The sequence below is a fragment of the Variovorax sp. CF313 genome, from assembly GCF_000282635.1.
In the GTDB taxonomy this organism is placed as follows: domain Bacteria; phylum Pseudomonadota; class Gammaproteobacteria; order Burkholderiales; family Burkholderiaceae_C; genus Variovorax.
Genome location: NZ_AKIW01000013.1, coordinates 1 through 55,719 on the forward strand (window position 1 = coordinate 1; position 55,719 = coordinate 55,719).

At 66.6% G+C, this 55,719-nt stretch carries 52 protein-coding genes (1 of these 52 only partly in view); 23 read left to right on the forward strand and 29 right to left on the reverse strand.

The genetic code is table 11. From position 1 onward, the window contains the following. Positions 1-52 precede the first annotated feature (52 nt). The gene (locus PMI12_RS03740) at positions 53-1,192 is read right to left on the reverse strand and encodes an aromatic ring-hydroxylating oxygenase subunit alpha (RefSeq protein WP_007829282.1); all 1,140 of its coding nucleotides are present in this window, start codon (positions 1,190-1,192) and stop codon (positions 53-55) included. Positions 1,193-1,469: 277 nt separating this feature from the next. Here PMI12_RS03740 and xseB point away from each other — a divergent pair, with 277 nt between their 5' ends. The 4 genes from xseB (at position 1,470) to PMI12_RS03760 (ending at position 5,721) form a co-directional block, all read left to right on the forward strand. Then, entirely contained in the window at positions 1,470-1,736 is a 267-nt protein-coding gene (gene xseB, locus PMI12_RS03745) for an exodeoxyribonuclease VII small subunit (protein WP_007829283.1), read from the forward strand. Then, positions 1,733-2,653, forward strand: coding sequence for a polyprenyl synthetase family protein (locus PMI12_RS03750; RefSeq protein ID WP_007829284.1), 921 nt, complete (start codon positions 1,733-1,735; stop codon positions 2,651-2,653). Before xseB ends, PMI12_RS03750 begins: the two co-directional genes overlap by 4 nt. Before the next feature lie 21 nt (positions 2,654-2,674). Then, positions 2,675-4,531 carry a 1-deoxy-D-xylulose-5-phosphate synthase gene (gene dxs, locus PMI12_RS03755; RefSeq protein ID WP_007829285.1) on the forward strand — a complete coding sequence of 619 codons (1,857 nt, stop codon included), beginning with the start codon at positions 2,675-2,677 and terminating at the stop codon, positions 4,529-4,531. A gap of 110 nt (positions 4,532-4,641) precedes the next feature. Further along, positions 4,642-5,721 carry a TRAP transporter substrate-binding protein gene (locus tag PMI12_RS03760; protein WP_007829291.1) on the forward strand — a complete coding sequence of 360 codons (1,080 nt, stop codon included), beginning with the start codon at positions 4,642-4,644 and terminating at the stop codon, positions 5,719-5,721. A gap of 162 nt (positions 5,722-5,883) precedes the next feature. On the opposite strand, the gene PMI12_RS03765 is transcribed toward PMI12_RS03760, so the two are convergent. From PMI12_RS03765 to PMI12_RS03775, 3 genes are read right to left on the reverse strand one after another with little or no spacing between them, the layout of a single operon-like run. Beyond that, positions 5,884-6,363 (reverse strand): hypothetical protein, encoded by a 480-nt coding sequence (locus tag PMI12_RS03765; protein WP_007829305.1) that lies wholly within the window; start codon positions 6,361-6,363, stop codon positions 5,884-5,886. Continuing rightward, positions 6,360-7,901: a TRAP transporter large permease gene (locus PMI12_RS03770; RefSeq protein ID WP_007829307.1), complete on the reverse strand. Its 1,542-nt coding sequence runs from the start codon at positions 7,899-7,901 to the stop codon at positions 6,360-6,362. The genes PMI12_RS03765 and PMI12_RS03770 overlap by 4 nt, the downstream gene beginning before the upstream one ends. Positions 7,902-7,959: 58 nt before the next feature. After that, entirely contained in the window at positions 7,960-8,499 is a 540-nt protein-coding gene (locus PMI12_RS03775; RefSeq protein ID WP_007829308.1) for a TRAP transporter small permease subunit, read from the reverse strand. A gap of 176 nt (positions 8,500-8,675) precedes the next feature. On the opposite strand from PMI12_RS03775, the gene PMI12_RS03780 reads away from it, so the two are divergent. Next, the gene (locus PMI12_RS03780; protein ID WP_081502614.1) at positions 8,676-9,977 is read left to right on the forward strand and encodes an SUMF1/EgtB/PvdO family nonheme iron enzyme; all 1,302 of its coding nucleotides are present in this window, start codon (positions 8,676-8,678) and stop codon (positions 9,975-9,977) included. A 10-nt stretch (positions 9,978-9,987) separates the two neighbouring features. Here the strand turns inward: PMI12_RS03780 and PMI12_RS03785 are convergent, their stop codons facing one another. Both PMI12_RS03785 and PMI12_RS03790 read right to left on the reverse strand, forming a co-directional pair. After that, positions 9,988-11,427, reverse strand: coding sequence for an MFS transporter (locus PMI12_RS03785; protein WP_007829310.1), 1,440 nt, complete (start codon positions 11,425-11,427; stop codon positions 9,988-9,990). Between the two features lie 54 nt (positions 11,428-11,481). Further along, positions 11,482-12,837: an aspartate aminotransferase family protein gene (locus PMI12_RS03790; RefSeq protein WP_007829311.1), complete on the reverse strand. Its 1,356-nt coding sequence runs from the start codon at positions 12,835-12,837 to the stop codon at positions 11,482-11,484. A gap of 106 nt (positions 12,838-12,943) precedes the next feature. On the opposite strand from PMI12_RS03790, the gene PMI12_RS03795 reads away from it, so the two are divergent. Beyond that, positions 12,944-13,900 carry a LysR family transcriptional regulator gene (locus PMI12_RS03795; protein WP_007829312.1) on the forward strand — a complete coding sequence of 319 codons (957 nt, stop codon included), beginning with the start codon at positions 12,944-12,946 and terminating at the stop codon, positions 13,898-13,900. A gap of 123 nt (positions 13,901-14,023) precedes the next feature. Here PMI12_RS03795 and PMI12_RS03800 read toward each other — a convergent pair whose 3' ends face one another. Continuing rightward, entirely contained in the window at positions 14,024-14,788 is a 765-nt protein-coding gene (locus tag PMI12_RS03800) for a FadR/GntR family transcriptional regulator (RefSeq protein WP_007829313.1), read from the reverse strand. Positions 14,789-14,997: 209 nt separating this feature from the next. Between PMI12_RS03800 and PMI12_RS03805 the strand changes: the two genes are divergently transcribed. The 8 genes from PMI12_RS03805 (at position 14,998) to PMI12_RS03840 (ending at position 22,779) form a co-directional block, all read left to right on the forward strand. Beyond that, entirely contained in the window at positions 14,998-16,203 is a 1,206-nt protein-coding gene (locus tag PMI12_RS03805) for an ABC transporter substrate-binding protein (RefSeq protein ID WP_007829314.1), read from the forward strand. 22 nt (positions 16,204-16,225) lie between these two features. Next, on the forward strand, positions 16,226-17,086 hold the full coding sequence (locus tag PMI12_RS03810) for a branched-chain amino acid ABC transporter permease (protein WP_007829315.1): 861 nt from the start codon (positions 16,226-16,228) through the stop codon (positions 17,084-17,086). A 5-nt stretch (positions 17,087-17,091) separates the two neighbouring features. Continuing rightward, positions 17,092-18,051 carry a branched-chain amino acid ABC transporter permease gene (locus PMI12_RS03815; protein ID WP_007829316.1) on the forward strand — a complete coding sequence of 320 codons (960 nt, stop codon included), beginning with the start codon at positions 17,092-17,094 and terminating at the stop codon, positions 18,049-18,051. Then, positions 18,048-18,815, forward strand: coding sequence for an ABC transporter ATP-binding protein (locus PMI12_RS03820; RefSeq protein WP_007829317.1), 768 nt, complete (start codon positions 18,048-18,050; stop codon positions 18,813-18,815). The genes PMI12_RS03815 and PMI12_RS03820 overlap by 4 nt, the downstream gene beginning before the upstream one ends. Continuing rightward, complete coding sequence (locus tag PMI12_RS03825; RefSeq protein ID WP_007829318.1) at positions 18,812-19,525, forward strand: ABC transporter ATP-binding protein; 714 nt, start codon at positions 18,812-18,814, stop codon at positions 19,523-19,525. The genes PMI12_RS03820 and PMI12_RS03825 overlap by 4 nt, the downstream gene beginning before the upstream one ends. Positions 19,526-19,559: 34 nt before the next feature. Continuing rightward, positions 19,560-20,816 (forward strand): Zn-dependent hydrolase, encoded by a 1,257-nt coding sequence (locus PMI12_RS03830; RefSeq protein ID WP_007829319.1) that lies wholly within the window; start codon positions 19,560-19,562, stop codon positions 20,814-20,816. After that, positions 20,813-22,309, forward strand: a complete 1,497-nt coding sequence (locus PMI12_RS03835; RefSeq protein ID WP_007829321.1) for a M81 family metallopeptidase — start codon at positions 20,813-20,815, stop codon at positions 22,307-22,309. The genes PMI12_RS03830 and PMI12_RS03835 overlap by 4 nt, the downstream gene beginning before the upstream one ends. Before the next feature lie 92 nt (positions 22,310-22,401). Beyond that, positions 22,402-22,779, forward strand: a complete 378-nt coding sequence (locus PMI12_RS03840) for a nuclear transport factor 2 family protein (RefSeq protein ID WP_007829322.1) — start codon at positions 22,402-22,404, stop codon at positions 22,777-22,779. Positions 22,780-22,818: 39 nt separating this feature from the next. On the opposite strand, the gene PMI12_RS03845 is transcribed toward PMI12_RS03840, so the two are convergent. Beyond that, entirely contained in the window at positions 22,819-23,958 is a 1,140-nt protein-coding gene (locus PMI12_RS03845) for a helix-turn-helix domain-containing protein (protein ID WP_007829324.1), read from the reverse strand. 179 nt (positions 23,959-24,137) lie between these two features. Here PMI12_RS03845 and PMI12_RS03850 point away from each other — a divergent pair, with 179 nt between their 5' ends. The 7 genes from PMI12_RS03850 (at position 24,138) to PMI12_RS03880 (ending at position 31,733) form a co-directional block, all read left to right on the forward strand. Next, positions 24,138-24,635, forward strand: a complete 498-nt coding sequence (locus PMI12_RS03850) for a (2Fe-2S)-binding protein (RefSeq protein WP_007829325.1) — start codon at positions 24,138-24,140, stop codon at positions 24,633-24,635. Positions 24,636-24,648: 13 nt separating this feature from the next. Further along, on the forward strand, positions 24,649-27,033 hold the full coding sequence (locus tag PMI12_RS03855; protein ID WP_007829328.1) for a xanthine dehydrogenase family protein molybdopterin-binding subunit: 2,385 nt from the start codon (positions 24,649-24,651) through the stop codon (positions 27,031-27,033). 20 nt (positions 27,034-27,053) lie between these two features. Then, entirely contained in the window at positions 27,054-27,845 is a 792-nt protein-coding gene (locus PMI12_RS03860) for an FAD binding domain-containing protein (protein ID WP_007829330.1), read from the forward strand. 67 nt (positions 27,846-27,912) lie between these two features. Further along, positions 27,913-28,815, forward strand: coding sequence for an AAA family ATPase (locus tag PMI12_RS03865; protein ID WP_007829333.1), 903 nt, complete (start codon positions 27,913-27,915; stop codon positions 28,813-28,815). Positions 28,816-28,845: 30 nt separating this feature from the next. Then, positions 28,846-30,060, forward strand: a complete 1,215-nt coding sequence (locus tag PMI12_RS03870; RefSeq protein ID WP_007829335.1) for a vWA domain-containing protein — start codon at positions 28,846-28,848, stop codon at positions 30,058-30,060. Between the two features lie 33 nt (positions 30,061-30,093). Further along, positions 30,094-30,702 (forward strand): CoxG family protein, encoded by a 609-nt coding sequence (locus PMI12_RS03875; RefSeq protein WP_007829337.1) that lies wholly within the window; start codon positions 30,094-30,096, stop codon positions 30,700-30,702. Positions 30,703-30,719: 17 nt separating this feature from the next. After that, positions 30,720-31,733 carry an XdhC family protein gene (locus tag PMI12_RS03880; protein ID WP_007829339.1) on the forward strand — a complete coding sequence of 338 codons (1,014 nt, stop codon included), beginning with the start codon at positions 30,720-30,722 and terminating at the stop codon, positions 31,731-31,733. Between the two features lie 98 nt (positions 31,734-31,831). On the opposite strand, the gene mnhG is transcribed toward PMI12_RS03880, so the two are convergent. The 21 genes from mnhG to gyrA form a co-directional block, all read right to left on the reverse strand. Continuing rightward, the gene (gene mnhG, locus PMI12_RS03885; RefSeq protein ID WP_007829341.1) at positions 31,832-32,188 is read right to left on the reverse strand and encodes a monovalent cation/H(+) antiporter subunit G; all 357 of its coding nucleotides are present in this window, start codon (positions 32,186-32,188) and stop codon (positions 31,832-31,834) included. Continuing rightward, on the reverse strand, positions 32,185-32,463 hold the full coding sequence (locus PMI12_RS03890) for a K+/H+ antiporter subunit F (RefSeq protein WP_007829342.1): 279 nt from the start codon (positions 32,461-32,463) through the stop codon (positions 32,185-32,187). Before PMI12_RS03890 ends, mnhG begins: the two co-directional genes overlap by 4 nt. Further along, positions 32,460-32,951 (reverse strand): Na+/H+ antiporter subunit E, encoded by a 492-nt coding sequence (locus tag PMI12_RS03895; protein ID WP_007829343.1) that lies wholly within the window; start codon positions 32,949-32,951, stop codon positions 32,460-32,462. Before PMI12_RS03895 ends, PMI12_RS03890 begins: the two co-directional genes overlap by 4 nt. Beyond that, positions 32,948-34,606, reverse strand: coding sequence for a monovalent cation/H+ antiporter subunit D (locus PMI12_RS03900; protein ID WP_042672813.1), 1,659 nt, complete (start codon positions 34,604-34,606; stop codon positions 32,948-32,950). Before PMI12_RS03900 ends, PMI12_RS03895 begins: the two co-directional genes overlap by 4 nt. 41 nt (positions 34,607-34,647) lie before the next feature. Then, positions 34,648-34,998, reverse strand: a complete 351-nt coding sequence (locus PMI12_RS03905; protein ID WP_007829346.1) for a Na+/H+ antiporter subunit C — start codon at positions 34,996-34,998, stop codon at positions 34,648-34,650. A gap of 219 nt (positions 34,999-35,217) precedes the next feature. Further along, complete coding sequence (locus PMI12_RS03910; protein ID WP_007829348.1) at positions 35,218-38,124, reverse strand: monovalent cation/H+ antiporter subunit A; 2,907 nt, start codon at positions 38,122-38,124, stop codon at positions 35,218-35,220. Between the two features lie 77 nt (positions 38,125-38,201). Then, positions 38,202-38,579 carry a fluoride efflux transporter CrcB gene (gene crcB, locus PMI12_RS03915; protein WP_007829351.1) on the reverse strand — a complete coding sequence of 126 codons (378 nt, stop codon included), beginning with the start codon at positions 38,577-38,579 and terminating at the stop codon, positions 38,202-38,204. Positions 38,580-38,618: 39 nt separating this feature from the next. Continuing rightward, on the reverse strand, positions 38,619-39,932 hold the full coding sequence (locus PMI12_RS03920; protein WP_007829353.1) for a TRAP transporter large permease: 1,314 nt from the start codon (positions 39,930-39,932) through the stop codon (positions 38,619-38,621). A gap of 28 nt (positions 39,933-39,960) precedes the next feature. Continuing rightward, on the reverse strand, positions 39,961-40,494 hold the full coding sequence (locus PMI12_RS03925) for a TRAP transporter small permease (protein ID WP_007829355.1): 534 nt from the start codon (positions 40,492-40,494) through the stop codon (positions 39,961-39,963). 89 nt (positions 40,495-40,583) lie between these two features. Further along, the gene (locus tag PMI12_RS03930; protein WP_007829361.1) at positions 40,584-41,552 is read right to left on the reverse strand and encodes a TRAP transporter substrate-binding protein; all 969 of its coding nucleotides are present in this window, start codon (positions 41,550-41,552) and stop codon (positions 40,584-40,586) included. A gap of 150 nt (positions 41,553-41,702) precedes the next feature. Beyond that, positions 41,703-42,029: a ComEA family DNA-binding protein gene (locus PMI12_RS03935; RefSeq protein ID WP_007829362.1), complete on the reverse strand. Its 327-nt coding sequence runs from the start codon at positions 42,027-42,029 to the stop codon at positions 41,703-41,705. Positions 42,030-42,167: 138 nt separating this feature from the next. Next, positions 42,168-43,337 carry a lipopolysaccharide assembly protein LapB gene (gene lapB / locus PMI12_RS03940; protein WP_007829363.1) on the reverse strand — a complete coding sequence of 390 codons (1,170 nt, stop codon included), beginning with the start codon at positions 43,335-43,337 and terminating at the stop codon, positions 42,168-42,170. Then, positions 43,327-43,662 carry a LapA family protein gene (locus PMI12_RS03945; RefSeq protein ID WP_007829364.1) on the reverse strand — a complete coding sequence of 112 codons (336 nt, stop codon included), beginning with the start codon at positions 43,660-43,662 and terminating at the stop codon, positions 43,327-43,329. Before PMI12_RS03945 ends, lapB begins: the two co-directional genes overlap by 11 nt. Before the next feature lie 57 nt (positions 43,663-43,719). Then, the gene (locus tag PMI12_RS03950) at positions 43,720-44,046 is read right to left on the reverse strand and encodes an integration host factor subunit beta (protein ID WP_007829365.1); all 327 of its coding nucleotides are present in this window, start codon (positions 44,044-44,046) and stop codon (positions 43,720-43,722) included. Between the two features lie 78 nt (positions 44,047-44,124). Further along, the gene (gene rpsA / locus PMI12_RS03955) at positions 44,125-45,813 is read right to left on the reverse strand and encodes a 30S ribosomal protein S1 (protein WP_007829366.1); all 1,689 of its coding nucleotides are present in this window, start codon (positions 45,811-45,813) and stop codon (positions 44,125-44,127) included. A gap of 231 nt (positions 45,814-46,044) precedes the next feature. Continuing rightward, positions 46,045-48,057: a bifunctional 3-phosphoshikimate 1-carboxyvinyltransferase/cytidylate kinase gene (locus PMI12_RS03960; protein ID WP_007829367.1), complete on the reverse strand. Its 2,013-nt coding sequence runs from the start codon at positions 48,055-48,057 to the stop codon at positions 46,045-46,047. A gap of 1 nt (position 48,058) precedes the next feature. Further along, on the reverse strand, positions 48,059-48,949 hold the full coding sequence (locus PMI12_RS03965; RefSeq protein ID WP_007829368.1) for a prephenate dehydrogenase: 891 nt from the start codon (positions 48,947-48,949) through the stop codon (positions 48,059-48,061). 19 nt (positions 48,950-48,968) lie between these two features. After that, the gene (gene pheA, locus PMI12_RS03970; RefSeq protein ID WP_007829369.1) at positions 48,969-50,093 is read right to left on the reverse strand and encodes a prephenate dehydratase; all 1,125 of its coding nucleotides are present in this window, start codon (positions 50,091-50,093) and stop codon (positions 48,969-48,971) included. 24 nt (positions 50,094-50,117) lie between these two features. Next, entirely contained in the window at positions 50,118-51,248 is a 1,131-nt protein-coding gene (gene serC, locus PMI12_RS03975; protein ID WP_007829371.1) for a 3-phosphoserine/phosphohydroxythreonine transaminase, read from the reverse strand. 7 nt (positions 51,249-51,255) lie between these two features. Then, complete coding sequence (locus PMI12_RS03980) at positions 51,256-51,846, reverse strand: DUF2059 domain-containing protein (RefSeq protein WP_007829373.1); 591 nt, start codon at positions 51,844-51,846, stop codon at positions 51,256-51,258. Next, positions 51,843-54,488, reverse strand: coding sequence for a DNA gyrase subunit A (gene gyrA, locus PMI12_RS03985; RefSeq protein ID WP_007829380.1), 2,646 nt, complete (start codon positions 54,486-54,488; stop codon positions 51,843-51,845). Before gyrA ends, PMI12_RS03980 begins: the two co-directional genes overlap by 4 nt. Before the next feature lie 224 nt (positions 54,489-54,712). Between gyrA and ompA the strand changes: the two genes are divergently transcribed. After that, complete coding sequence (gene ompA / locus PMI12_RS03990; RefSeq protein WP_007829381.1) at positions 54,713-55,363, forward strand: outer membrane protein OmpA; 651 nt, start codon at positions 54,713-54,715, stop codon at positions 55,361-55,363. Between the two features lie 132 nt (positions 55,364-55,495). After that, a protein-coding gene (gene ubiG / locus PMI12_RS03995; RefSeq protein ID WP_007829382.1) for a bifunctional 2-polyprenyl-6-hydroxyphenol methylase/3-demethylubiquinol 3-O-methyltransferase UbiG crosses the window boundary here: on the forward strand, positions 55,496-55,719 show its start. 505 nt of this gene lie beyond the right edge of the window; 224 of the gene's 729 nt are visible here — the first part of the coding sequence; the start codon lies at positions 55,496-55,498; its stop codon lies off the right edge, out of view.

Sequence of the window (55,719 nt, forward strand, 5' to 3'; positions counted from 1 at the left end):
AAGCCGGTTCCGCGGTGTTTCCATCACACCCGTCGATGCGGCTGTCATCGACTCAGGCGTTCTGCATCGCGCTGCGATACCACTCGTGGAACTGCTGCATGCCGTCTTCCATCGGGCTCTGGTAAGGGCCCGTTTCGTTGTCGCCGCGCAGCATCAGCGCGCGGCGGCCGGCGTCCATGCGCTCGGCGATCTCGTCGTCTTCCACGCAGGTTTCCATGTAGGCGGCCTGCTGGGCTTCGACGAACTCGCGCTCGAACGCGACGATTTCCTCGGGATAGAAGAATTCGACCATGTTGAGCGTCTTCGTCGGGCTCACCGGGTGCAGGGTAGACACCGTGAGCACGTGCGGATACCACTCGACCATCACATGCGGGTAGTAGGTGAGCCAGATGGCGCCGTACTTCGGCGGCTTGCCGTCGCGGTACTTGAGCAGCTGCTCCTGCCACTTCTGGTAGATCGGGCTGCCCGCGCGGCCCAGGCGGTTGGCCACGCCCACCGTCTGCACCGAATAGCGGGGCTTGAACTCCCAGCGCAGGTCGTCGCAGGTGACGAAGCTGCCCAGTCCCGGATGGAACGGGCCAACGTGGTAGTCCTCGAGGTAGACCTCGATGAAGGTCTTCCAGTTGTAGTTGCACTCGTGCAGTTCGACGCGGTCGAGCGCATAGCCGCTGAAATCGAGATCGGCCTGCGGCCCGAGGCCGGCCATGTCAGCCGCCACGTCAGGGCCTGAGCCATCCGGGTTCTTCTCGAACAGAAGGCCGTTCCATTCGGTCAGCGGGTAGTTGTGCAGGTTCAGGCAGGGGTCCTGCTCGAAATGCGGGGCGCCGATCAGCGTGCCGGTGGTGCGCGAATCGCTCGCGGCGTAGGTCCAGCGGTGCAGCGGGCAGACGATGTTGCCGCCGGCCTGGTTGTCGAGCCGGCCCCGGCCCTGGAGGATCAGGGCCTGGCGGTGGCGGCAGACGTTGGATATCAGCTCCACGCCCTTGGGTGTGTGAACCAGCGCACGGCCCTGGTGCTCCTGCGGCAAGGTGTGGAAGTCGCCCATTTCGGGCACGGCCAGGCGATGGCCGACATAGCGGGGCCCTCGCGAAAAAAGGTTCTGCATTTCGCGGGCATAGAGTGCCTCGTCGAAATACGCGGAAACTGGAAGTTGGCTCGCGGCCTGCTGCAGTTGAAGACTTAAATCAGACATGGAGGACCTGACCAAGCTCCCCACAGGGAGAAAAAAAGGAAAGAACGGAAAGGCGCCGTCCGGGAGGCTCGACGGCCCGAAGAGTGTGTTGACGTCGCCAACGAGAGAAGTTCGCATTGTACCCGGGGGGCATTTTTTGTCCCCCGGCTCTTCACCCGGCTTGGCCGCGTGCAATCGGGCACCGCTCGAGGGTGGGCGCGGCTCGTCTGGAGGGACGGCCGCACGGTTGTTCTGCTCCCAGTCCTAAAATGCCCGGTTTCACCCACGTTTCGCTTGCATGCCCAAGGTGCCTCCCCCTTCCTCGTCCAGCCCGGCGGCAACGCCCGATACCGGCCCGCTGCCTGCCAGTTACGAAGCCGGACTCCAGGAACTGGAGCAACTGGTGGCGGAACTCGAATCGGGCCAGCTGCCCCTCGACCAGCTGCTCGTGAGCTACCAGCGAGGTGCGGCGCTGCTCGCTTTCTGCCGCGACAAGCTGCAGGCGGTCGAAGACCAGATCAAGGTGCTCGATTCGGGCAGCCTCAAGGTCTGGACGCCTGAATGAGCGCCGCCGCGCTGAATTCCAGCCATTGGGACGCCCGCACGCTCGCCGGCTGGAGCGACCCCCATCTGGCGAACGTCGAAGCGGCCTTGTCGCGCTGGGTCGGCGTCGATGCGCCCGTACTGCTGGGCGATGCCATGCGCTACGCCGTACTCGATGGCGGCAAGCGCCTGCGGCCCTTGCTGGTGCTCGCGGCCAGCGAGGCCGTCGGCGGCAACCAGGCCGCCGCCCTGCGCGCGGCCTGCGCCACCGAGCTGATCCACGCCTATTCGCTGGTGCACGACGACTTGCCGTGCATGGACAACGACGTGCTGCGCCGCGGCAAGCCCACCGTGCACGTGAAATTCGGCGAGGCCGATGCCCTGCTGGCCGGCGATGCGCTGCAGGCCCTGGCCTTCGAACTGCTCACGCCCGACGGCGACGAGATTCCCGCTGCCACCCAGGCCCAGCTGTGCCGACTGCTTGCCCGGGCCGCGGGCAGCCAGGGCATGGCCGGCGGCCAGGCCATCGACCTGGCGAGCGTCGGCATTGCATTGAATGAAGCACAGCTGCGCGAAATGCACCGCCTGAAGACCGGCGCGCTGCTGCAGGGCAGCGTCGAGATGGGTGCTGCCTGCGGCTCCCTCGCCGGCTCGGCACTGGCCGCGCTGCGCGACTATGGCGCGGCCATCGGACTGGCGTTCCAGGTGGTCGACGACATCCTCGACGTCACGGCCGACTCGCACACCCTGGGCAAGACCGCCGGCAAGGATGCCGCTGCCGACAAGCCCACCTACGTGTCCCTTCTGGGCCTCGACGGCGCGCGCGCCCAGGCCCGCCAGCTGCTGGCCGACGCGCTGGCCGCGCTGGCCCGCAGCGGCCTGCCCGACACCGCAGCGCTGCGCGCTTTGGCCCACATGGTGGTCGATCGCGATCGCTGAGAGAAAAGTACAAACCTTCCCATGGCTCCGCTGCTTCCCACACTCCACGACCCCTCGCCGATCCGCAAATACGACCGGGCCCAGCTGCGCCAACTGTCCGACGAGGTGCGCGCCTGCGTGCTCGACAACGTCTCGCGCACCGGCGGCCACCTGAGCTCCAACCTCGGCACGGTCGAACTCACCGTCGCGCTGCACCACGTGTTCAACACGCCGCACGACCGGCTGGTGTGGGACGTGGGCCACCAGACCTATCCGCACAAGATCCTCACGGGCCGGCGTGAGCGCATGCCTACGCTCAGGCAGATCGGCGGCATCTCGGGCTTTCCTCAGCGCACCGAGAGCGAGTACGACACCTTCGGCACCGCCCATTCGTCGACCAGCATCTCGGCCGCGCTCGGCATGGCCATGGCCGCCAAGCAGAAGGGCGAAGACCGCCATGCCGTGGCCATCATCGGCGACGGCGCGCTCACGGCCGGCATGGCCTTCGAGGCGCTGAACAACGCGGGCGTGTGCGACTGCAAGCTGCTCGTCATCCTGAACGACAACGACATGTCGATCAGCCCGCCCGTGGGCGCGCTCAACCGCTACCTCGCGCAGCTGATGAGCGGCAACTTCTACGCCGCGGCCAAGAGCGTCGGCAAGAGCGTGCTGCGCAACGCGCCGCCGCTGTTCGAGCTGGCCAAGCGGCTGGAGCAGCATGCCAAGGGCATGGTCGTGCCGGCCACTCTGTTCGAGCAGTTCGGCTTCAACTACGTGGGCCCGATCGACGGCCACGACCTCGACTCGCTGGTGCCCACGCTCGAGAACCTCAAGCACCTCGAGGGCCCGCAGTTTCTGCACGTGGTCACGAAGAAGGGGCAGGGCTACAAGCTCGCGGAGGCCGATCCTGTCGCCTACCACGGCCCCGGCAAGTTCGATCCGCAGGTGGGGCTGGTCAAGTCCGCTGCGGTGGTGAAGCAGACATTCACCCAGGTGTTCGGCCAGTGGCTGTGCGACACCGCCGCCGCCGATGGCCGGCTGGTGGGCATCACGCCCGCGATGCGCGAAGGCTCGGGACTCGTGGAGTTCGAGAAGCGCTTCCCCGACCGCTACTACGACGTCGGCATCGCCGAACAGCACGCCGTGACCTTCGCGGCCGGCCTGGCCTGCGAGGGGCTCAAGCCTGTGGTCGCGATCTACTCGACCTTCCTGCAGCGCGCGTACGACCAGCTGATCCACGACGTGGCGATCCAGAACCTGCCGGTGGTGTTCGCGCTCGACCGCGCGGGCCTCGTGGGCGCGGACGGCGCCACGCACGCGGGCGCGTACGACATTCCGTTCCTGCGCTGCATTCCGAACATGAGCATTGCCTGCCCGGCCGACGAGCGCGAATGCCGCCAGCTGCTGACCAGCGCCTACGAGCAGAACCATCCGGTGGCCGTGCGCTATCCGCGCGGAGCGGGCGCCGGCGCTGCGCCGCATCTCACGCTCGAGGCCTTGCCCTTCGGCAAGGGCGAGATCCGCCGCGAAGGCAGGCGCATCGCCATCCTCGCGTTCGGCACGCTGCTGTATCCCGCGCTTGCTGCGGCCGAGCCGCTCGACGCCACGGTGGTCAACATGCGCTGGGCCAAGCCGCTCGATGTCGAACTGCTGCTGAAGGTCGCGGGCACGCACGACGCCATCGTCACGCTGGAAGAGGGCGCCACCATGGGCGGCGCGGGCAGTGCGGTGCTCGAGGCGCTGCAGGCTGCCAACATCCAGAAGCCGGTGCTGCAGCTCGGCTTGCCCGACCGCTTCATCGAACACGGCGATCCGGCGAAGCTGCTGGCGAGCATCGGGCTCGACGCGCCCGGCATCGAAGCCTCGATCCGCGAGCGCTTCATTTCGGGCGCAGGGTAAACCCCCGCCGAGCCCTGTAAGCGCGTTTTTACAATCAAGAAGACTTACACAGTCCCCAACGCGGCCACAAGCCGCGTTTTGTTTTATTCCAAGAACTCGGAGAGCTATCAATGGATCGTCGTTCCCTCATCAAAAACGCCGGCATCGCGGGCGTTCTGGCTGCCGGCATCGCACCCGCGGTTCACGCGCAGGCCACCGTTCGCTGGCGCCTGGCGTCGAGTTTTCCCAAGTCGCTGGACACCATCTTCGGCACCGCCGAAGTGTTCGCGAAGAGCGTCAGCGACATGACGGGCGGCAAGTTCCAGATTTCCGTGCACGCGGGTGGCGAGCTGATGCCCGCGTTCGGCGTGGTCGACGGCGTGCAGAACGCCTCGGTCGAAATGGCCCACACGGCCCCGTACTACTTCTACGGCAAGGACCCGACCTTCTGCCTCGGCTGCGCCGTGCCTTTCGGCATGAATACCCGCCAGCAGAACGCATGGATGTACGAAGGCAACGGCCTGAAGCTGATGCGTGCGTTCTACGCCAAGTACAACATCATCAACCTGCCGGGCGGCAACACGGGCGCGCAGATGGGCGGCTGGTTCCGCAAGGAAATCAAGTCGGTTGCCGACCTGAAGGGCCTGAAGTTCCGCACCAACCCGTTCGCAGGCAAGGTGCTCGAGCCCTTCGGCGTGATCCCGCAATCGATCCCTGGTGCCGACCTGTACCCGGCGCTCGAAAAGGGCACGCTGGACGGCCTTGAATGGGTCGGCCCGTACGACGACCAGAAGCTGGGCTTCAACAAGATCGCCCCGTTCTACTACTACCCCGGCTGGTGGGAAGGCGGCCCCGAGCTCGACTTCTACATCAACACCAAGGCATGGGAAGGCCTGTCGGCCGACTACAAGGCGGTCGTCGAGGCTGCTGCCGCGCACGCCAACATCACGATGACGGCCAAGTACGACGCCAAGAACCCTATCGCGCTGAAGCAGCTCGTAGGCTCGGGCACCAAGCTGCGCCCGTTCTCGCAGGACGTGATGAGCGCCGCCTTCAAGTCGGCCCAGCAGATCTACTCGGACCTGAACAACAGCAACCCCGAGTGGAAGAAGATCTACAGCGACTGGTCGAAATTCCTGGCTGACCAGAACGCCTGGTTCCGCTACACGGAAGGCACGTTCGACCGCTTCATGCAGCAGCAGAAGCTGTAAGCGGTTCGTCGGCGAACACTTCGAAGCCCTGCCGGGTCTGGCGGGGCTTTTTTATTTGTGGCGGATGGAGCGCTGTTCGGGGCGCGATCACGCCGACGGGGGACATTCGCGGAGGGGAGTACCGGGTGGCCTGGGCACACGCCCCGAACGAAGGAAACAGCCTTACCGTGCGCCCGCCTCAGGCGCCGTTGGAGAAGGCATCGTGCGCTGCGCAACGCGTTCGCCGAATGCGATCAGCACCGCGGGGTCCGACGCATGGAACCATGTGATACCGCCCATGCGCCGCCGCACCAGCAGCCGCGGCGCGATCACGCGTTCGAGCATGCGGATGTGCACGAGCTTGAGCTGCGCCACGTCCTGCGCGCTCACGCGCTTGTCCCATAGCCAGGTCTGCACCAGCACATCGCCTTCGAGCCGCGTGCGGCTGTAGACGATCCAGTAGCCGACCCACACCACGCACAGCGCGGCGATGCCCATCACCACCAGTGCGCCGGTCGTCCACTCGGCCGCGCGCAGCGACGGAAGGCTCCAGATCGCGAATGCGAAGAGGTCGACCACCAGCACCACCGCCAGCGTGCGCAGCAGCGGCGGGAAGGCCGGGCTCTCCAGCGGGGCGCTGCTGCTGCCGTCGCCGATGCTCACGGCTTGGTGGCTTCGCCGGAAGCCGGCGGCGGTGCCGGCGTTTCTTCCGGCGTCTTCTTCTCGTTGCCGAACGGGTCTTCCATGTTCACGCCGTTGTTGTTGTCGGGCGAGTTGGCCTGCTCGTCCACCGGCATGTCGAGGTTGACCTTGTCGATGTCGACGACCTTTTCCTTCTCGAGGAACACGGTGACCGTCTGCGGGAAGAAGATCACGATGGCCACCAGCAGCAGCTGCATCAGCACCCACGGCACGGCGCCGAGATAGATGTCGCGCGAGTCCACCTTCTTGGGCAGCGCCCCGTTCTTGAACAGCGTGTCCGCGATGCCCCGCAAGTAGAAGAGCGCGAAGCCGAACGGCGGGTGCATGAACGAGGTCTGCATGTTCACGCACAGCAGCACGCCGAACCACACCATGTCGATGCCCAGCTTGTGGGCCACGGGGCCCAGCAGCGGCAGGATGATGAATGCGATCTCGAAGAAGTCGAGGAAGAACGCGAGGAAGAAGACGAAGAAGTTCACCGCGATCAGGAAGCCCACCTGGCCACCCGGCAGGCCCGACAGCATGTGCTCGATCCACTTGGCGCCGTCGACGCCCTGGAACACCAGCGAGAACACGCGCGAGCCGATCAGGATGAACACCACCATCGCCGTGAGGCGCATGGTGCCTTCCATCGCGCCCTTCAGCAGTTCCCAGTTCAGGCGGCGATGGATCAGCGCGAGGATGAGCGAGCCCACCGCGCCCATCGCACCGGCCTCGGTCGGCGTGGCGATGGCCTTGTCCATGAACGGCAGGCCGCCCATCGAACCGAGCACCGCGAAGATCAGGATGGCCGAGGGAATGATGCCGCGCAGGCACTTGCCCCACAGCGCCCAGCCGTTCAGTGTGCGCGCGCTGGTTGGCAGGCCCGGCACGAAGTGCGGGCGGATGCGGCCGACCATGAAGGTGTAGATCGCGAAGATCAGAACCTGCAGGATCGACGGACCCCAGGCGCCCTTGTACATCTGGCCCACGTCGGTGCCGAGTTGGTCGGCCATGACGATCAGCACCAGCGAGGGCGGCACCAGCTGCGTGATGGTGCCCGAGGCGGCGAGCACGCCGGTCGAGTAGCGCATGTCGTAGCCGTAGCGCATCATGATCGGCAGCGAGATCATCGCCATGGCGATCACCTGGCCGGCCACCGTGCCGGTGATGGCGCCGAGGATGAAGCCCACGATGATCACCGAGTAGCCGAGGCCGCCGCGCACGGGGCCGAAGAGCTGGCCCATCGAGTCGAGCATGTCCTCGGCCAATCCGCATTTCTCCAGTACCGCTCCCATCAGGGTGAAGAACGGGATCGCGAGCAGCGTTTCGTTCGCCAGGATGCCGAAGACGTTCAGCGGCAGGTTGGCCATGAAGCCGGCCGGAAACCAGCCCATCTCGATGGCGAAGAAGCCGCAGATCAGGCCGAGGGCCGAGAGCGAGAACGCGACCGGGAAGCCGATCAGCATGATCACCACGAGCCCCGCGAACATGATCGGGGCGAAATTTTCCATGTGCATTTCTACTTGTCCTGCGGTGCGGGAGAGGGCGAGGCCGGAAGGGGGCGCAGGGCGCTCGTCACTGCACCGGCTTCTCGTAGTGCGTGTCCATCGTGATCAGGCCGCGCAGGTAGGCAATGCGCTTGATGATTTCCGCAATGCCCTGCAGGAACATCGCGGCGAAGCCCACGGGCATCAGCAGCGCGGCGGGCCAGCGGACCAGGCCGCCGATGTTGCCCGACATCTCGCCCGTGATCCACATGTTCCAGAAGAAGGGCCAGGTGAGGTAGGTGAACAGGCCCATCACCGGCAGCAGGAAGAAGATGAGGCCGAACAGGTCGACATACACCGGGCCGTGGCCCTTGAGCTTGCCGTAGATGATGTCCACGCGCACATGCTCGTTGAAGCGCAGCACGACAGGTGCCCCGAGCATCACGGTGGCTGCGAAAAGGTACCACTGGATTTCGAGCCAGGAGTTCTTGCTGAAGTCCAGGCCGTAGCGGATGAGCGCATTGCCGGCTGAAATCAGCGAGGCCGCCAGAACGGCGTAGCCGGCGATCTTGCCGAGCTTTTCGCTGACCCAGTCCATGCCGGTCGCGAATTTGAGGAATGCAGACAAGGGGGTGTCTCCCGCGAAGCCCAAAGGTGAAACGCCTGCCCCTGGTGGGGGCCGCGCAAAGCCCGAGATGTTACCTCGGTGAACCTTTGTATTGCCTTGACGCGGGGGGCGGGGTTTACCCGGAATACGGGTCTCGGCCGGGACGTGGGGGGACGCCCCGGTCGCCATAATCGCCCATGTCTTCGCGCCTTCCGCCTTCGACGCCTTCGGGCGCCATGGGCCTGCCCCATTCGATCGATTCTCCTGACATGTGCCGCGCCGGCCGGGAGCTGTTGTCCCTGGCGCTGATCGATGCGCGCAACCACACGCTGCACCTGCTGTCGCTGTACGAGCAGGTGCTGGGCGCCGAGGCGCTTGCCGCGCCGCCGATGCTCGAGGAAGAGGGCGTGCTGCCGCCGGTCTGGCTGGCCGGCCACATCGGCTGGTTCGCCGAATGGTGGATCGGGCGCAACACCCAGCGCGCTTTCGGGGCCGACTGTCCGGTGCGGCCCACGCGCCTTGCGGCCATCGACCCTGGTGCCGACGGCTGGTGGAATCCCGCGCAGAGTGCGCCGCAGCGGCGCTGGACGCCCGACCTGCCGGACCTCGCGCAGACCAAGGCCTACCTGCTCGAAACGCTGGAGAGCACTCTCGAGCTGCTCGACAACGCGGCCGAGACCGATGCCGGCCTGTATTTCTATCGCCTCGCGCTGTTCCACGAAGACCTGCGCGGCGAGCAGTTCGTGGTGATGGCGCAGACGCTGGGGCTGCCGCTGGGCTTCGAGCAGGCGCCCATCGCCGTCACGCGCGAGCCGCTGCTGCTGCCGGCCACGCGCTGGGAGCTGGGCATGCCCGAGAGCGGCTTCGCCTTCGCGCAGGAGCGAGGAGCGTATCGCGTCGACGTGCCCGAGTTCGAGATCGACGCACAGCCCGTCACCTGGAACCAGTACATCGAATTCGTCGATGACGGCGGCTACGACCGCGAGGAGCTGTGGCACGGCGAAGGCTGGCGCTGGCTTGCCGCGCAGGTCGAGGGCCGACGCGGGCCTCGCCACGTCGAACAGATCGGCGGAGCACGCAGCGGCACCGGCGGTTCGGTGCTGCAGCAGCGCTTCGGCGCGACGGTGCGCGCGGCCGGCCACCACAGCGCGGTGCACCTGAGCTGGTGGGAGGCCGATGCCTGGGCACGCTGGGCCGGACGTCGCATCGCGACCGAGGTCGAATGGGAGATCGCGGCGCACACGGCCGCGCGGCGCGGCTTCCGTTGGGCCGACGTGCATGAATGGACGGCGGGCACCCTGCAGCCGTGGCCGGGCTACCGGCCCGACCCATGGAGCGCGGGAGGCGAATTCGATCCCGCGGCAGCCTTCGGCCGCGCGCGCGTGCTGCGCGGGGCTTCGTTCGCGACGCGTGCGCGCCTGCGTTCGCCGCGCCGCCGCGGCTTTGCGCTGCCTCATCGCGACGACGGCTTCTTCGGCTTTCGCACCTGCGCGCTGTAGAGACTGATGGTCAGCGTTCGCCGCCGGCTTCGGACGACAGCGGCGGTGCCACCTCCTCCAGCGGCTTGCGCTCTGCGTCGACCGCATGGCGCAGGGCCAGCAGCCCCGCGACGATGACCAGCGCCGCCCCGATGCCGTAGCCCACCATCACCGCACCCCGGCTGCCGGTCTCGATCAGCAGGCCGAACAGCAGCGGCGCAGCGAAGCCGCCCGCGCCCATGCCGACCGCATAGAAGATCGCGATGGCGATGGCCCGCATCTCGAGCGGAAACACCTCGCTCACCGTGAGATACGCCGAGCTCGCCGCCGCCGAAGCCAGGAAGAACACCGCCGACCAGCACAGCGCCTGGCTGCGCGCATCGAGCCAGCCCATCATGAAAGCCCAGCCCGTGAGCGCGAGGCCGACGCCCGCGAGCACATAGGTCAGCGCGATCATCCGGCGCCGCCCCACGCTGTCGAACAGCGGCCCCAGCAGCAGCGGCCCGAGCACGTTGCCCAGCGCGAACGGAAAGATGTAGAGCGCCACGTCGCCTTCGGGCACCCCATAGAAGCGCGTGAGAACCAGCGCATAGGTGAAGAAGATCGCGTTGTAGAAGAAGGCCTGCGAGATCATCAGCGCCAGCGCGACCACGCTGCGCTGCGGATAGCGCCTGAGCAGCACGCGCGCCACTTCCCGCATCGGCGGGCTGTTGGGGCGCGCGGCCGTGTAGTTCACATGGCCTTGCGGCGCGGGCAGCGGTCCGTGCTGCGCCTCGACCTCGGCCTCGATTCGCTCGACGATGCGCCTGGCTTCATCGGCCCGCCCGTGCGCAACGAGCCAGCGCGGGCTCTCTGGAACGTGGCGCCGCACCAGCAGGATCGCCACAGCCAGCACCGCGCCCAGCGCGAAGCCTGCGCGCCAGCCCCACACCGGGCCGATCACGCGCGCGTCGAGCAGCACGAGGCTCAGCGCCGCGCCCAGCGCCGCGCCGATCCAGAAGCTGCCGTTGATCGCGAGGTTGACGCGCCCGCGCACGCGCGCCGGAATCAGCTCGTCGATGGCCGAATTGATGGCCGCGTATTCGCCGCCGATGCCAAGCCCCGTGACGAAGCGGCACAGCGCGAAGAAGGCGAAGTCGGGAGAGAACGCGGTGGCCAGCGTGCCGATGGTGTAGACCACCAGCGTGACGAGAAACAGCTTCTTGCGTCCGAGCCGGTCGGTGAGCCGCCCGAAGAGCAGGGCGCCGAGCACCGCACCTGCCACGTACACCGAGCCCGAGAGGCCGATCTCGCCGGCCGTGAGCCCGAGCGTGTCGGGCCGTTCCAGCACCGCGCCGATGGAGCCCACGAGCGTGACTTCGAGCCCGTCGAGCACCCAGGCCACGCCCAGTGCGATCACCACGCGCCAATGCCAGCGCGACCACGGCAGGCGGTCGAGGCGGGCGGGGATATCGCTGCGCAATGCCGTCATTGCGCCGATTATTGGAAGGCGGCCGGCGCGCCGCCTGTAGGACCCGGCCTCCGATCAGGCCGTCTCGGCCAGCGCGTCGGCCAGTGCGTTGACCATGCGATCGATCTCCGCCTTCTCCGCAATGAAAGGTGGCGCGAGCTGGATCGTGTCGCCGCCGTAGCGCACGTAGAAGCCCTTCTTCCAGCAGTTCATCGCGATCTCGTACGGACGGCGCGCGGGTTCGCCCGGCAGCGCGGCAATGGTGATGCCCGCGGCGAGGCCGTAGTTGCGGATGTCGGCGACGTGCTTGCTGCCCTTGAGGCTGTGCACCGCGTTCTCGAAGTGCGGCGCCAGCGCCTGCACGCGGCCGATCATGTCTTCCTTCTGCAGCACGTCGAGCGCGGCGATGCCCGCGGCGCAGGCCACCGGGTGTGCGCCGTAGGTGTAGCCGTGCGGGAACTCGAGCATGTAGTCGGGGCCGCCGGCGGCCATGAAGGTGTCGTAGATCTCTTTGTTGGCGACCACCGCGCCCATCGGCTGTGCGCCGTTGGTGACCTGCTTGGCGATGTTCATGATGTCGGGCGTCACGCCGAAGGCTTCGGCGCCCGTGAGCGCGCCGCAGCGGCCGAAGCCGGTGATGACCTCGTCGAAGATCAGCAGGATGTTGTTCGCGGTGCAGATGTCGCGCAGGCGCTTCAGGTAGCCCTTGGGCGGAATCACCACGCCGGCCGAGCCCGCGAAGGGTTCGACGATCACGGCCGCGATGTTCGAGGCGTCGTGCAGCGCGATCAGGTCGAGCAGGCGGTCGGCCAGCTCGGCGCCGTTCTCGGCCATGCCGCGCGTGAAGGCGTTCGATGCGAGCTGCGTGTGCGGCAGGTGGTCGGCCTCGACGCCCTGGCCGAACAGCTTGCGGTTGGCCGCGATGCCGCCGACCGAGATGCCGCCGAAGTTGACGCCGTGGTAGCCCTTCTCGCGGCCGATCAGGCGCGTCTTGCTTGCCTGGCCCTTGGTGCGCCAGTAGGCACGCGCCATCTTCAGCGAGGTGTCGGCGGCTTCGGAGCCCGAGCCGGTGAAGAACACGTAGTCGAGGCCGGCGGGCGTGAGCTCCTTGATCTTGTTGGCCAGCTCGAACGAGAGCGGGTGGCCGAACTGGAAGGCGGGCGAGTAGTCGAGCTTCGCGATCTGGCGGCTCACCGCTTCGGTGATCTCGGGGCGGCCGTGGCCGAGGCCCGAGCACCACAGGCCCGAGAGGCCGTCGAAGATCTTGCGGCCGTCGGCGTCGGTGAAGTAGGCGCCCTTGGCCTCCACGATGATCCGCGGATCGGCCTTGAAGTTGCGGTTGCCGGTGTAGGGCATCCAGTGCGCGTCGAGCCAGGCGGCGTCGGTGCGCAGGGCGGGCGTCGGTTCGATGACGGGCGTGGCGAGGGTCATGGCGCTTCCCGCACGGGGCGGGCTCCGGGGGTGATGGGATGTGCCGATTGTTCGCAGAGCCTTCAGTGTGGAGAATGGCGCAATATCAATGTTCACTTGACAATTCATGCAAGTAAAAGAGAAGGCCCAGAACAGTGCCCAGAGCACCCGCAGCCGCGCCGTTCTGGGGCAGCTCAGCGACATGGACCTGCGCCTGCTCAAGGTGTTCAAGAGCGTGGTCGATTGCGGCGGCATGGCCGCGGCCGAACTGGAGCTGAACATTGGCACCTCCACCGTGAGCCGCCATGTGAAAGACCTGGAAACGCGGCTCGGCCTGGTGCTGTGCCGGCGCGGCCGGGCGGGCTTCGCGCTCACGGCCGAGGGGCAGCGCGTGTACGACGAGACGCTGCGGCTGTTGGCCTCGGTCGATGCCTTCCGCGGAAGCATCGACGACATCCACAACCGCATGGGCGGACAACTGGACGTGGCCTTGTTCGACAAGACCGCGACCAACCCGAAGGCGCGCATCGGCGAGGCAATCGCGCGCTTCACCGAGATCGCGCCGGAGGTGAGCCTGGCGGTGCATGTGGGTTCGATCAACGCGATCGAGCAGGGCGTGCTGGAGGGCAACTTCCAGATCGGCATCATCCCGGCGCACCGCACTTCGAAGAGCCTCGTGTATGCGGACCTGTTCGACGAGACGATGCTGCTTTACTGCGGCAGGGGCCATCCGCTGTTCGACAGCCCGCATGCCAAGCTCACCTGGTCGAAGCTTGGCGCGCATCATTTCGCGGGGCTGGGCTACCACTCGCCCAACATGGAGCTGAGCCACCGCGCCAAGCTGTCGCGCAAGGCCACCGGCTTCGACCAGGAGGCGATTGCGACGCTGATCCTCTCGGGGCGCTTCCTCGGCTTCCTGCCCGACCACTATGCGCAGGCGTTCGAGCAGCGCGGGCTCATGAAGGCGGTGCTGCCGGCGCGCTTCAATTACGCGTGCCGGTTCGTGAGCCTGCTGCGGCGGTCGCCGAAACCGTCACGGGCGGTATTGGCGTTTCAGGCGTGTCTGGAAAAGGCCCATGCCTGAAGCGGCGCGGGATCGTTCAGAGCACTGGTTGATAGGCCGGCACAAGCCAAAGGAGGAGGCCGAAGGGCGGGGGACATTCGCGGAGGGGAGTACCCGGCGGCCCGTGTACGCGCCCTGAAAAATTTAACGCTGCCCGCTCGGCAGCAACAGATGCTTCGCCCCGATGTGCGCCTCCATCTCGTGCATGTGCTGTTCGGCATCGACCATGTGTTCGGTCATCAGGCGCCGCACTTCGTCGGCATCTTCGCGCCGGTAGGCGGCCAGCAGTTGCGTGTGGTAGTCGACGTTCGTCTCGCCGAAGTGGTGATGGTCCAGCGCCTTCTTATAGACCACGAGGTCGCGCAGCAGGTCGTTCAGGAAGCGGCACATGAAGGACAGCACCGGATTGGGGCAGGCCTCGGCCAGCATGGTGTGAAAGGCCAGTTCGGCTTCGCGCTGCGTGCGCAATTCGTCCTCGTTGGTGGGCTCGATGGTGCAGAGGCGCACGTTTTCTTCGAGCCGTTCGAACTGCGCGGGCGTCAGCTTGCCGATTACGCTCACCGCCAGCTCGGGCTCCAGCACCTTGCGCAGCTGGTAGATGTGATGTCCGTCGAGGTGATGGAAGTGCAGGAAGTTGCGCAGCGGCTCCGAGGCATGCTCGACCGACACCTGCTGCAGGTACGCGCCGCCGCCGGGGCCGGTGCGGATGGCGATGAGCCCGCGCACCTCCAGCGCCTTCAGTGCCTCGCGCACCGTGCTCTTCGAATAGCCGAAGAGCTCGATCAATTCCTTCTCGTTCGGTAGCCGGTCGCCGGGCTGCTTGCGCTCCGCCACGATCCAGCGCTTGACGTCCTCGACGATGACGTCCGAGAGCTTCTGCCGCTTGGGACGGTTCTCTCCCACTCTCATTGAAACGCTCCATGCCCATCGGGAGATGCGCGGGATGCGCAACAGCGCGCGATCTTAAACGGCGTGATGCAGAGGGGTGGTCTGGTTTTGGGCACAGGGCTTGCTAGCGGGTTTTTACCAGCATATTAATCCTATTTATCCGCTTAAATTTGCCGGCGCCTGCTCTCCCTAGCCTCTTTTCTCCCCTTCACTACGACCGGAGTTCCTCCATGCAACGCAGACAACTTCTTCAACTCGCCGCCCTCTCGGCCGCTCCCGCCTCGCTCCTGGCCGGTCGCGCCGCCTTCGCCCAATCGGCCGATGCGATCCGTTTCGGCTGCCCGGTGCCCATGTCGGGCGCGTTCGCTGCCAATGGCAAGTTCGCCGACCTGGGCATGAAGCTGGCCATCGAGCAATACGGCAGCGTGCTGAAGCGTCCGCTGGCCTACACGGTGCTCGACACCGAAGGCAAGCCGGCGACCGCCGTGCGCAAGGTGCAGGAAGCCTCGCAGCAGCAGGGCGCGAAGTTCTTCGCGGGCGGCATCCTGTCGTCCGAAGCGCTGGCCATGGGCAAGGAGGCCGAGAAGGCCGGCGGCCTGTTCATCACCACCGCGGGCGCCGACGAGATCACCGGCAAGGACTGCAACCCCGCCACCTTCCGCTGGTCGGTGCCCACCTTCGGCGCCATCGAGCAAACCGTGCGCCCGCTGATCGCGTCGATGCCCAAGGCCAAGCGCTGGTACACCATCACGCCGCAGTACGTGTTCGGCGAGGGCCTGCTGGGCGCGGCCAAGAACATCTTCCAGGAGAAGGGCATCGAGCACGTGGGCAACAGCTACCACTCGCTCAACGAGAAGGAGTTCAGCGGCTACCTCACCAACGCCATGGCGGCCAAGCCCGACGTGCTGCTGCTGCTGAACTTCGGTGCGCAGTCGTCGGCCGCGCTGCGCCAGGCAGTGAGCTTCGGCATGCACAAGAACATGACGATCCTCATCGCCTGGGCCTCGGGGCTCGAGCAGTTCGACGAGCTGGGCGCCGACCTGTGCGACGGCGTGTACTTCGGTGCGCAGTACTGGCACACGGCCGACACCGCGCTCAACAAGGACCTCGTGAAGCGCACGGCCGACAAGCTCAAGATCGTGCCCAACTACAGCCTGGCGGGCTCGTACATCTGCACCAAGATCCTGATCGACGGCATCGTGAAGGCGGGCTCGGTGGACCAGAAGGCCGTCATCGCCGCGCTCGAAGGCATGAAGTTCGATGGCCTCACGGGCACGGAAGAAATCCGCAAGGCCGACCATCAGGTCGTCAAGGACTACTACCTGCTCAAGGGCAAGGCCAAGTCGAAGATGAAGGATGCAGCGGACTATGTCGACGTGGTGAGTTCCGGCAAGTCGTTCCTCCCGATCGACAAGAGCGGCTGCAAGCTGGCCTGACGCAACGCAAGCCAACGAGCCCATGACCGTCTACCTGCTCCAGACCATCAACGGAATCGGCATCGGCATGCTGTATTTCCTGCTGGCCGTTGGCTTGTCCATCGTGTTCGGCCTGCTTCGCTTCGTGAACTTTGCACACGGCGCTTTCTATCTGCTCGGAGCCTACCTGTGCTACCAGGCCATGCAGTGGGGCCTGGATTTCTGGGTCGCGCTGGTTGTGGTGCCGCTCGCCGTGGGCGCGCTGGGCTGGCTGGCCGAGAAGCTGCTGCTGCGCCGCGTGTACGCCAAGGCGCACGAGTTCCACATCCTCGTGACGGTGGGCCTGGCGCTCGCGGTGCAGGAGATCGTGATCGTGTTCTGGGGCCCGCTGGGCAACAGCGTGGCCACGCCCGACCTGCTGCAGGGCGTGGTCATGTGGGGCGCCTTCGTCTATCCCAAGTACCGGCTGTTCGTGATCGGCTTCACCGCCGTGCTCGCGGTGCTGCTGTGGTGGGTGCTCGAAGGCACGCGCCTGGGCAGCGCGGTGCGCGCGGGCAGCGAATCGACCGAGATGGTGTCGCTGCTCGGCATCAACGTGTTCCGCGTGTTCAGCCTGGTGTTCGCACTGGGTGCAGCCACGGCGGCGCTGGCTGGCGTGCTGGCCGCGCCGATCCGCGGGGCCGAGCCCTTCATGGGCGTCGAGGCGCTGAGCGTCGCCTTCGTGGTGGTGGTGATCGGCGGGCTCGGCAGCTTCGGCGGCGCGCTCGTGGGCGGGCTGCTCATCGGCATCGTGCAAAGCCTCATGAGCACCATCTGGCCGCCGGGGGCGAGCCTGATGATCTACATCGCGATGGCGGCCGTGCTGCTGCTGCGCCCGCATGGCCTGCTCGGCCGAAAAGGATGAACGCCATGCCGAGAAAAATCACTTTCCTTCTGGCACTGACCGCCGCGCTGGGCCTGCCGCTGGTTCTGCGCTCGGGCTCGCTCGCGAGCGAGGTGCTGATCTATGCACTCGCGGCCCTGGGTTGCAACCTGCTGCTGGGCTATACGGGGCTGCTGTCCTTCGGGCAGGGCATCTTCTTCGGGCTGGGCAGCTACACCATCGCGATCCTGCTCACGCGCCTGCACCTGCCGATGCCGCTCGCCCTGCTGGCGGCCGTGGCCATAGGCGCGCTTGGCGCGGCGCTGGTCGGCTGGGTCGCCATCCGCCAGCGCGGCACCTACTTCGTGATGCTCACGCTGGCCTTCGCGCAGATGTTCTATTTCATCGCCTACACCGCGACTGACCTCACGGGCGGCGACAACGGCCTGCTCGACGTGCCGCGCCCCGGTTTCATGGACACACCGTGGAAGTACTACGCCTTCGTCGCGGTGATCTTCCTGATCGCGTTCGGGCTGCTGCTGCGCGTGACCGATTCGATCTTCGGCCGCACGCTGCTGGCCATCCGCGACAACGAGGACCGGGCCGCCGCCGTGGGCTACGACCTCAAGCGCTTCAAGCTGCTGGCCTTCGTGATCTCGGGCGCCGTCACCGGCCTTGCGGGCGGGCTGCACGCGATGATGACCGGCATCGCGCCGCTGTCGAACGCCGAGTACCACACCAGCGAGATGATCCTGGTCATTACCGTGATCGGCGGCACCGGCAACCTGTTCGCCTCGGTGCTGGGCTCGGCCTTCTATGTGCTGCTGGCCGACTGGCTCTCCACGCTGTGGCCGCGCTGGCTGTTGTTGCTGGGCTTGCTGCTGATCGGCGTGAGCATCGGCATGCAGCGCGGGCTCTGGGGGCTGGGCGAGGGCGCGTGGCGCCGCATCTTCCGCAAGACATCGCCTGGCGCCAAAGTGCCTGCGGCCCTGGGAGAAAAAGCATGACGGGCATCCTCATCGAAGCCGTCGGCGTCACCAAGCACTACGGCAAGTTCGCTGCACTCGGCGGCGTCGACCTGAAGATCAGGCGCAATACCGTGCACTCGGTGATCGGCCCGAACGGCGCGGGCAAGACCACGCTGTTCCACATGCTCACGGGCACCGGCACCACCACGGGCGGCCGCATCCTGTTCGACGGCCACGACGTGACGCGCGAGCCCGACCACCGGCGCGTGCAGCGCGGCATGGCGCGCTCGTTCCAGGTCACGGCGCTGTTCCTGAGCCTGTCGGTGCGCGAGAACCTGCGCGTGGCGGCGCAGGGCGTTTCGCCGCGCCAGGCCATGAACTGCTGGTGCGCGCCGGTCGGCGAACTGGCCTGCACGCAGACGGTGGACGAGGTGCTGCAGCGCGTGGGGCTCGAACGGCTGGCGAACACGCCGGCCAGCGAGTTGTCGCATGGCCAGCAGCGCCGCCTCGAAGTGGGCATGGCGCTGGCCGCCAGGCCGAAGGCCATCTTCCTCGACGAGCCGACCTCGGGCATGGGCATCGACGACCTCGACGACATGAAGCACCTGATCCGCGGCCTGCGCGACCAGCACACCGTGGTGCTGATCGAGCACAACATGAACATCGTGATGGACATCTCCGACACCGTGACCGTGATGCAGCTGGGCCGCGTGCTTGCCGAGGGGCTGCCGGGCGACATCCGCTCCGATGCGCGCGTGCGCACGGCCTATCTCGGCAACATGATCACGGGGGGCAAGGCATGAGCGGAAGGAACATCCTCGAAGTCGAGGGGCTGCATGCCCACTACGGCAAGAGCCATGTGCTGCAGGGCGTTTCGATGCGCGTTGGCGATGCCGAACTGGTCACGCTGCTGGGCCGCAACGGCGCGGGCAAGTCGACCACGCTCAAGAGCATTGCCGGCGCGGTCACACCCACGGGTGGGCGCGTGCGCTTCCAGGGCGCGGACATCGCGGACATGCCGCCGCACCGCATCGCCGCACGCGGCGTGTGCCTGGTGCCCGAGCACCGCGGCATCTTCAAGCTGCTGACGGTGGAAGAAAACCTGCTGCTCGGCCTGCGGCGCGAATCGCCCTGGCAGCTGGCCGACATCTACCGCATCTTTCCGCGGCTGAAGGAGCGGCGGCGCAACGGCGGCGGGCAGCTTTCGGGCGGCGAGCAGCAGATGCTGGCCATCGGCCGCGCGCTCATGAACCATCCGCGCCTGCTGATCCTCGACGAGCCGGTCGAAGGCCTGGCGCCGGTGATCGTCGAGGAGATCGTCGCGCAACTCAAGACCATCAAGGCGGCCGGCGTGGCCATCCTGCTGGTCGAGCAGAACCTCGAAGTCTGCGTGCAGCTGGCCGACCGCCACTACATCGTGGAGCAGGGCGTGATCGTGCACGAGGCCGGCAACGCCGACTTCATGGCCGACCATGAAGTGAAAGACCGCTATCTGGGCGTGGGCCTTGCTTGAGGCTTCCCGCAACACTCTTCCTTATCGCAAAGCCATGAACTCACACACCGAACTCCGCATCGACGGCCAGCGGCTCTGGAACTCGCTGATGGAACTGGCGCAGCTCGGCGCCACCGAGAAAGGCGGCGTCTGCCGCATCGCGCTGACCGACCTCGACCGCCAGGGCCGCGACCTGTTCACGCGCTGGATGCGCGAAGCGGGTTGCGAAGTGCGCGTGGACGCCATCGGCAACATCTTCGCGCGCCGCGCCGGCCGCAACAACGCGCTGCCGCCCATCACCACCGGCAGCCACATCGACACGCAGCCCACGGGTGGCAAGTTCGACGGCAACTATGGCGTGCTCGCGGGGCTGGAGGTGATCCGCAGCCTCAACGACGCGAAGATCGAAACCGAAGCACCGCTCGAAGTGGCCGTGTGGACCAACGAGGAGGGCTCGCGCTTCGTGCCCGTGATGATGGGCTCCGGCGTGTTCGTCGGCGCCTTCACGCTCGAGCATGCGCTGGCGCAGCGCGACCACGAGGGCGTGAGCGTGTCAGACGCGCTTGCGGCCATCGGCTATGCAGGCAGCACGGCTGCTTCGGTGGCCGCGTCGCCGGTGGGCGCGTACTTCGAGGCGCACATCGAACAGGGCCCGGTGCTCGAAGCCAACGAGCGCGTGATCGGCGTGGTCGAAGGGGCGCTGGGCCAGCGCTGGTACGACGTGGTGGTCCAGGGCATGGAAGCGCATGCCGGCCCCACGCCGATGGAGCTGCGCAAGGACGCGCTGCTGGCCGCCTCCGAGCTCGTGATCGAGGTCAACCGTATCGCGCTGGCGCACGCGCCGCATGCGCGCGGCACGGTCGGCTGGATCGACAACTATCCGAACTCGCGCAACGTGATCCCGGGCCGCGTGAAGCTCAGCGTGGACCTGCGCGCGGCCGACGACGTGGTGCTGTCGGCCATGGATGCCGAGCTGAAAGAAGCGGTGCAGCGCATCGCGACGAAGGGCAAGGTCGAGATGTCGGTGGAACAGGTCGTCTACTTCCCGCCGCAGCCCTTCACGCCCAAGCTCGTGTCCGCCGTGCGCGAAGCCGCACAGGCGCAGGGCATGAGCTGGATGAACGTGATCAGCGGTGCCGGCCACGACGCCGTGTACCTCGCGCGCGTCTGCCCCACGGCCATGATCTTCGTGCCCTGCCTCGACGGCATCAGCCACAACGAGATCGAGGACGCGCAGCCCGACCACCTCGAGGCCGGCTGCAACGTGCTGCTGCAGGCCATGCTGCAAAGCGCGGGAGTGGCGTCGTCATGAAGGTGCTGATCGCGCGTCTCAACCACGAGACCAACACCTTCTCGCCCGTGCCCACGCCGCTCGCGGCTTTCGGCCCCGACGGCCCGACCTTCGGCGAGCAGGCCTACCGGGACAACAAGGGCATGCGCACGGCGATGTCGGCCTTCATCGACCTGGCGGAGCAGGCCGGCGCCACGCTGGTCACGCCGGTGTCGGCCTCGGCCAACCCGAGCGGGCCGGTCGACGCGCAGGCCTACACCACGCTCACGCAGTGCATCGTCGATGCGGCGCCGGGCTGCGACGCCATACTGCTCGACCTGCACGGTGCGATGGTCGCACAGAACAGTGCCGACGGCGAAGGCGACCTGCTCGTGCGCCTGCGCGCCGCGGCGCCGGGCGTGCCCATCGGCGTGGCGCTCGACCTGCATGCCAACGTCACGCCCGAGATGGTCGGCAATGCGGACGTCATCGTCGGCTTCAAGACCTATCCGCACATCGACATGTACGAAACCGGCGAGCACGCCGGCCGCCTGCTGTTCGACCTGCTGGCCGGGCGCAGCAGGCCGGCGATGCGTTGGCGCCGGCTGCCGCTGATGGCACACACGCTGCGCAGCGCCTCGTTCACCGGTGCGATGCAGCGCGCCATCGAGGCGGCGCGCGAAGCCGAGAAATCGTCGGAGTCGCTCGCGGTGTCGATCCTGGCGGGCTTCTCGCTGTCGGACATCGAGGCGCCGTGCATGAGCGTGATCGTGGTCGACGCGCAATCGCCCGAACGCGCGCAGGCCACGGCCGACCGCATCGCGATGCAGATGTGGAGCGAGCGCGAAGCCTTCATCTACCGCAGCGAGCCGCTCACGCAGTCGGTGGCCCGCGCAAAGCTCATCGCCCAGGGAGCCACCCGTCCGGTGCTGCTGCTCGACCATGGCGACAACTGCATGTCTGGCGGCAGCTGCGACACCATGGACGTGCTGCAGGAAGCGCTTGCGCAAGGGCTGCACGGCATCGGCGTGGGGCCGCTGTGCGACCCCGAAGCGGTGGCCGAGCTGATCGCGGCGGGGGAGGGCGCGGAGGCGACCGTCGCACTCGGCAACAAGGTCTCGCTGGAAGGCATCGGGTTGAAGAAAACGCCGGTGCGCCTGACGGGCACCGTGCGCACCATCGGCAACGGCGAGTACGTGATCACCGGCCCCACCTACACCGGCCAGCGCAGCAGCATGGGCCGCACGGTGCTGTTCGACATCGGCGCCGCGCGCATCGTGGTGACCGAGCGCACGCAGGAGCCGTGGGACATCGGCGTCTTCGAGTGCGCGGGGCTCGATCCGCGCAGGGAACGCTTCCTGCTGCTCAAGTCGCGCATGTACTGCCGGCCGGTGTTCGAGCCGCTGTCGGCCGCGCTGGTGGAGTGCGACAGCCCGGGTGTGACCAGTTCGGACTACGGCCTGTTCCCCTTCGGCAAGGTGCGCCGGCCGGTGTTTCCGCTGGATGCGAACGCCTCGATGGAGCTTGCCGCATAACCTGCCACGTCATCGACGCGAATCGCGTGCGGCGCGACCATTCCTTCACCCCGCGATGTTGCGGGCCGAACCCTTCGAAAGGAATCGTCATCATGAACACCGCCGCACACGATGCCACCGCGATTGCCCAACGCTACATCGCCGTCTGGAACGAAACCGACGCCGCGCGCCGCGCCGCGCTGATCGAAGCCGGGTGGGCCGCCAACGCGCACTACGTGGACCCGATGGCGCAGGCCAGCGGGCATGAGCAGATCAGCGCGCTGGTCGGCGCGGTGCACCAGCGCTACCCGGGCTTCCGCTTCAACCTGCTGGGCAAGGCGGACGCGCACGGCGACCATCTGCGCTTCTCGTGGACGCTGGGGCCGAGCGGGGCGGAAGACATGATCCAGGGCACCGACTTCGCCCAGCTGGATGCCGGCAAGCTCCGCTCGGTCACGGGCTTCCTGGACAAGGTACCCGTGGGGGCCTGAAGCAGCAGGAAGGCTGAATGAAAGCTGAACGCTGTGCGCTCAGTCCGGCATGCCGGCCGAGCGGCCGCGCCACAGCTTGCGGTAGACCGTGGCACGGCTGATGCCCAGTGCCCGCGCGGCTTCCGCCACGTTGCCGCGCGCGTCGGTCACCGCCTTGCGGATCAGCTCGGTTTCGACGTCGCGCAATCGCGGGCGGGTGCCGGATGCGGAAGCACCCTCGGAGCTGCCGCCGCGCCGGGGCCGCGCCTGCACCCGCAAGCCCGACCAGAGCGGCACTTCGAGCACCGCGTCGCCGCGCCGGGCCGCGTCGAACATCATGTGCAGGGGCAGCGCGAACAGGTCGTTGAAATTCAATGCGTGTTCGCAGCGCGCCAGCGGCTGGTGCAGCATCTGCCGGGCCGCCGCATTGGCGCCCGTGATGCCACCGCCAGCGTCGATGCACAGCAGTCCCTCGGTGGCTTCGCTGCTCGGGCTGCCCGGCCAGGCCAGGTGCAACAGCAGCTCGCAGGGCTCGCGGATCAGCAGCATGTTCTCGATGCTGCGCGCGGACAGGGTGGCCAGGTGGCGCAGCTCCGGGCGCTCGACCACCTGCACGCCGGTCAGGTCGAGCATGCCGATGCAGTCGCCCCGGGGACCGAAGAGCGGCGCGCCCGCGCAGCTGTAGACGCTGGTGTCGTCGAAGAAATGCTCGCCGCGGTGCAGCCACACCGATTCCTGTTCGGCCAGCGCGGTGCCGATCGCGCTGGTGCCGATGGCGCGTTCCGACAGGTCGACGCCGACGCGCGCGATGTCGCGCGCATGGCGGCTGGCGGCGTCGACGCCGCCGGGCAGGTTGCCCACGTCGATCACGACGCCGTCGGCATTGGTCAGGATGGCGAAATAGCGGGTGTCGGCGATGGCGCGCGAAAGCCGGTCGATCACCGGCCGGGCCGCGGAAACCAGCGCCCGGTTGTGTTCGGCGACATCGCAGCCGGCAGCCCGGCTCACCGGATCGAAGCTGACCCGCTGCTGCGGCCGGCGGCCGGCCTCGATGCAGCGCTGCCAGGAACGGGTGATCCACGAATCGACGCACGCGGCACCGCGCGCACGGGGCGGCGACTCGCCCTCGATCAGTTCGCGGCGGGCTTGGGCAATGGCCAGGGAACGCTCAGGAGGTGGCGAAACGACAGTGGCGGGCATCGTGGTTTTTCGCGCGTGTGGGGCGGCTTTTCCCGGCTCGCCGGACGGCAAGCTGTTTCATTTTGAGAATTTCGTTCGCTCTGTGCAAGAGTCGAGGGTTTTGCCTAGGATAGTGCGAAAGGTGGGCATCCAAGATGCTTTTTGCTGAACCAGCCATCACCTTTCACGGAGACAGCCAAATGCAGGTCGCTTTCAAGGTCAACGGCCGTCAGGTCACGGTCGACGCTCCTCCCAATACTTTCCTCGTCCACGCCATCCGAGAGCACCTCCACCTCACCGGAACCCACGTCGGCTGCGACACCGCCCAGTGCGGCGCCTGCACCGTCCACGTCAACGGCAGGGCAGTCAAGTCGTGCAACATCCTGGTCGCGCAGGCGACGGGCGCGGACATCACCACCATCGAGGGCATCGCCGAGGCCGACGGCACCATGCACCCGATGCAGGCTGCATTCAAGGAGTGCCACGGCCTGCAGTGCGGCTTCTGCACCCCGGGGATGGTCATGAGCGCCATCGACCTTTGCACCCACCACCCCAAGTCGAGCGAGTCGGAAATCCGGGAGCTGCTCGAGGGCAACCTGTGCCGCTGCACCGGCTACCAGAACATCGTGAAGGCCGTGAAGATGGGCGGCGAGGCCATGGCCTCGGGTACGCCGGTCAAGACAACCGTCACGGCGTGAAAGGAGCAACATCATGGGTGCTTCCGACTTCTCGAACCTGCCGCACATCGGCGAGGCCCTGCGGCGCAAGGAAGACTATCGTTTCCTGACCGGCGCCGGCAACTACACGGACGACATCACGCTGGCCAACCAGAGCCATGCGGTCTTCGTGCGCTCGCCGCACGCCCATGCCGCCATCAAGTCGATCGACATCGCCGAGGCGCTGAAGATGCCCGGCGTGGTCGGCATCTTCAGCGGCAAGGACATCGAAGGAAAGATGGGCGGCCTGCCCTGCGGCTGGCTCATCAACAACCCCGACGGCACCCCCATGAAGGAGCCGATGCACCCGATCCTCGCGATCAAGAAGGTGCGCTATGTCGGCGACCACGTCGCGATGGTGGTGGCCGAGACGGTCGAGCAGGCCAGGAACGCCGCCGAGGCGGTGGTGGTCGACTACGAGGTGCTCCCCGCGCTCGTGAGCGTGGCCGATGCGGCGAAGAAGGCGAGCGGCGTCACGCTGCACGACGAGGCGCCCGACAACCAGTGCTACAAGTGGGCGCTCGGTGACAAGGCGGCGGTCGACGCGGTGTTTGCCAGCGCCGCGCACGTCACCAAGCTCGACCTGGTCAACAACCGGCTGATTCCGAACCCGATCGAGCCGCGCGTGGCCATCGGCAGCTACAGCCGCGGTACCGACGACTACACGCTGTATGTGTCGAACCAGAATCCGCACGTCGAACGCCTGCTGATGACGGCCTTCGTGCTGGGCCTGCCCGAGCACAAGGTGCGCGTGATCGCGCCCGATGTGGGGGGCGGCTTCGGCTCCAAGATCTTCCTGTATGCCGAAGACGTGTGCCTCACCTGGGCCGCCAAGCAGCTCAACCGCAACATCAAATGGACGGCGGAACGCTCCGAGTGCTTCCTCTCGGACGCGCACGGCCGCGACCACGTGAGCCACGCCGAGATGGCGATGGACAAGGACGGAAAGTTCCTCGCGCTGCGCGTGCACACCGACGCCAACCTCGGCGCCTACCTGTCGACCTTCTCGACCGCGGTGCCGACCATCCTCTACGCCACGCTGCTGGCGGGCCAGTACACCACGCCGCAGATCTACGTCGAGGTGGATGCCTGGTTCACCAACACCGCGCCGGTCGACGCGTACCGCGGCGCGGGGCGGCCCGAGGCCACCTATCTGCTGGAGCGGCTGGTGTCGCGCTGCGCCTGGGAAATGAACCTGGGGCAGGACGAGATCCGCAAGCGCAACTTCATCAGCACCTTTCCCTACCAGACGCCGGTCGCGCTGCAGTACGACACGGGCGACTTCCACGCCTGCATGGACAAGGCCCGCGTGCTGGCCGAGGTCGATGGCTTCGCCGCGCGCAAGGCGGCCAGCGAGGCCGCAGGCAAGCTGCGCGGCATCGGCTACTCGAGTTACATCGAGGCCTGCGGCATCGCACCGTCGAACATCGCCGGCGCGCTCGGCGCGCGCGCCGGCCTGTTCGAATGCGGCGAAATCCGCGTGCACCCGACCGGCAGCGTGACGGTGTTCACCGGCTCGCACAGCCATGGCCAGGGGCATGAGACCACCTTCGCGCAGGTCGTGGCGGCGCGGCTGGGCATTCCGGTCGAGAACGTCGACGTGGTGCACGGCGACACCGGCCGCGTGCCCTTCGGCATGGGCACCTACGGCTCGCGTTCCATCTCGGTGGGCGGCGCGGCCATCATGAAGGCGCTCGACAAGATCGAGACCAAGGCCAAGAAGATTGCCGCGCACCTGATGGAGGCAAGCGACGCCGACATCGAGTTCGCCAATGGCGAGTTCACGGTCAAGGGCACCGACAAGAAAATTCCGTTCGGCCAGGTGGCGCTCACGGCCTACGTGCCGCACAACTACCCGCTCGACAAGCTGGAGCCCGGCCTGAACGAAACCGCCTTCTACGACCCGACCAACTTCACCTTCCCGGGCGGCACCTATATCTGCGAGGTCGAGGTCGACAAGCAGACCGGCGAGGTCAAGGTCGACCGCTTCACCGCGGTGGACGACTTCGGCACCATCATCAACCCGATGATCGTCGAGGGCCAGGTACACGGCGGGCTGGTGCAGGGCATCGGCCAGGCGCTGCTGGAAAACTGCGTCTACGACAATGAGACCGGCCAGCTGCTCACCGGCAGCTTCATGGACTACGCCATGCCGCGCGCAGGCGACTTTCCGCAGTTCAAGCTCGACACCGTGTGCACCCCCTGCACGCACAACCCGCTGGGCACCAAGGGCTGCGGCGAGGCGGGAGCCATCGGCTCGCCGCCGGCCGTGATCAATGCCGTGCTCGACGCGCTGGCGCCGCTGGGCGTCAAGGACTTCGACATGCCCGCCTCGCCCAGCCGCGTCTGGGAAGCGATGCAGGCCGCAGCCACACACTAAAACAAAGAAGGAACCACACCATGTACGCCTTCACACTCGAACGGCCCACTTCCGTGGCCGACGCGGCCAAGCTCGTTGCCGCAGGCGCCAAGCCGCTGGCGGGCGGCCAGACCCTGCTGGCTTCGATGAAGCTGCGGCTCTCGGCCCCCGATCAGCTGGTGGACCTGAGCGGCATCAAGGAACTCACCGGCATCGCGAAAAACGGCAATGCCATCACCATCGGTGCCATGTCGCGCCATCTCGACGTGGCGAACAACGCCGACGTGAAGGCCGCCTTCCCGGCGCTGGCCGACCTGGCCGCGCGCATCGGCGACCGGCAAGTGCGCGCGATGGGCACCATCGGCGGCTCCGTGGCCAACAACGACCCTGCCGCCTGCTATCCCAGCGCGGTGCTGGGCTCCGGCGCGACGGTCATCACCTCGAAGCGCGAGATCGCGGCGGACGATTTCTTCCTGGGCCTGTTCACCACGGCACTCGAAGAGGACGAACTGATCACCGCGATCCGCTTTCCCATTCCGAAGCGCGCCGTCTACGAAAAGCTGCGCCAGAAGGCGTCGAACTTCCCGCTGGTCGGCGTGTTCCTTGCGCAATACGACAGCGGCGTGCGCGTGGCGATCACCGGCGCGGGCAACGGCGTGTTCCGCCATGCGGGGCTCGAGGATGCGCTCAACAAGAGCTTCACGGCGGCCGCTGCCGCAGCCGTGAAGATCGACGCGAGCGACCTGAACAGCGACCTGCATGCTTCGGCCGCGTATCGCGCGAACCTTATCAGCGTGCTGACGCAGCGCGCAGTCACCAAGGCCCTGGGCTGAAGAAGCCGGGGTTGTTGTTCGCTCAACGGAAGACGCGACAGCCTCGCGTCTTCCGCTACGCTTCGCCATGATCTTCCCGACCATCGATTCCCTCTCCGAAGGTTTGATGCAGGCCGGCTACTTTGCCGACCGCCGGCTGGCCACGGCCGTTTTCCTCGCGCTCAAGCTGCAGCGCCCGCTGCTGCTCGAAGGAGAGCCCGGGGTCGGCAAGACCGAACTGGCGAAGGCGCTGTCGACTGCGCTGAGCCGCGAGCTGCTGCGCCTGCAGTGCTACGACGGCCTGGAGCAGCGCGAGGCGCTCTACGAATGGAACTACGCCGCGCAGCTGCTGCACATGCGCGCCGCCGAGGCCACCGGCGCGGCGCGCGATGTGGAGGCCGAGGTCTACCAGCCGCACTACCTGATCCGCCGCCCGCTGCTGCAGGCGCTGCAGACGCCGCTGCCCGGTGCCGTGCTGCTGATCGACGAGGTGGACCGCGCCGACGAGCCGTTCGAGGCCTTCCTGCTCGAATACCTGGGCGAGTACCAGGTGAGCATTCCCGAACTGGGCACGGTGCGCGCCGTGGTGCCGCCCGTGACCATCCTCACGAGCAACCGCACGCGCGAGCTCAATGACGCGGTCAAGCGCCGCTGCCTGTATCACTGGCTCGACTACCCGGAGCGCGAGCGCGAGCTGGCCATCGTGCGCGCGCAGGTGCCGCAGGCCGGCGAGAAGCTGTCGGCGCAGGTGGCGGCCTTCGTCGCACGGCTGCGCGATGCGCCCTTCGTCAACGCCTTCCAGCGTGCGCCCGGCATTGCCGAGAGCGTCGAATGGGCGAGGGCGCTGATCGCGCTCGACACCGTCGAGCTCGACCCCGAAGTGGTGGTGGATACCGCCGGCATCCTGTTCAAGCAGCGCGACGACGTGGCGGCGCTCACGCGGGAGCTGGCATCGGATCTGCTCAAACCCGAGGAGCCGGTCGCGCGCTGAGCGCGTCCCTGTTCCAGACAGCGATTTCGCATGGCCGGAATCCAGCAACTCGGCGATGTCCGCGGCGGCAAGCTCACCGGCAACATCGCCGCCTTCGGCCGTGCCCTGCGCCGTGCCGGCGTGCGTACCGATGCCATGCGCATCGCGCTGGCTGCCGAGGCGGCCACGCTGGTGGGCGTGGACGACAGGCTCGACCTGGGCGCCGCGATGGAAGCCGTGATGGTGAGCCGCGAGCAGGACCGCATGGTGTTCCGCGAACTCTTCGACGCCTGGTTTCGCGACCCGGAACTGGCCAACAAGCTGCTCGCGCAGATGCTGCCGAGTGCCGAAGGCAAGGCCGAGCCCTCGAAGCGCCGGCCGCGCGTGCGCGAAGCGCTTACCGCACCGCGCAGCCCCGCCAGGCCAGCCGAGCCGGCAAAGCCCGACCGCGAGATCGAGTTCGACGCCGCCATGACGTCGAGCGATCGCCAGCGCCTGCAGCATGCGGACTTCAACGCGCTCGGCGCGTCCGAATACCGCCTCGTCGAACGGCTGGCGCGCGACATCCGATTGCCCATTCCCGAACTGCCGTCACGCCGCCTGCGCGTGGCCGGCGATGCGGGCCAGCAGCATGCGCGCATGCATTGGCCGGGCGTGCTGCACGAGGCGGCGCGCACCGGTGGCGAGATCCTGCGGCTGCCCAGGCTCGCGCGGCGCCAGCAGCCCCTGCCGCTGCTGGTGCTGGTCGATGTGTCGGGTTCGATGGAGCGCTATGCACGGCTGCTTCTGGCGTTCCTTCATGCTGCGACGCGCCGGGCGGGGCGCCGCGACGTGTTCGCCTTCGGCACCCGCCTGACCGACCTGACCCCCGCCTTCCGGTTCGCCGACACCGATGCCATGCTCAGTGCAGCCAGCCTCGCCATAGACGACTTCGCAGGCGGCACCCGGCTCGGCAGTTCCCTGGCCGAACTGCGCCGCGCCCACGCCCGCCGCCTGACCGGGCGCCGCACACTGGTGCTGGTGATCAGCGACGGGCTCGACACCGGCGAGCCATCGCTGCTGGAGCAGGAGCTGCTGTGGCTCAAGCGCCATTCGCGCCGCCTGCTGTGGCTCAACCCCTTGCTGCGTTTCGAGGGCTACGCCCCTCTGGCGCGTGGGGCCGGCGTGCTGCACCGGCAAGCAGATGCGATGCTGGCGGTTCACAATCTCAGCGCACTCGAACAGCTCGCCGCGAGCCTGGCCGCCTTGATGCGGTCCGGCCGCTAGCGTTGCCCAGGAAGGAAGCAAAAGGAAACCACCATGGAAATGCTCGGAAACCGCCGCCTCGGCATCACCCAACAACAGGCATGGGACGCGCTCAACGACCCCGAGACGCTGAAGAAATGCATCCCCGGCTGCGACAAGTTCGAGCTCACGGGCGACAACCAGTACAGCGTTGCCCTCGCGCTCAAGATCGGTCCGGTCTCGGCCAAGTTCAACGGCAAGGTGGTGCTGTCGGACATCGTCGCACCCGATGGCTACAAGCTCACCTTCGAGGGGCAGGGCGGTGTGGCGGGCTTTGCCAAGGGCTCGTCGAGCGTCACGCTCAAGCCGGTGGCCGAAGCGGAGGCCGCGACGCCGCCGGTTGCCGGCTGCGAGCTCGACTACACCGTGCAGGCACAGGTCGGCGGCAAGATTGCCCAACTTGGCCAACGCCTGATCGACGGCGCTGCCAAGTCGACCGCAGATGATTTCTTCAAGCGCTTCGAGGCCGAGATACAGAGCCGCTATGGCCCCCCGCCTGCGCCGGCCGAGGAAGCCGCCAGCGCCGAGGCGCCGGCCGAGAAGAGCGGCATGATGTCCGGCCTCATGAAGAAGATCGGCCTCGGCAAGAAAGACGACACCGCCGCGACCGGCGGCGCCGGCTGAGGGGGGCGAACCGCGCTATGGAAAATCTCGACGTCATGGTGCTGCGCACGCTGCGTGACTGGCGGCGTGCCGGCAAACGCGCGCTGCTGACGACCGTCGTGCGCACCTGGGGCTCGTCGCCCCGGCCCGTGGGTTCGATCATGGCCCTGGCCGAAGACGGTGCGGTGGTGGGATCGGTCTCCGGCGGCTGCATCGAGGACGATCTGATCGCGCGCTACAGCCACGCCCACGGCAAGGGCGAGGACGTGCCGCTGGGCGCGCCGCCCGCGCTCGTGAAGTACGGCATCACCGCCGACGAGGCTCATCGCTTCGGACTGCCTTGCGGCGGCACGCTGGAGCTGCTGCTCGAGTACGCGCCCGATGCCGGGTCGCTCGACCTGCTGGTCGCACAGCTGGAACAGGGCAAGCTCATGCAGCGCACGGTGACGCTCGCCACCGGCGAGGTTCGGCTCGCCGAAGCGACGGCGCCCGACGAGCTCACGGTGAACGACACCGAACTCACCAACACCTTCGGCCCCGAATACCGCATGCTGCTGATCGGTGCCGGCCAGCTCGCCGAGTACCTCGCCACGATGGCCAAGTTCAGCGGCTTCGCGGTGACGCTGTGCGATCCGCGCGCCGAATACCGAACGGCGTGGTCGCTGTCTGGCGTGCACATCACGACCGAGATGCCGGACGACGCGGTGCTGGCCTTCAAGCCCGACCGCCGAAGCTGCGTGGTCGCGCTCACGCACGACCCGAAGCTCGACGACCTGGCGTTGCTCGAGGCGCTGCAGAGCGAGGCCTTCTACGTCGGCGCCATCGGCTCGCGCCGCAACGCCGACGCGCGGCGCGACCGCATGATCGAGCACTTCGACCAGACCGAGGAGTCGCTCGCGCGGCTGCGCGGGCCCATCGGCATCTACATTGGCAGCAAGACACCGCCGGAGATCGCGGTGAGCGTGATGGCGGAAATTCTTGCGGTGAAGAACGCGGTGACTCTGCCGCGTGAAGTCGAAGTGGCTCGGGCCAAGGAGATGCAGCAGTTGTAGCCTGGCCGATGTCTGGGGCATTCGGGGTGCCCTGAGCACGATGGGCGCGGCGTTTGCTCTGAACGATCGCGCCCCGAAACTACGCAGACACAGACAAGTCAGCCCGACTTCGCCTCAGGCGGCACATCGCCACCCTTCTGCCGCTCGCGGAACAGCGCCGCGCGCATCAGGAAGATGGTGGTGATCGGCGCCGTGAGTGCGATGAACAGCACGATCAGCACCGCGTGCAGGAACAGGCTGAAGCCCTGCACCGAGAAGTACACGATGGTGGCCACGGTCATGCACCACACGCCTACCGTCGCGCCCAATGTGGGCGCATGGATGCGACGGAAGAAGGTGGGCAGCCGGATCAGGCCGAACGAGCCGATGGCTGCGAAAGCTGCGCCCAGCACGGCGAACACGGCGGTGACGATCTCGGCCCACAGCGGCAGCGGGCCTGCGATGAAGTCCGTCATTCGATCACCTCCCCGCGCAGCAGGAACTTGGCCATCGCCGTGGAACCCACGAAGCCGAACAGCGCGATCAGCATCGCCGCCTCGAAGTAGACGTTGCTCGCGTAGACGATGCCCAGCACCAGCATCATCAGCATGCCGTTGATGTAGAGGCAGTCGAGCGCCATCACGCGGTCCTGCGCGCTCGGGCCGATCAGCAGCCGGGAGAGTGCGCACAGCATGGCCACGGCCAGCAGGAAGAGCGCGAATTTCAGGGCCCAGAAGAGGATGGGTGTCATAGCTCGAAGATCTCCATCAGGGGGCGTTCGTAGCGCTGCTTGATCAGCGCAATGAAGGCAGCATCGTCGTCGAGGTCGAACACGTGGATCAGCAGCGTGCTGCGGTCGAACGACACTTCGCCCCAGGCCGTGCCGGGCGTGAGGCACATGATCATCGCCAGCACCGCGAGCCCGTTGGGGTCGCGCATGTCGAGCGGAATCTGCACGAACTTCGAGCCGATGCGCGAGGTGCGCCGCGTGAGCAGCAGGCGGGCCACGTCGTACGCCGACTTCAGCATGTCGAAGGTCACGATGAAGGACAGCCGCAGCGCGACGCCAGGCCGGCGCATGCGTACCGCCGCCGGACGCAGGCCCTTGGTGAGCAACGGCACGGCGATGGCGAGGACCACGGCTGCCAGCAGCGTGGCCGCATCGAGCGACTGGTTGAGCAGCAGCCAGACGACGAACAGCGCGAACGACAGCGGCGGGGAAGGCAGAAGGCGCTTCATGGGGCCGTGCCTTCCTTTTTCTTCACCGGGTTCGGTATCTGCCTGGCGCCCAGCACCGCGTTGCGGTAAGCCGTGGGGGTCTTCAGGCCCTCCGCCGTGGCCCTGGCGTGCTGCATCACGGGCTCGGCCCACACGGTCAGCGCCACGCAGGCCGCGAGAAGTCCGGCCACCGGCAGCACTTCGAGCGCGGGCAGCGAAGGCATGGTGGGGTGGAGCTGCGTCCAGAAATGGCGGATGCCGGTGCGGCTCAGGGCGATCAGCGAGAGAAAACCGGAGACGATCAGCAGCGCGAGGAAGATCCAGCTGGCGGTGCCGAGCGCCTTTGCGCCGAGCAAGCCCGAGAGCATCGCGAACTTGCCGATGAAGCCTGACAGCGGCGGCAGGCCCGCGAGCAGCAGCGTGCAGCCCACGAAGCTCAGGCCGAGGAAGGCCACGCCGGCGGGAATCGCGCGGCCGTAGAGCGCTTGCGCCTCGTCGTCGAGGTTCACGTTGTCGAGCGCGCGCAGGTCTTCGGCGAGGAAGGGGGCGTTGCCGGCCGCCTCGTGCGGTGCGACGCTCATGCCGGCGTTGCGCCAGCGTTCGATCATGTCGGTCAGCAGGAAGAAGGCGCTGACCGCGAGCGTGGAGCTCAGCAGGTAGTACAGCGCGCCCGCCCACACGGCCGGCCGTCCGAGTCCGAGCGCCGCGAGCAGGGTACCGGCCGACACCAGCACGCTGAAGCCCGCGAGGTTCGACAGCCGCTGGGTGCCGACGATGCCGAGGGCGCCGACGAACAGCGTGGCAAGGCCGGTACCCACCAGCGCGGCCTGCCCGAAGGCCGCCGAGTCGCCGGTGTCGGGCGCGAAGAGCACGGTCCACAGCCGCAGGATCGTGTAGATGCCGAGCTTGGTCAGCAGAGCGAACACCGCGCCCACGGGCGACACCGCCGCGCTGTAGGCCGGTACCAGCCAGAAGTTGAGCGGCCATGCGCCGGCCTTCGCGAAGAAGGCTGTCGCGAGGATGGCTGCCGCCGCATGCACCAGCCCGCGGTCTCCCGGCGCGAGTTCGGCGATGCGCACGCCGAGGTCGGCCATGTTGAGCGTGCCGGTCACACCGTAGAGGATGGCCGCGCCGATCAGGAACAGCGACGAGGCCGCGAGATTGATCGCGACGTAGTGCAGCCCGGCCTGCACGCGCAGCCGGCCGGAGCCGTGCAGCAGCAGGCCGTACGAGGCTGCGAGCATGACCTCGAAGAAGACGAACAGGTTGAACAGGTCGCCCGTGAGGAAGGCACCGTTCAGGCCCATGAGCTGCAGCTGCAGCAGCGGATGGAAATGCACGCCCGCACGGTCCCAGCGCGAGGTCGAGTAGATCGATGCGGCAAATGCGATGACGCCGGTGAGCGTGACCATCATGGTCGAGAGCCGGTCGGCCACCAGCACGATGCCGAAGGGCGCGCGCCAGTTGCCCGGCAGGTAGACGCCGATGGATCCGGGGCCGCCGCCGGTGTCGGCCGCGTTGACCCAGCGCAGCAATGCAAGCGCGGCGAGCAGGCCGACGAGGCCCGACACCACGCTGAGGGCCGATTTGGTGCGCCGCCGGCGCTCGCCAAGCATCAGCATCAGCGCGGCCGTGAGCATGGGCACGAGGATCGGCACCGCCACCAAATGCGGCATGCCGAACTCGAGCAACCTGTCGAGCAGATGGGAGATCTCCTTCACTCTGCCTCCTGCCGCTCTTCACCGTCCACATGGTCGGTGCCGGTGAGGCCGCGCGAGGCGAGCATCACCACGAGGAACAGCGCCGTCATCGCGAAGCCGATCACGATGGCGGTCAGTACCAGGGCCTGCGGCATCGGGTCGGCCGTGTTCGCCAGCGTGGCGGTGAAGCCTTGGACGAGCACCGGCTCGCTGTCGACCTTGAGCCGGCCCATGCTGAAGATGAAGAGATTGACCGCGTACGAGATCAGCGTCAGGCCCATGATGACCTGGAAGGTGCGTGGGCGCAGCAGCATGTACACGCCCGAGCCGGTGAGCACGCCGATGGCAAGTGCGAGCACGATTTCCACCCTAGGCTCCCCCCCAGGCTGCGCGCACTTCGTGTCGCTTCGCCAACCCCCTTCCGGGGGCGGCACCGATCGCCCGGCAAAGCCGGATCGATGGTGCCCTGCGCGAGGGAGCCTCCTGTCCCTGGCCAGGAACACCGCGGAACCGGCTTTGCCGGGCCGCTGGTGCTGCCCCCTTGAGGGGGGAGGCGGCTACACGAAGTGAGCAAGCAACGGGAGTGATCATTTTTGTTCGGCCTGCTCGTCGGCCCAGCGGTGGCTGCGTATCGACTGATGGGCCAGCCCGGTGAGGATCAGCATGGTGGCGCCGAGCACCAGCGCGAACACGCCGATGTCGAAGAAGAGGGCGCTGGGCACATGCACCTCGCCCAGCAGCGGCAGGTGAACGTGCGCGGTGTGCGTGGTCAGGAAGGGGTAGCCGAAGAACACCGCACCGCTGCCGGTGGCGAGCGCGAACAGCAGGCCGATGGCGATCCAGCGGCGCGGATAGATGCGCAAGTGCTCTTCGACCCATTCGGTGCCCGAGACGATGAACTGCAGCACCAGCGCCACCGACATCACCAGCCCCGCGACGAAGCCGCCGCCCGGCGCGTTGTGGCCGCGCATGAAGAAGTAGACCGACACCAGCACCGCCAGCGGCAGCAGCAGCCGCACCAGCACGGCCGGCACCATCAGGTAGCCGACGGCGGTGTCCTTGGCGCGGCGCGGGTTCAGCAGGTCGCTGCTGCCGTCGTCGACCTGCAGGCGCTGCTGTATGGGCAGGGCCATCGATTCGATCGCGGGGCGGAAGCGCCGCAGCAGCGCATACACGGTGAGCGCCACCACGCCGAGCACCGTGATCTCGCCGAAAGTGTCGAAGCCCCGGAAGTCGACCAGCATCACGTTGACCACGTTGGTGCCGCCGCCTTCGGTGAGCGCGCGTTCAAGGAAGAAGGGCGAGATGCTCTGCGGGAACTCGCGCGTCATCATGGCCCAGGCCAGCATCGCCATGCCGCCGCCGGCGACAGTCGCCACCAGCAGGTCGCGCCCGCGCCGGCCCCAGGGCCGCAGCCGCGCGCGCGCGGGCTGCACGGCGTCCTTGCTGCGCATCGGCAGCCAGCGCAGTCCCAGCAGGATCAGCACGGTGGTCACGGCCTCGACCACCAGCTGCGTCAGCGCGAGGTCGGGCGCGGAGAACCAGATGTAGGTCACGCACGAGACAAGCCCGGCGCCCGAAGCCAGCATCAGCGCCGCGAGCCGGTGGAACTTGGCCTGCCACGCGGCGGCCAGCGCGCAGGTGCCGCCGATGATCCAGGTCATGGCGAACATCGGCGAGAAGGGCAGCAGCTCGCGCGTGCCGGGCGCAGCGGGCGTGGCCCACAGCGAGGCCGCGGCGCCCGCGATGGCCACGACAACCAGCAGCAGCAGCTGCCACTGCATGCGGCGCGTGCCGAGCAGGCGGCGGCTGCGCCGGCCCGCCTCGCTCAGCAGCGCGAGCAGGTGTTCGAAGATGGTCTGGCCGTCGAAGCGGTGCAGCAGCGGCGTGTGCGTGAGACCGCCGTCCGCGCGCCGGCTGCGCTGCAGCAGGTAGAGCGCGGCGCCGCCCGCCAGCGCCACGAAGCTCATCGCGAGCGGCAGGTTGAAACCGTGCCATACGGCCAGGCTGTACTCGGGCAGCGTGCCGCCCACCACGGGCGCCGCGGCCGCCGCCAGCAGCGGGCCGATGGACCAGGCCGGCGCCACGCCCACGACCAGGCACAGCAGCACCAGAAGCTCGACCGGCACGCGCATCCAGTGCGGCGGCTCATGCGGTTGCCTGGGCACGTCGGGGCCGCAGGGCGGACCGAAGAACACGTCGAACACGAAGCGGGCGGAGTAGGCCACGGTGAAGACGCCCGCGACGGTGGCGATGATCGGCAGGCTCCAGTCGATCCATGGCGTGGACTGGATGAACACCGTCTCGGCGAAGAACATCTCCTTCGACAGGAATCCGTTGAGCAGCGGCACGCCGGCCATCGAGGCGCTGGCGATGATGGCCAGCGTGCCGGTGATCGGCATCAGCCGCAGCAGGCCGCTGAGCTTGCGGATGTCGCGCGTGCCGCTCTCGTGGTCGATGATGCCGGCCGCCATGAACAGCGATGCCTTGAAGGTCGCGTGGTTCATGACGTGGAACACCGCCGCCACTGCCGCCAACGGGCTGTTCAGGCCCAGCAGCAGCGTGATGAGCCCGAGATGCGAGATGGTCGAGTAGGCCAGCAGTGCCTTCAGGTCGCGCTGGAACATGGCAATGAAGCTGCCGAGCAGCAGCGTGACCGCGCCCGCGCCACCCACCATCCAGAACCACTGCTCAGTGCCCGAGAGCACGGGCCACAGCCGCGCCATGAGGAACACGCCGAGTTTCACCATGGTGGCCGAGTGCAGGTAGGCCGAGACCGGCGTGGGCGCGGCCATGGCGCGCGGCAGCCAGAAGTGGAATGGGAACTGCGCGCTCTTGGTGAAGGCGCCGAGCAGCACCAGCACCAGCGCGGCCGGGTAGAGCGCATGCGCGCGGATGAGGTCGCCCGAGGCCAGCACCACGTCGAGCTCGTAGCTTCCGACGATGCGGCCCAGCACCAGCACGCCGGCCAGCAGGCACAGCCCGCCCGCGCCGGTGACGGTGAGCGCCATGCGCGCCCCGCGCCGCGCATCGCGGCGGTGGTGCCAGTAGCCGATCAGCAGGAAGGAGAAGAGGCTGGTGAGCTCCCAGAACAGCGCCATCTGGATCAGGTTGCCCGAGAGCACCACGCCCATCATCGCGCCCATGAACGCGAGGAAGAACGAGAAGAAGCGCGGCACCGGGTCGGAGGCCGACATGTAGTAGCGCGCATAGAGCACCACCAGCGCGCCGATGCCCAGCACAAGCATGCAGAACAGCCAGGCGAAGCCGTCCATGCGGAACACGAGGTTGAGGCCGAGGGCCGGGAGCCATTCGATCTCCTGCCGCAGCACGTTGCCGTGCGCGATCTGCGGAAAGAGCCACGCGGTCTGTATCGCGCAGCCCAGTGCGACCAGTCCCGCGAGGGTCGACTCCCTGTTGCGCGCGTTGGATGGCATCAACGCGGCCAGCACGCTGGCAATGAAGGGGAGTGCGACGAGAAAGGCCAGGGGCATTGGGGCCGATTCTATCGGCGGGCCCTATGGAAAGGCTTATCTATAACCGCAAGACATAAGGCTGTTTTCCGCCGGATTCAGGACGAAAAAGCCTGCACCGTGCGCAGCCCGAGCCAGGTCATGCACAGCGAGCCGCACAGGTGCAATGCGATCGTGCCCAGGGCCAGGCCGAAGCGGCCGGTGATCAGCATGCCAACGACTTCCGCCGAGAAGCTCGAGAAGGTGGTGAGCGTGCCGAGGAAGCCGGTGATCACCATCAGCCGCCACGCCGGGTTGATGTCGGGCAGAGCGCTGAAGACGGCGATGGCCACGCCGATGAGGTAGCCGCCGATCAGGTTTACCGCCAGGGTGCCCCAGGGCAGGATGCCGCCGGGGCTGAGCCAGAGGCCGAAGCCCCAGCGCATGAGGGAGCCGACGCATGCGGCGAGGCAGATGACGAGGACGTTCAGCAGCATGCGGCGATTATCCGCAAGCCGCGTGCCATGCCGCCCCGCCTACTTCTCGCGGCCCATCACGAGGTCCGGAAGGATCGTCACGATGCCCGGGAACAGCGTGATCAGCACGATGCACAGCACCAGGCAGAAGAAGAACGGGATCGCCGCCTTCGCGATCACGTTGCTGTCCTTGCCCGTCATGTTCTGCAGCACGAAGAGGTTGAAGCCCACCGGCGGCGTGACCTCGGCGATCTCGACCAGCAGCACGATGAAGATGCCGAACCAGATCAGGTCGAAGCCCGCCTTCTGGATCATGGGCAGCACCACCGCGCTGGTGAGCACGATCATCGAGATGCCGTCCAGCGCGGTGCCCAGCACCAGGTACACCAACACCAGCGCGCCGATCAGCGCATAGGGCGACAGGTGCATGCTGTCGACCCATTCCGCCAGCTCGCGCGGAATGCCGGTGAAGGCCATGGTCTTGGTTAGGAAGGCCGCGCCGGCCAGGATGAACATGATCATGCAGCTGGTGCGCGTGGCGCCCATGATGCCGTCCTTGAAGTTCTTCCAAGTGAGGCTGCGGCCCCAGGCCGCGATGGCCAGCGAGCCCAGCACGCCGAAGGCCGCGCACTCGGTGGCGGTGGCCCAGCCGGCCACCAGCACCCAGACGATGAAGACGATCAGCAGCGTGCAGGGAATGAGGTTGCCCGAGAGCCGGATCTTTTCCATGAAGGTGGTCGGCGGATCGGCCGGCGGCACCTCGCCCGGATTGCGCAGGCTCCACCAGCCGATGTAGCCCGAGAACAGCAGCATCAGCAGGAAGCCCGGCAGGAAGCCGGCGAGGAAGATGCGGATGATCGACGCGTCCGCCGCCACCGCGTACACCACCATGGTGATCGACGGAGGAATCAGGATGCCCAGCGTGCCCGCCGTGGCGAGCGAGCCGATGGCCAGCTTCTCGTTGTAGCCGCGGCGCTTGAGCTCGGGCAGCGCCACCTTGGCGATGGTCGCGCAGGTGGCGGCCGAAGAGCCCGAGACCGAGCCGAACACGCCGCACCCGAGGATGGTGGTGTGCATCAGCCGGCCGGGCACGCGGTTGAGCCAGGGGCGCAGGCCCTCGAACATCTCCTCGCTGAGCTTGGTGCGGAACAGGATCTCGCCCATCCATATGAAGAGCGGCAGCGCCGCCAGCTCCCAGCTCGCGTTGCTCTCCCAGAAGGCGGAGAACAGGTTCTTGCCCGGCAGCGTGTTGGTGAAGAAGGCCTGGCCGACCCAGCCGACGATGGCCAGTGTCATCGCGATCCACACGCCGCCCGCCAGGAGCAGCAGCATGATCGCGAGCAGCAGCGCGCCCATCCAGAGGTTTTCGAACATCGGGTGTCTTTGTTGTCGTTGTGTTCGTTCAGACGTCGGAGGAGAAGTCGCCCGCCGCGTGGCGCTCCTCGATGGCGCGCTGGTAGCTGGGCTTGTCGCCGCGCACCACGCCGACCAGTTCGTCGACCATGGCGATCAGCAGCAGCCAGCAGCCGATCACGAAGGTCGACTGCGGAATCCAGATCGGAATGACCACGAGGCCGGTCGCCATCTCGGCGAACTCGTAGCTCTCGTAGGTGAAGCTGGTGGCCCAGTAGGTGAGGTAGGCCACCGATACCGCGGCGACCAGCAGACAGCTCACGTCGAGCACGCGCCGCATCTTCGGCGACACCGCTTCCAGCAGCAGCGTCACGCGCACGAAGTCACCGTGCCTGAACGCATGCGCCATCGCGAAGAACGCGGCGGCGGCGCACAGCCAGGCCACCACGTCGTTGAGCCCGCTCACGTGCCAGTTCATCTGCCGGCCCACACCGGCCAGGATCATCAGCACGAAGATCAGGAACACGCAGAGCGCGCCTAGCGCGCCCGCACCGTCGTACAGGCGGTCGAGGAAACGGCGCATCGCTCAGGCCTCCCGCCGGGCCGCCCCAAGGGAGGCCTGCGCCCCCTCGGGAGGCAGCGACACACAAAGTGATGAGCGTGGGGGCGTCATCATTTCTTCTTGTAGGCATCGACGATCGCTGCGCCGTCGGGACCGGCCACCTTGAGCCAGTCGGCCTGCATGATGCCGCCGACCTGGCGCATGTCGGTGTCGAGCTTGGGCGAGGGCTTGTGGATCTTCATGCCGCGCTCGGCGAGCAGGCGCTTGTATTCCTCGTTCTTCTCCTGCGCCACCTTCCAGCCGCGGGCCTCGGCATCGGTGGCGGCCTTGGTGACGGCGGCCTTGGTGGTGGCGTCGAGCGCGTCGAAGGCCTTGGCGTTTACCAGGATCGCGTTCTTGGGGATCCAGGCCTGCGTGTCGTAGAAGTTCTTGAGGTGCTCGTAGGTCTTGGTGTCGTAGCCGGTGGAGCCCGAGCTCATGTAGCTCTCGATCACGCCCGTGGCCATGGCCGCGCTGAGCTCGGCCTGCTGGATCTGTACCGGCTGGGCGCCGATGAGTTCGGCGATCTTGGCTGTGGCCGGGCTGTAGGCGCGCCATTTGATGCCGCGCAGATCGGCCACCGAGCCGATCTCCTTCTTGGTATAGATGCCCTGCGGCGCCCATGGCACCACGAACAGCACCTTGATGCCCTGGGCAGCGAGCAGCTTTTCCATGGCGGGCTTCGATGCGTCGTACAGCTTCTTCGCTTCGGGGTAGGTAGTGGCGAGGAAAGGAACGCCGTCGAGCGCGTAGATCGGATTCTCGTTCGCGAAGTTGGCCAGCAAGATCTCGCCGGCCTGGGCCTGGCCGCTCTGCACGGCGCGCTTGATCTCGGGCGCCTTGAACAGCGACGCGTTGGCATGCACCGCGATCTTCACCTTGCCGCCCGTGGCCGCGTCCACGTCCTTTGCGAACTGCGTGATGTTTTCCGTGTGGTAGTTGGTGGCCGGGTAGGCCGTGGGCAGGTCCCACTTGGTCTGGGCAAAGGCCGCGGCGCCGAGGGTGAGGCCCGCGAGGGCAATGCCGAACTTGTGATTCATTGACGCACTCCGGAATGTAATGAAAGCAGAATGAAAGGAAAGCATAAATGCAAATTTCGGGCCACTTCCTGAGGCATTTCCCTGCCTTGCCGCGCATGAAAAAAGCCGCCCGTGGGCGGCTTTGCGATGCTTTCGAATCCGGCAGGAACGTCAGGACTTGGGCGCTTTCGCCGCCTTCTCGGTCTTGGCCGCCTTCGGCGCCGTGGCGGTCCCGCCGAAGCCCTGACCGTTGACCGTCAGGCCCTCCGCCGACAGCTTCGCGGCCTTCTTTTCCTTCACGCCTTTCACGCGTTGCATGAAGTCGGGCCAGTCCTTGAACTCACCTTCCTTGCGCGCATCGAGGATGCGCTTGGACATGGAAGGGCCGACGCCCTTGACACCGTCGAGATCGGCGGCCGTGCCCTTGTTGACGTCGACGGCGGCGAACGAAACGGCCGCGAACAGCATGGCCGTCGCGGCCAGGATTTTCTTGAACATGATGGGAACTCCCTTTGTCTTGTTGATATGACTGACAGCCGACAAGAGCGCCGGCCCAGGCTCAACGAGGCACAAAAGAAGCGCGTTGACCCGTGGAAGCCGCACCGGCCGCCACGTGACCATTGTTCAAAAATGTGATCAGAGTTCTTCGACGCGGCGCGGCGGATAGCTGTCCCAGGCCTGGCAGCCGGGGCAGTGCCAGAAGTACTGGTGCGCCTCGAAGCCGCAAGCAGCGCAGCGATAGCGCATGAGTGGCCGCGTAGCCTGGTCGAGCGCGCGCTGCACCTGCGGATGGAATTGCTGGTGTTCGAAGTGTTCGCCCGCGAGCCAGCGCGAGGCGGCGACCAGCGAGGGCTGCTGCGCAAGATGTGCGATGTAGCCATCGCGCGGCGTGGGGTTGGGTTCTTCGGCGGTGGCGGTCGGTGTGCCACCGAGCGCCATCAGTGCTTCGAGCACGTCGATCGACGGCGACTCCACGTAGCGGCGTTGGAGCAGCGCGAGCGCCTCGCCTTGGCGGTGCGCGGCCACGGCCGCCTGCTGCAGTGTGGCCGCATAGAGCGGCAGCGCCAGCGGTGCCGTGTCGCTCAGGGCCACGAGCGTGTCGAAGGCCGCGGCCGCTTCGCCTTTGCGCAACTGCAGGTTGGCTGTGTCGATGGCGGGGCGCGGTGCTTGCGGCGCAAGTTCAACGGCCTGCGCGAGCAGCTTCGCCGCGCTCGACAGGTCGCCTGCCGCCACGCGCTCGGTCGCCTGCTCGCAGAGGTGATGCGCGCGGCGCGTGCTGTAGCTGGCCTGGTCGGACTCGTCGAGCTTCTGCGCTACGTCGGCGGCCTGCGCCCATTCGCGCGAGCGCTCGTAGATGGCCAGCAGAGACAGCCGCGCCTCGTTCTCGTAGCGCGTGCCTTCGAGCTTCTGCAGTGCGGCTTCGGCGCGGTCGAGCAGGCCGGCGCGCAGGAAGTCCTGTGCCAGCGCGTGCTGCGCGCGTTCGCGGTCGCTGCGGCTCAGGTCGCCTCGGCCCAGCAGGTGCTCGTGCACGCGCACTGCGCGCTGGTACTCGCCGCGGCGGCGAAAGAGATTGCCGAGCGCGAAGTGCAGCTCCTGCGTGTCGGGGTCGTTCTGCACGGCCTCGATGAAGGCGTCGATGGCCTGATCCTGCTGCTCGTTGAGCAGGAAGTTGAGGCCGCGGAAGTAGGCCTTGGGTGCTTGCCTGTTCTCGAGCTTGAGCTGGCGGATGTCGAAGCGCGATGCGAGCCAGCCCAGCACGAAGGCGACGGGCAGGCTGATCAACAGCCAGCTGGGATCAAAGTCCATGTTGACGTACGGCGGGAAGGTCGGTGGCGGAGATGGACGGCGCCGATGCAGGAGTGCTCGTGGCGACCGACGGCGCGGATGGCTGGGCCTCGGAGGCGGCGGGCAGTTGCGCCGCTGCGGTGCGATGCTTCCACCAGCCCGGCAGCATGCCGAGCGCGCCCACCACGAGCCCGCCGGCGAAGGCCGCGAGCACGACGAGCACCAACGGCGCGCGCCAGTAGGTGCCGAAGAAGAAATAGACGGTTGCGTCGTGCTGGTTGTTCAGCGCGAAAGCAAAGAGCGTAAAAAAAATGGCTGCCTTGAGCAGCCACAGGAGGTATTTCATGCACGTTCCCGTTGGCGGGACGATTCTACGTTTGCGACCGTCGGGACGGGCCGCCGGTCAGGCCTTGCGGCCCTTGGTTTCCTTGCCGGCGTCGAGCTCCGCGGTGCGTGCATCCACGGCCTCGCGCAGCGCCTTGCCGGGCTTGAAGTGCGGCACACGTTTCTCGGGAATCTGCACACTCTCGCCCGAACGCGGATTGCGGCCGATGCGCGGCGGACGCCGGTTGACCGAGAAGCTGCCGAAGCCGCGGATCTCGATGCGGTGCCCGCGCACCAGCGCGTCGCTCATCGCGTCGAGGATGGTCTTGACGGCGTATTCGGCATCGCGGTGCGTGAGCTGTGCAAAGCGCGCTGCGAGTTCTTCGACAAGGTCTGAGCGGGTCATAGGCCGAACATAAACGAAAAACGTGGACGAAAAAAAAGACAGAGCGGCCCCAGGGCCTGCTCTGTCTTCGGACTCAGCTTACTTGCTGTCGTTGTTGTCGAGCTTGGCGCGCAGCAGGGCGCCCAGGCTCGTCGTGCCCGCGTTTTCGCGTGCCGACTGCTGGCTCAGGCTGGCCATGGCGCCTTGTTCGTCGACCATGTCCTTCTGCTTGATCGACAGCTGGATGTTGCGGGTCTTGCGATCCACGTTCACGACGATGGCGGTGACTTCGTCGCCTTCCTTGAGCACGTTGCGGGCATCTTCGACGCGGTCGCGCGAGATTTCCGAAGCACGCAGGTAGCCGATGATGTCTTCGCCGAGGTCGATTTCAGCGCCGCGGGCATCCACGGTCTTGACCTTGCCGGTCACGATCTGGCCCTTGTCGTTCACGGTGGTGAACGTGGTGAACGGGTCGCTGTCGAGTTGCTTGATGCCCAGCGAGATGCGCTCGCGGTCGACATCCACAGCCAGCACGATCGCTTCGACTTCCTGGCCCTTCTTGTAGTTGCGAACGGCGGTTTCGCCGGCTTCGTTCCACGAGAGGTCAGACAGGTGAACCAGGCCGTCGATGCCGGCAGCCAGACCCACGAACACGCCGAAGTCGGTGATCGACTTGATCGGGCCCTTGACGCGGTCGCCACGCTTGGTGTTTTGCGCGAACTCTTGCCACGGGTTGGCCTTGCACTGCTTCATGCCCAGGCTGATGCGGCGCTTGTCTTCGTCGATCTCGAGGACCATGACTTCGACTTCGTCGCCCAGCGAGACGATCTTGTTCGGAGCGATGTTCTTGTTGGTCCAGTCCATTTCGGAGACGTGCACCAGGCCTTCGATGCCGGGTTCGAGTTCGACGAACGCGCCGTAGTCGGCAATGTTCGTGACCTTGCCGAACAGGCGGGTCGATTGCGGGTAGCGGCGCGAAACGCCCATCCACGGGTCGTCACCCATTTGCTTGAGACCCAGCGAGACACGGTTCTTCTCGGTGTCGAACTTGAGGATCTTGGCGGTGATTTCCTGGCCGGCCTGAACGACTTCGCTCGGGTGGCGAACACGGCGCCATGCCATGTCGGTGATGTGCAGCAGGCCGTCGATGCCGCCGAGGTCCACGAACGCACCGTATTCGGTGATGTTCTTGACCACGCCGCGCACGACTGCGCCTTCCTTCAGCGTTTCCATCAGCTTGGCGCGTTCTTCGCCCATGCTGGCTTCGACCACGGCACGGCGCGACAGCACGACGTTGTTGCGCTTGCGGTCGAGCTTGATGACCTTGAATTCGAGGGTCTTGTTCTCGTACGGGGTCAGGTCCTTGATCGGACGCGTGTCGATCAGCGAGCCCGGCAGGAATGCGCGGATGCCGTTGACGAGCACGGTCAGGCCGCCCTTGACCTTGCCGCTGGTGGTACCGGTGACGAAGTCGCCCGATTCCAGGGCCTTCTCCAGGGCGAGCCACGAAGCCAGACGCTTGGCGGTGTCGCGCGAGAGGATGGTGTCGCCGTAGCCGTTTTCAACGCTGCCGATGGCAACGGAAACGAAATCGCCGGCCTGGACTTCGAGTTCGCCCTTGTCGTTCTTGAACTCTTCGATCGGCACATACGCTTCGGACTTCAGGCCGGCGTTGACCACGACGTGGTTGTGTTCGACACGCACGACTTCGGCCGTGATGACCTCGCCGGTGCGCATTTCGGAACGCTTCAGGGACTCTTCGAATAGGTCGGCAAAAGATTCAGACATTTATGGTTCCTTCCGTCATGCAGGGTTGGCAGGCGCTCATGCGAAATTGCGTGCGGCTGCTGTGGGTCTGTAGACGGCGGTTGGTTGTGGGCATGAGCCCGGTTGGTTGAACAACCAGCAGGCCGGTGCGCTGTCGCGCGGAAGGAGCCTGCCGGAGCGGTAGGCGCCAACCCGGAAAACCCGGTTGGCGCGAGCCCCTCAAGCGGACTTGAAGAGCTGCACTTCAACCGCTCAAGCGGGCTTGAACGGTTGAATTTCTTGCCACCAGTTCAACACCGTGTCGATCGATTGTTCGATTGACAGCTGGGAGTTGTCGAGGTGGCGAGCGTCTTGCGCCGGCTTCAGAGGTGCCACGCTTCGGGAAGAGTCCCGGGCGTCGCGTGCTTCCAAGTCGGAGCGAAGACTGTCGAGTGTAGTCGAAATACCCTTTGAAATCAACTGCTTATGGCGCCGTTCGGCACGCTGGGCGGCGCCGGCCGTGAGGAACACTTTGAGCTCCGCATCGGGGAAGATCACGGTGCCCATGTCGCGCCCGTCGGCCACCAGGCCGGGCAGGCGGCGGAAGCGGTGCTGCAGGTCCTGCAGCGCCTCGCGCACGGCGGGCAGCGCGGAGACACGCGAGGCGTCCATGCCGGCGGCTTCGGTGCGGATGTCGTCGCTTACGTCTTCCCCGCCCAGCAGCACCTTTCCCTCGGTGAACTGCAAGGGCAACGCGGCGGCGAGGGTGGCGATCTGCGGTTCGTTCGCGGCATTGGCGTCCAGGCCGGCGCGGCGCATGGCGAGGCCTGTCACGCGGTACAGCGAGCCCGAATCGAGGTAGTGGTAGCCCAGCAGGCGCGACACTTCGGCGGCCAGCGTGCCCTTGCCGGAGGCGGTCGGGCCGTCGATGCAGATCACCGGCACCTCGGCGGCCTCGGCCACCGAGAACATGGTCTCGAAGTAATCGGGGAAGGTCTTGGCGACACAGTGCGGATCGAGGATGCGCACCGGCACGCCGGCCGGGTTGAAGGCCGCCAGCGAGAAGCACATGGCCACGCGGTGATCGTCGTAGGTGCGGATGCTTGCCGGTAGCCAGCCGGACTGCGCCAGCGGGTGCACGCGGATGAAGTCGGGGCCCGCTTCGACGGCGGCGCCAAGCTTTTTCAGCTCGTTGGCCATGGCGTCGATGCGGTCGGTTTCCTTCACGCGCCAGCTCGCGATGTTGCGCAGCGTGCTCGGGCCGTCGGCGTAGAGCGCCATCACGGCCAGCGTCATCGCGGCGTCGGGGATGTGGTTGGCGTCGAGGTCGATGGCCTTGAGCGGCCACGCCCCGCGGCGTACTTCGAGCCAGTTCGGGCCGCTGTCGACCAGCGCACCCATCTGGCGGGCGGCGTCGATGAAGCGGATGTCGCCCTGTATCGAATCGGCGCCCACGCCCTCGATCCGGATGCCGTTCTTGCCCGAGACGCCTGTTGCGATGGCGCCCAGCGCTATGAAATAGCTAGCAGAGGAAGCATCGGCCTCGACGTGAATGTCGCCCGGCGAGCTGTAGCGGCTGCCTGCGGGAATGGTGAAACGCTCCCAGCCGTCGCGCTGCACCTGGATGCCGAAGCGCGCCAGCAGGTTCAGCGTGATCTCGATGTAGGGCTTGGAGATCAGCTCGCCGATCACCTCGATCACGATGTCGTCGGCTGCCGCAAGCGGCAGCGCCAGCAGCAAGGCAGTGAGGAACTGGCTCGACACGTCGCCGCGGACGCGGATCGGCGCATCGAGCGCGAGTTCGCCGTGCGGCACGGGGTGGATGCGCAGGGGCGGGTAGCCGGGGTTGCCGAGATAGTCGATGCGGCAGCCAAGCTGGGTCAGTGCATCGACGAGGTCGCCGATCGGGCGCTCGTGCATGCGCGGCACGCCGCTGAGCTCGAACTCACCACCCAGCAGCGACAGCGCCGCGGTCAGCGGGCGCATCGCGGTGCCGGCATTGCCGAGGAACAGCGGCAGCAGCGTTTCGTTGGGCTTCAGCTTCCCGCCCAGGCCGGTGATGCGCAGCGCGCTGCCCGCAGGGTCGATGCCGCAGCCGAGCGCGCGCAGGGCGTCGAGCATCACGCGCGTGTCGTCGGAGTCCAGCAGGTCGTGGATCGTGGTGGTGCCGCTCGCGAGCGCAGCGAGCAGCAGCACGCGGTTGGAAATGCTCTTGGAGCCCGGCAGCCGGACCGTGCCGGCCGCGCCTGCGAGAGGCGGGAGATCGAGGAAGGCCGTCGAGAACATCTCAGTTGTCCTGCTGCTGCGACGAGGTGTCGGTGGCCGGCTTCCAGGCCGCGCGGGTCTTGCTGGCGGCGGCGATGGATTGCTCCAGTGCCTGCAGGTCGCCTGCGGTCATCAGTGCTTCAAGGTCTTCCAGCGCCTTGCGGAAGGCCTTCGACTGCTGCAGCACCTGTTCGCGGTTGGCCAGCAGCACATCGCGCCACATGACGGGGTCGCTCGCGGCAATGCGCGAGAAGTCGCGAAAGCCTGGGCCCGCGAGGCTCAGGAACCGGTCGCCCTGCGGCTGGCTGGCGATGGCGTTGGTATACGCGAAGGCCAGCAGGTGCGGCAGGTGGCTCACGGCGGCGAAGGCGGCGTCGTGCTCGTCGTGCGTCATGGTGACGACGTGCGCGCCGATGCCGCTCCATGCCTGCGAGGCCCGCTGCACATTGGAGCGCAGCGTGGTCTTGACGGGCGTCAGCACGACCTGGCGGCCGGTGAAAAGCGAAGCCTCTGCATGCTCGATGCCCGAGAGCTCCTTGCCGGCAATCGGATGCGCCGGCACGAAGTTCGCGAATTGCTTCTGCAGGCCGTTGCGTGCGGCCTCGATCACGTCGCCCTTGGTCGAGCCCACGTCCATCACGAGCGTTTCGCTCGAAATGCCATGGCGGATGGCCTTGAATGTGGCTTCCGACGCCGCCACCGGCACCGCCAGCAGCACGATGTCGGCGCCCGATACCGCCAGCAGCGCCGAAGGCGCCACCACGTCGATCACGCCCAGCTGGCGCGCCCGCTCGGTGGTGGAGGGCGACTTGCTGTAGCCCACCACGCGTTTCACCAGTTTCGCGCGCTTGAGTGCGAGCGCAAACGAGCCGCCCATCAGGCCGCAGCCGATCAGTCCCAGTTGTTCGAACATGCTTCTGCTTGCCTGCCGCTCAGGCCTTGACGGGATAGGCGCCCAGCACCTTGTAGAAGGCGCAGAGTCCGCGCAGTTCGGCCAGCGCCGCGGCCACGTTGGGCTGCGAAGGGTGACCGTCGAGGTCGATGTAGAAGTAGTACTCCCACTGGCCGGTGCGCGCGGGACGCGACTCGAAACGCGTCATTGACACGTTGTTGGCCTTCAGCGGCACCAGCAGGTCGTGCACCGCGCCGGGCCGGTTGGGCACTGAGACGATCAGGCTGGTGCAGTCACGGCCCGAGGCCGGTGGCATGGCCAGCGTCTGCGGCAGGCAGATCACCGAGAAGCGGGTGCGGTTGTACGAGTCGTCCTGGATGGCATGCGCCACGATGTGCAGGCCGAAGCGGGTGGCAGCGCGTTCGCCGGCCAGCGCGGCCCAGGCCGGGTTGGTCGCCGCGAGGCGGGCGCCTTCGGCGTTGCTCGATACGGCGCGCCGCTCGGCGTTGGGCAGGTGCTTGGACAGCCAGGTCTGGCATTGCGCGAGCGCCTGTGGATGGGCCAGCACGGCCTCGATGCCTTCGAGCGAATTGCTGCTGCGCAGCAGGTGGTGGCGCACCAGCAGGCTGACTTCACCGACCACGTGGGTGGGCGAATGCAGGAACAGGTCGAGCGAGCGCGTGACCACGCCTTCGGTCGAGTTCTCGACGCCGACGACGCCGTACTGGGCGCTGCCCGCGGCGGTGGCGTGGAACACCTCGTCGAAGCTGGCGCAATAGATCAGGTCGGCGGCGCCGCCGAAGTACTCGATGGCCGCCTGCTCGCAGAAAGTGCCTTCGGGGCCGAGAACGGCCACGCGTTGCGGCGATTCGAGCGCCAGGCAGGCCGACATGATTTCGCGCCAGATGGCCGCCACATGGAGATCCTTGAGCGGACCGCCATTGCTCTTCTTCATCTTCTCGATGACTTGCGCCACGCGGTCAGGGCGGAAGAACGGCGTGCCCTCGCGCTTCTTGACCTCGCCGACCAGTTCGGCAACGTGGGCTCGTTCGTTGAGCAGGCTCAGCAGCTGCTGGTCGAGCGTGTCGATCTGCACGCGCAGATCGGCGAGGCTTTCTGATTTGTCGGAAGGAGAAGAGGGCGTTGTGGGTGTGGAGGCGGTCATCGTGCGAGCAGCTAGGGCATGCGCCTAGGCATGCGATCGCTCGAATTCTCGCATGTAGCTCACAAGTTCCTGTACGCCTGCCAGCGGCATGGCGTTGTAGATGCTTGCACGCATGCCGCCCACCGACTTGTGGCCCTTGAGCTGCAGCAGCCCGGCCTCGCGCGCGCCGGCCAGGAAAGCTTCGTTGCGGCTTTCGTCCGCCAGGAAAAACGGCACGTTCATGCGCGAGCGGCAGCCGGGGTCGATGCGGTTGGCATAGAAGTCGGAGCCGTCGATGAAACCGTACAGCAGCTTCGCCTTGGCGATGTTGCGCTGCTCCATGGCGGCGATGCCGGTGTGCGTGCCGTCGGTCTGCTGCAGCAGCCATTGGAACGTGAGCCCCGCCATGTAGATGCCCCAGGTCGGCGGGGTGTTGTACATGGAGTTGTTGTCGGCCACGGTCTTGTAGTTGAACGCGCTCGGGCAAATCTCGAGAGCGTGGCCCAGCAGATCGTCGCGCACGACCACGATCGTCAGGCCGGCGGGACCGAGATTCTTTTGTGCGCCGCCGAAGGCAAGGCCCACGCGGCCCCAGTCGACGCTGCGCGAAGCAACGTGCGAGGAAAAATCGATGACCAGCGGGGCATTGCTGCCGAGCGCGGCCAGGTCGGGCAGTTGCTGGAATTCGATGCCGTTGATGGTCTCGTTGGAGCATACGTGCACGTACGAGGCATCCTTGGAGAGTTGCCAGGTCGACGGATCGGGCAGCTTCGTATGCTGGTCCTCGGCATTGCTCGCGGCCACGCGCGCCGTGCAATAGCGCTGCGCTTCCTTGTGCGACTTGATGCTCCAGCTGCCGGTGAGGACGAAATCGGCGGTTTTGCCGCGCGACAGGTTCATCGGCACGATGGCGTTTTCGCCAAGGCCGCCACCCTGCATGAACAGGATGTGGAAATGCGAAGGCACGGCCAGCAGCGTGCGGAAGTCGGCTTCGGCCTGCGTGCAGATGGTGCCGAATTCCTTGCCGCGATGGCTCATTTCCATCACGCTCATGCCGCTGCCCTGCCAATCGAGCATTTCGGCGGCGGCGCGTTGCAGCACCGCCTCCGGCATGGCAGCCGGACCGGCCGAGAAGTTGTAGGGGCGCTTGCCGGCCGGCGTCTGCTGCTGGGTCACGTTGCTTTTACTTCTTGGCTGGAGCCTTGGCAGGTGCCTTGGCGGGAGCGGAGCCTTGGGCAGCACCGTCGGTCGGCGCGCCGAGTGCCTTGGCGACGGCGGTGTCGAGTGCGCGCATCTTGGGTTCGACCGAGGCGCGCGTGTCGGACACGAGCTTTTCCGTCAGTGCGGTCTGCATCTTCGGGTTCAGGTCCTGGTACTTCTTGCTCAGGGGCGAGTTGATCCAGGCCAGCAGCTGCTTGAGTTCGTCTTCGTTGAAGTTCTGCTCAAGCAGAGGGGTAAGGGCGCCTGGGGCCAGTTGAATGGCCTTGTCGCGAACGATCGGATAGGTCTCGTCGAAGTACTTCTTCAGTTCGGCGTCGGCAGCCTTGGCGGCGGCTTCGCGCTTGGCTTCAGGCACTTGCGTCTGGAGGTACTGCGAACCCGCCTGTGCGATCGGAGCGCTCGATTGCTCGACCAGGCCGCGTGCCAGCGATTCGATGCCGGGGCGCTGGATGTCGATGAACTGCTTGATGAGCGTGGCCTTGTCCTGGGCCATGGCGGCCATCGAACTGCCAGCCAGGGCGACCGTCAGAAGCGCGAGTTTGATTTTTTTCACTGAGGATTCTCCGTTGAAGATGAGGAAGTACCGTCCGCGTCAGGCTCGGTTTCGCCATTCGCGTCGTTTTCGACGATACGTTGTAGCCCGCTGAGTTTGGCGCCTTCGTCGAGCCCGATCAGCGTAACGCCTTGCGTTGCGCGACCAAGTTCGCGAATTTCGGCAACCCGGGTGCGCACCAGCACGCCCTTGTCGGTGATGAGCATGATCTCATCATCCGCATGCACCAGAGTGGCGGCAACGACCTTGCCGTTGCGCTCACTCTGTTGAATCGCGATCATGCCTTTGGTTCCCCGGCCGTGGCGGGTGTATTCGGTAATGCTTGTCCGCTTTCCGTAACCATTTTCCGTGGCGGTGAGCACGCTTTGCTGCTCGTCCTCGGCCACCAGCATGGCGATCACGCCCTGGCCCGGCTCCAGCGACATGCCGCGCACGCCGCGGGCGTTGCGGCCCAGCGGCCGGACGTCTTCCTCGTCGAAGCGCACGGCTTTTCCGTTGTCGCTGAAGAGCATCACGTCGTGCTTGCCGTCGGTGAGTGCCGCGCCGATCAGGTAATCGCCTTCATCGAGGTTCACGGCAATGATGCCGCCCTTGCGCGGATTGTTGAACTCGTCGAGCGCCGTCTTCTTGACCGTGCCCATCGAGGTTGCCATGAATACGTATTGGTCGGCCGGGAAGTTGCGCTTATCGCCGGTCAGGGCGAGGGCGACGTTGATCTTCTCGCCTTCCTGCAGCGGGAACATGTTGACGATGGGGCGTCCGCGCGAGCCGCGTGAACCCGCCGGCACTTCCCACACCTTGAGCCAATACAGCCGGCCGCGGTTCGAGAAGCACAGGATGTAGTCGTGCGTGTTGGCGATGAAAAGCTGGTCGATCCAGTCGTCTTCCTTCGTGGCCGTGGCCTGCTTGCCGCGACCACCGCGTTTTTGTGCGCGGTATTCGCCCAGCGGCTGGCTCTTGATGTAGCCGCTGTGCGAGAGCGTGACGACCATGTCGGTCGGCGTGATCAGGTCTTCGGTCGAGAGGTCGTAGGCGCTGTGCTCCACCAGGCTGCGGCGCGCGCCGGTCTTCGACTGGCCGAACTCCTGCTTGATGGTGCCGAGTTCTTCGCCAATGATGGTCGAGACGCGTTCGGGCTTGGCGAGGATGTCGAGCAGGTCGTCGATCTCGGCCATCACGTCCTTGTATTCGGCGACGATCTTGTCCTGCTCGAGGCCGGTCAGGCGCTGCAGGCGCATCTGCAGGATTTCCTGGGCTTGCGTTTCCGACAGGCGGTAGAGGCCGTCGCCGCCCATGCCGAACTCGCGCTCGAGGCCTTCGGGGCGGTAGTCGTCCGCGTTGATCACGCCGCCGTCGGCGCGCGTGCGCGTGAGCATTTCGCGCACCAGCTTGCTGTCCCAGCTGCGGGTCATCAGCTCGGCCTTGGCAACGGGTGGCGTGGGCGATTCGCGGATGATGCGGATGAATTCGTCGATGTTGGCTAGCGCCACCGCCAGGCCTTCGAGCACGTGGCCGCGTTCGCGGGCCTTGCGCAGCGTGAAGACGGTGCGGCGCGTGACCACTTCGCGGCGGTGCTGCAGGAATACCTGGATCAGGTCCTTCAGGTTGCACAGCTTGGGCTGGCCGTCGACCAGCGCCACCATGTTGATGCCGAAGGTGTCCTGCAGCTGCGTCTGCTTGTAGAGGTTGTTGAGCACCACCTCGGGCACTTCGCCGCGCTTGAGCTCGATCACCAGGCGCATGCCCGACTTGTCGGACTCGTCCTGGATGTGGCTGATGCCTTCGATCTTCTTCTCGTGCACCAGCTCGGCCATGCGTTCCTGCAGCGTCTTCTTGTTGACCTGGTAGGGGAGCTCGTCGACGATGATCGCCTGGCGCTGGCCGCGGTCGATGTCCTCGAAGTGGCATTTGGCGCGCATCACGACCTTGCCGCGGCCGGTGCGGTAGCCGTCCTTCACGCCGTTGATGCCGTAGATGATGCCGGCGGTGGGGAAGTCGGGCGCTGGCACGATTTCCATCAGCTCGTCGATGCTGGCTTCGGGGTTGCGCAGCAGGTGCAGGCAGGCGTCGACAACCTCATTCAGGTTGTGCGGCGGGATATTGGTGGCCATACCGACCGCAATACCGCCGGAGCCATTGACCAGCAAATTCGGCAACTGGCTGGGCAGCACTTTCGGTTCTTTTTCCGAACCGTCGTAATTGTCCTGAAAGTCGACAGTTTCCTTATCGATATCGGCCAGCATTTCGTGCGCAATTTTGGCCAGCCGGATTTCCGTATACCGCATTGCGGCCGCGTTGTCTCCATCGACCGACCCGAAGTTGCCCTGGCCGTCGACCAGCATGTGGCGCATCGAGAAATCCTGGGCCAGTCGCACGATGGTGTCGTAGACCGACTGGTCGCCGTGCGGGTGATATTTACCGATCACGTCGCCGACGATACGGGCCGACTTCTTGTATGGCCGGTTCCAATCGTTGTTGAGCTCATGCATCGCGTACAGCACGCGCCGGTGCACGGGCTTGAGGCCATCGCGGGCGTCGGGGAGCGCTCGGCCCACGATCACGCTCATGGCGTAATCGAGATAGCTGCTGCGCATTTCCTCTTCGAGACTGATGGGCAGGGTTTCTTTTGCGAAGGAGGTCATGAGCAAGGGGCTGGCGGCAGGAAGGCGAAATTTTACGCTGTGAGGGGTGTCGCACCGCCGCAACACAAGCGGCCTATTCCGCCTCCGTCCTACGCTTCCGGGCTGTCCAGCGGCCTGTTTGCCAAAGACCCTATGGCACAATCGCCTCAACGTTTTGGGTGGTGGTCACTTAAAGCGTCCTTGATTCGCAGCGCGGCTGCGGCTTTTTCCCCAAGAGGAGAACCATGAAGAAACTGAATAAAGTGGCGATGATGTTTGCAGTCGCTGCGCTCGCCACTGCCGCCGGCGCGCAGACCCGTGTCACCGCTGCGGACGGCGGTCCTACGATCGACAACTGGCAAAACGGCACCGGCGAACTGGTTTGGAAGAACGGCACGAATGAACTGTGCTGGCGCGATGCCAACTGGACGCCGGCTACGGCTGCCGCTGGTTGCGACGGCGCTCTGGTTCCTGCTGCTCCGGCTGCTGTTGCTCCGACCCCTGCTGCTCCGGCCGCACCGGCCGCGCCGCAAGTCGCTGCCAACAAGGTGACCTTCGCTGCTGACGCCTTCTTCGACTTCGACAAGTCGGTTCTGAAGCCCGAAGGTCGCGCCAAGCTGACCGATCTGGTCGAGAAGATCCGTGGCGTGAACCTCGAAGTCATCATCGCTGTGGGCCACACCGATTCGATCGGTACGGACGCCTACAACCAGCGTCTGTCGGTGCGTCGCGCCGAAGCCGTCAAGGCCTTCCTGGTCTCGAAGGGCATCGAACGCAACCGCGTCTACACCGAAGGCAAGGGCGAGAAGCAGCCTGTGGCTGACAACCGCACCAAGGAAGGCCGTGCCAAGAACCGTCGCGTGGAAATCGAAGTGGTCGGCACTCGCGCCAACTAATCAGTCGATTCCATCGATCATGAAAACCCCGCCTAGGCGGGGTTTTTTTATGGCCGTCGAATTCGCGATTGATCTTTTGTCGGCAAAGCCGACACGGTGCTTATCGGTCATTGCTCGTTTCATAATCGCTGTATGACAGAAAATGTGAATGCGGATCCCGCCGAACTGGCCAAGTTTTCAGAGCTCGCACATCGTTGGTGGGATTTGGAGAGCGAATTCCGCCCGTTGCATGAAATCAATCCGCTGCGCCTGGACTGGATTGACGGAATTGCGCCAATTTCGCAGCGCCGCGTGCTTGATATCGGCTGCGGCGGCGGCATCCTGGCCGACTCGATGGCTCGCAAGGGCGCCGAGGT

What these genes read in the sequence shown, in the direction of transcription:
- PMI12_RS03740 (WP_007829282.1), bottom strand. Translation starts at nt 1,192, where the DNA reads ATGTCTGATTTAAGTCTTCAACTGCAGCAGGCCGCGAGCCAACTTCCA.
- xseB (WP_007829283.1), top strand. Translation starts at nt 1,470, where the DNA reads ATGCCCAAGGTGCCTCCCCCTTCCTCGTCCAGCCCGGCGGCAACGCCC.
- PMI12_RS03750 (WP_007829284.1), top strand. Translation starts at nt 1,733, where the DNA reads ATGAGCGCCGCCGCGCTGAATTCCAGCCATTGGGACGCCCGCACGCTC.
- dxs (WP_007829285.1), top strand. Translation starts at nt 2,675, where the DNA reads ATGGCTCCGCTGCTTCCCACACTCCACGACCCCTCGCCGATCCGCAAA.
- PMI12_RS03760 (WP_007829291.1), top strand. Translation starts at nt 4,642, where the DNA reads ATGGATCGTCGTTCCCTCATCAAAAACGCCGGCATCGCGGGCGTTCTG.
- PMI12_RS03770 (WP_007829307.1), bottom strand. Translation starts at nt 7,901, where the DNA reads ATGCACATGGAAAATTTCGCCCCGATCATGTTCGCGGGGCTCGTGGTG.
- PMI12_RS03780 (WP_081502614.1), top strand. Translation starts at nt 8,676, where the DNA reads ATGTCTTCGCGCCTTCCGCCTTCGACGCCTTCGGGCGCCATGGGCCTG.
- PMI12_RS03785 (WP_007829310.1), bottom strand. Translation starts at nt 11,427, where the DNA reads ATGACGGCATTGCGCAGCGATATCCCCGCCCGCCTCGACCGCCTGCCG.
- PMI12_RS03790 (WP_007829311.1), bottom strand. Translation starts at nt 12,837, where the DNA reads ATGACCCTCGCCACGCCCGTCATCGAACCGACGCCCGCCCTGCGCACC.
- PMI12_RS03795 (WP_007829312.1), top strand. Translation starts at nt 12,944, where the DNA reads ATGCAAGTAAAAGAGAAGGCCCAGAACAGTGCCCAGAGCACCCGCAGC.
- PMI12_RS03800 (WP_007829313.1), bottom strand. Translation starts at nt 14,788, where the DNA reads ATGAGAGTGGGAGAGAACCGTCCCAAGCGGCAGAAGCTCTCGGACGTC.
- PMI12_RS03805 (WP_007829314.1), top strand. Translation starts at nt 14,998, where the DNA reads ATGCAACGCAGACAACTTCTTCAACTCGCCGCCCTCTCGGCCGCTCCC.
- PMI12_RS03810 (WP_007829315.1), top strand. Translation starts at nt 16,226, where the DNA reads ATGACCGTCTACCTGCTCCAGACCATCAACGGAATCGGCATCGGCATG.
- PMI12_RS03815 (WP_007829316.1), top strand. Translation starts at nt 17,092, where the DNA reads ATGCCGAGAAAAATCACTTTCCTTCTGGCACTGACCGCCGCGCTGGGC.
- PMI12_RS03820 (WP_007829317.1), top strand. Translation starts at nt 18,048, where the DNA reads ATGACGGGCATCCTCATCGAAGCCGTCGGCGTCACCAAGCACTACGGC.
- PMI12_RS03825 (WP_007829318.1), top strand. Translation starts at nt 18,812, where the DNA reads ATGAGCGGAAGGAACATCCTCGAAGTCGAGGGGCTGCATGCCCACTAC.
- PMI12_RS03830 (WP_007829319.1), top strand. Translation starts at nt 19,560, where the DNA reads ATGAACTCACACACCGAACTCCGCATCGACGGCCAGCGGCTCTGGAAC.
- PMI12_RS03835 (WP_007829321.1), top strand. Translation starts at nt 20,813, where the DNA reads ATGAAGGTGCTGATCGCGCGTCTCAACCACGAGACCAACACCTTCTCG.
- PMI12_RS03840 (WP_007829322.1), top strand. Translation starts at nt 22,402, where the DNA reads ATGAACACCGCCGCACACGATGCCACCGCGATTGCCCAACGCTACATC.
- PMI12_RS03845 (WP_007829324.1), bottom strand. Translation starts at nt 23,958, where the DNA reads ATGCCCGCCACTGTCGTTTCGCCACCTCCTGAGCGTTCCCTGGCCATT.
- PMI12_RS03850 (WP_007829325.1), top strand. Translation starts at nt 24,138, where the DNA reads ATGCAGGTCGCTTTCAAGGTCAACGGCCGTCAGGTCACGGTCGACGCT.
- PMI12_RS03855 (WP_007829328.1), top strand. Translation starts at nt 24,649, where the DNA reads ATGGGTGCTTCCGACTTCTCGAACCTGCCGCACATCGGCGAGGCCCTG.
- PMI12_RS03860 (WP_007829330.1), top strand. Translation starts at nt 27,054, where the DNA reads ATGTACGCCTTCACACTCGAACGGCCCACTTCCGTGGCCGACGCGGCC.
- PMI12_RS03865 (WP_007829333.1), top strand. Translation starts at nt 27,913, where the DNA reads ATGATCTTCCCGACCATCGATTCCCTCTCCGAAGGTTTGATGCAGGCC.
- PMI12_RS03870 (WP_007829335.1), top strand. Translation starts at nt 28,846, where the DNA reads ATGGCCGGAATCCAGCAACTCGGCGATGTCCGCGGCGGCAAGCTCACC.
- PMI12_RS03875 (WP_007829337.1), top strand. Translation starts at nt 30,094, where the DNA reads ATGGAAATGCTCGGAAACCGCCGCCTCGGCATCACCCAACAACAGGCA.
- PMI12_RS03880 (WP_007829339.1), top strand. Translation starts at nt 30,720, where the DNA reads ATGGAAAATCTCGACGTCATGGTGCTGCGCACGCTGCGTGACTGGCGG.
- mnhG (WP_007829341.1), bottom strand. Translation starts at nt 32,188, where the DNA reads ATGACGGACTTCATCGCAGGCCCGCTGCCGCTGTGGGCCGAGATCGTC.
- PMI12_RS03890 (WP_007829342.1), bottom strand. Translation starts at nt 32,463, where the DNA reads ATGACACCCATCCTCTTCTGGGCCCTGAAATTCGCGCTCTTCCTGCTG.
- PMI12_RS03895 (WP_007829343.1), bottom strand. Translation starts at nt 32,951, where the DNA reads ATGAAGCGCCTTCTGCCTTCCCCGCCGCTGTCGTTCGCGCTGTTCGTC.
- PMI12_RS03900 (WP_042672813.1), bottom strand. Translation starts at nt 34,606, where the DNA reads ATGCCGCATTTGGTGGCGGTGCCGATCCTCGTGCCCATGCTCACGGCC.
- PMI12_RS03910 (WP_007829348.1), bottom strand. Translation starts at nt 38,124, where the DNA reads ATGCCCCTGGCCTTTCTCGTCGCACTCCCCTTCATTGCCAGCGTGCTG.
- crcB (WP_007829351.1), bottom strand. Translation starts at nt 38,579, where the DNA reads ATGCTGCTGAACGTCCTCGTCATCTGCCTCGCCGCATGCGTCGGCTCC.
- PMI12_RS03920 (WP_007829353.1), bottom strand. Translation starts at nt 39,932, where the DNA reads ATGTTCGAAAACCTCTGGATGGGCGCGCTGCTGCTCGCGATCATGCTG.
- PMI12_RS03925 (WP_007829355.1), bottom strand. Translation starts at nt 40,494, where the DNA reads ATGCGCCGTTTCCTCGACCGCCTGTACGACGGTGCGGGCGCGCTAGGC.
- PMI12_RS03930 (WP_007829361.1), bottom strand. Translation starts at nt 41,552, where the DNA reads ATGAATCACAAGTTCGGCATTGCCCTCGCGGGCCTCACCCTCGGCGCC.
- PMI12_RS03935 (WP_007829362.1), bottom strand. Translation starts at nt 42,029, where the DNA reads ATGTTCAAGAAAATCCTGGCCGCGACGGCCATGCTGTTCGCGGCCGTT.
- lapB (WP_007829363.1), bottom strand. Translation starts at nt 43,337, where the DNA reads ATGGACTTTGATCCCAGCTGGCTGTTGATCAGCCTGCCCGTCGCCTTC.
- PMI12_RS03945 (WP_007829364.1), bottom strand. Translation starts at nt 43,662, where the DNA reads ATGAAATACCTCCTGTGGCTGCTCAAGGCAGCCATTTTTTTTACGCTC.
- PMI12_RS03950 (WP_007829365.1), bottom strand. Translation starts at nt 44,046, where the DNA reads ATGACCCGCTCAGACCTTGTCGAAGAACTCGCAGCGCGCTTTGCACAG.
- rpsA (WP_007829366.1), bottom strand. Translation starts at nt 45,813, where the DNA reads ATGTCTGAATCTTTTGCCGACCTATTCGAAGAGTCCCTGAAGCGTTCC.
- PMI12_RS03960 (WP_007829367.1), bottom strand. Translation starts at nt 48,057, where the DNA reads ATGTTCTCGACGGCCTTCCTCGATCTCCCGCCTCTCGCAGGCGCGGCC.
- PMI12_RS03965 (WP_007829368.1), bottom strand. Translation starts at nt 48,949, where the DNA reads ATGTTCGAACAACTGGGACTGATCGGCTGCGGCCTGATGGGCGGCTCG.
- pheA (WP_007829369.1), bottom strand. Translation starts at nt 50,093, where the DNA reads ATGACCGCCTCCACACCCACAACGCCCTCTTCTCCTTCCGACAAATCA.
- gyrA (WP_007829380.1), bottom strand. Translation starts at nt 54,488, where the DNA reads ATGACCTCCTTCGCAAAAGAAACCCTGCCCATCAGTCTCGAAGAGGAA.
- ompA (WP_007829381.1), top strand. Translation starts at nt 54,713, where the DNA reads ATGAAGAAACTGAATAAAGTGGCGATGATGTTTGCAGTCGCTGCGCTC.